Source organism: Actinoallomurus sp. NPDC050550, from assembly GCF_040655075.1.
GTDB lineage: Bacteria > Actinomycetota > Actinomycetes > Streptosporangiales > Streptosporangiaceae > Actinoallomurus.
Genome location: NZ_JBFAJC010000045.1, coordinates 1 through 54,661, shown reverse-complemented (window position 1 = coordinate 54,661; position 54,661 = coordinate 1). Strand labels below are relative to the sequence as shown.

General features: G+C 68.4%; 59 protein-coding genes, 1 tRNA gene and 1 pseudogene (1 of these 61 cut by a window edge). 30 read left to right on the top strand and 31 right to left on the bottom strand.

Features of this window, described 5'->3' with window-relative positions:
• The 4 genes in view from ureG to AB0I04_RS41055 are tightly spaced (at most 59 nt apart) and all read right to left on the bottom strand, a layout consistent with a single transcriptional unit that may run on beyond the window.
• Positions 1-563, bottom strand: partial view of an urease accessory protein UreG gene (ureG, locus tag AB0I04_RS41070; protein WP_360897652.1) — the 5' portion only. The gene continues 130 nt to the left of window position 1, outside the view; the window shows 563 of its 693 coding nt (coding positions 1-563); the start codon lies at positions 561-563; its stop codon lies off the left edge, out of view.
• Positions 564-589: 26 nt separating this feature from the next.
• On the bottom strand, positions 590-1,264 hold the full coding sequence (locus tag AB0I04_RS41065) for an urease accessory UreF family protein (RefSeq protein WP_360897650.1): 675 nt from the start codon (positions 1,262-1,264) through the stop codon (positions 590-592).
• A 59-nt stretch (positions 1,265-1,323) separates the two neighbouring features.
• Positions 1,324-3,120, bottom strand: a complete 1,797-nt coding sequence (locus tag AB0I04_RS41060) for an urease subunit alpha (protein ID WP_360897648.1) — start codon at positions 3,118-3,120, stop codon at positions 1,324-1,326.
• A complete protein-coding gene (locus AB0I04_RS41055; protein WP_360897646.1) occupies positions 3,113-3,751 on the bottom strand; it encodes an urease subunit gamma in 639 nt (212 codons plus the stop codon). The genes AB0I04_RS41060 and AB0I04_RS41055 overlap by 8 nt, the downstream gene beginning before the upstream one ends.
• Before the next feature lie 352 nt (positions 3,752-4,103).
• On the opposite strand from AB0I04_RS41055, the gene AB0I04_RS41050 reads away from it, so the two are divergent.
• Positions 4,104-4,562, top strand: coding sequence for a hypothetical protein (locus AB0I04_RS41050; protein WP_360897644.1), 459 nt, complete (start codon positions 4,104-4,106; stop codon positions 4,560-4,562).
• 116 nt (positions 4,563-4,678) lie between these two features.
• Here AB0I04_RS41050 and AB0I04_RS41045 read toward each other — a convergent pair whose 3' ends face one another.
• On the bottom strand, positions 4,679-5,263 hold the full coding sequence (locus tag AB0I04_RS41045; protein WP_360897642.1) for an SET domain-containing methyltransferase: 585 nt from the start codon (positions 5,261-5,263) through the stop codon (positions 4,679-4,681).
• Between the two features lie 174 nt (positions 5,264-5,437).
• Between AB0I04_RS41045 and AB0I04_RS41040 the strand changes: the two genes are divergently transcribed.
• Complete coding sequence (locus AB0I04_RS41040; protein WP_360897640.1) at positions 5,438-5,659, top strand: hypothetical protein; 222 nt, start codon at positions 5,438-5,440, stop codon at positions 5,657-5,659.
• A gap of 862 nt (positions 5,660-6,521) precedes the next feature.
• Here AB0I04_RS41040 and AB0I04_RS41035 read toward each other — a convergent pair.
• Positions 6,522-6,596, bottom strand: a tRNA-Lys gene (locus tag AB0I04_RS41035).
• Positions 6,597-7,517: 921 nt separating this feature from the next.
• On the opposite strand from AB0I04_RS41035, the gene AB0I04_RS41030 reads away from it, so the two are divergent.
• From AB0I04_RS41030 to AB0I04_RS41020, 3 genes are all read left to right on the top strand, one after another.
• The gene (locus tag AB0I04_RS41030) at positions 7,518-7,970 is read left to right on the top strand and encodes a Fur family transcriptional regulator (RefSeq protein ID WP_360897638.1); all 453 of its coding nucleotides are present in this window, start codon (positions 7,518-7,520) and stop codon (positions 7,968-7,970) included.
• Positions 7,971-8,093: 123 nt separating this feature from the next.
• Positions 8,094-9,104 carry an LLM class flavin-dependent oxidoreductase gene (locus tag AB0I04_RS41025; protein WP_360897636.1) on the top strand — a complete coding sequence of 337 codons (1,011 nt, stop codon included), beginning with the start codon at positions 8,094-8,096 and terminating at the stop codon, positions 9,102-9,104.
• Between the two features lie 192 nt (positions 9,105-9,296).
• On the top strand, positions 9,297-9,788 hold the full coding sequence (locus tag AB0I04_RS41020) for a hypothetical protein (protein ID WP_360897634.1): 492 nt from the start codon (positions 9,297-9,299) through the stop codon (positions 9,786-9,788).
• Here AB0I04_RS41020 and AB0I04_RS41015 read toward each other — a convergent pair.
• A complete protein-coding gene (locus AB0I04_RS41015; RefSeq protein ID WP_360897632.1) occupies positions 9,763-11,595 on the bottom strand; it encodes a glycoside hydrolase family 15 protein in 1,833 nt (610 codons plus the stop codon). The genes AB0I04_RS41020 and AB0I04_RS41015 overlap by 26 nt on opposite strands.
• 103 nt (positions 11,596-11,698) lie before the next feature.
• Positions 11,699-12,373: a TetR family transcriptional regulator gene (locus AB0I04_RS41010; protein WP_360897630.1), complete on the bottom strand. Its 675-nt coding sequence runs from the start codon at positions 12,371-12,373 to the stop codon at positions 11,699-11,701.
• Between the two features lie 114 nt (positions 12,374-12,487).
• Here AB0I04_RS41010 and AB0I04_RS41005 point away from each other — a divergent pair, with 114 nt between their 5' ends.
• On the top strand, positions 12,488-13,402 hold the full coding sequence (locus AB0I04_RS41005; RefSeq protein WP_360897628.1) for an SDR family NAD(P)-dependent oxidoreductase: 915 nt from the start codon (positions 12,488-12,490) through the stop codon (positions 13,400-13,402).
• 6 nt (positions 13,403-13,408) lie between these two features.
• Here AB0I04_RS41005 and AB0I04_RS41000 read toward each other — a convergent pair whose 3' ends face one another.
• Positions 13,409-13,984 carry a snapalysin family zinc-dependent metalloprotease gene (locus AB0I04_RS41000; RefSeq protein ID WP_360897626.1) on the bottom strand — a complete coding sequence of 192 codons (576 nt, stop codon included), beginning with the start codon at positions 13,982-13,984 and terminating at the stop codon, positions 13,409-13,411.
• Positions 13,985-14,093: 109 nt separating this feature from the next.
• Positions 14,094-15,059: an alpha/beta hydrolase-fold protein gene (locus tag AB0I04_RS40995; protein WP_360897624.1), complete on the bottom strand. Its 966-nt coding sequence runs from the start codon at positions 15,057-15,059 to the stop codon at positions 14,094-14,096.
• Positions 15,060-15,326: 267 nt separating this feature from the next.
• Between AB0I04_RS40995 and AB0I04_RS40990 the strand changes: the two genes are divergently transcribed.
• Together AB0I04_RS40990 and AB0I04_RS40985 are read left to right on the top strand one after the other, a co-directional pair.
• On the top strand, positions 15,327-15,815 hold the full coding sequence (locus tag AB0I04_RS40990) for an RICIN domain-containing protein (protein ID WP_360897622.1): 489 nt from the start codon (positions 15,327-15,329) through the stop codon (positions 15,813-15,815).
• A 151-nt stretch (positions 15,816-15,966) separates the two neighbouring features.
• Positions 15,967-16,182 (top strand): helix-turn-helix domain-containing protein, encoded by a 216-nt coding sequence (locus AB0I04_RS40985; protein ID WP_360897620.1) that lies wholly within the window; start codon positions 15,967-15,969, stop codon positions 16,180-16,182.
• 3 nt (positions 16,183-16,185) lie between these two features.
• Here the strand turns inward: AB0I04_RS40985 and AB0I04_RS40980 are convergent, their stop codons facing one another.
• Complete coding sequence (locus AB0I04_RS40980) at positions 16,186-19,035, bottom strand: ATP-binding protein (RefSeq protein ID WP_360897618.1); 2,850 nt, start codon at positions 19,033-19,035, stop codon at positions 16,186-16,188.
• Positions 19,036-19,085: 50 nt separating this feature from the next.
• Complete coding sequence (locus AB0I04_RS40975) at positions 19,086-19,859, bottom strand: hypothetical protein (protein ID WP_360897616.1); 774 nt, start codon at positions 19,857-19,859, stop codon at positions 19,086-19,088.
• Positions 19,860-19,895: 36 nt separating this feature from the next.
• Here AB0I04_RS40975 and AB0I04_RS40970 point away from each other — a divergent pair, with 36 nt between their 5' ends.
• Together AB0I04_RS40970 and AB0I04_RS40965 are read left to right on the top strand one after the other, a co-directional pair.
• The gene (locus AB0I04_RS40970; protein ID WP_360897614.1) at positions 19,896-20,192 is read left to right on the top strand and encodes a hypothetical protein; all 297 of its coding nucleotides are present in this window, start codon (positions 19,896-19,898) and stop codon (positions 20,190-20,192) included.
• Between the two features lie 393 nt (positions 20,193-20,585).
• A complete protein-coding gene (locus AB0I04_RS40965) occupies positions 20,586-22,823 on the top strand; it encodes a hypothetical protein (protein WP_360897612.1) in 2,238 nt (745 codons plus the stop codon).
• A gap of 99 nt (positions 22,824-22,922) precedes the next feature.
• Here AB0I04_RS40965 and AB0I04_RS40960 read toward each other — a convergent pair whose 3' ends face one another.
• The 5 genes and pseudogenes from AB0I04_RS40960 to AB0I04_RS40940 form a co-directional block, all read right to left on the bottom strand.
• Positions 22,923-23,312 carry a hypothetical protein gene (locus tag AB0I04_RS40960; protein ID WP_360897610.1) on the bottom strand — a complete coding sequence of 130 codons (390 nt, stop codon included), beginning with the start codon at positions 23,310-23,312 and terminating at the stop codon, positions 22,923-22,925.
• Between the two features lie 65 nt (positions 23,313-23,377).
• Positions 23,378-24,340, bottom strand: a complete 963-nt coding sequence (locus tag AB0I04_RS40955) for an SEC-C metal-binding domain-containing protein (protein WP_360897609.1) — start codon at positions 24,338-24,340, stop codon at positions 23,378-23,380.
• A gap of 45 nt (positions 24,341-24,385) precedes the next feature.
• On the bottom strand, positions 24,386-25,240 hold the full coding sequence (locus AB0I04_RS40950; RefSeq protein ID WP_360897718.1) for a M48 family metalloprotease: 855 nt from the start codon (positions 25,238-25,240) through the stop codon (positions 24,386-24,388).
• A gap of 192 nt (positions 25,241-25,432) precedes the next feature.
• Positions 25,433-25,540: pseudogene (locus AB0I04_RS40945) on the bottom strand (DUF2510 domain-containing protein); the annotation flags it as partial.
• Positions 25,541-25,553: 13 nt separating this feature from the next.
• Positions 25,554-25,838, bottom strand: a complete 285-nt coding sequence (locus tag AB0I04_RS40940) for a hypothetical protein (protein WP_360897607.1) — start codon at positions 25,836-25,838, stop codon at positions 25,554-25,556.
• A 204-nt stretch (positions 25,839-26,042) separates the two neighbouring features.
• On the opposite strand from AB0I04_RS40940, the gene AB0I04_RS40935 reads away from it, so the two are divergent.
• Genes AB0I04_RS40935 through AB0I04_RS40925 form a run of 3 tightly spaced genes read left to right on the top strand, consistent with a single transcriptional unit; the run spans position 26,043 to position 27,671 of the window.
• Positions 26,043-26,342, top strand: coding sequence for a hypothetical protein (locus AB0I04_RS40935; RefSeq protein WP_360897605.1), 300 nt, complete (start codon positions 26,043-26,045; stop codon positions 26,340-26,342).
• Positions 26,332-27,243 (top strand): hypothetical protein, encoded by a 912-nt coding sequence (locus AB0I04_RS40930; RefSeq protein ID WP_360897603.1) that lies wholly within the window; start codon positions 26,332-26,334, stop codon positions 27,241-27,243. The genes AB0I04_RS40935 and AB0I04_RS40930 overlap by 11 nt, the downstream gene beginning before the upstream one ends.
• Positions 27,240-27,671 (top strand): hypothetical protein, encoded by a 432-nt coding sequence (locus AB0I04_RS40925; protein WP_360897601.1) that lies wholly within the window; start codon positions 27,240-27,242, stop codon positions 27,669-27,671. The genes AB0I04_RS40930 and AB0I04_RS40925 overlap by 4 nt, the downstream gene beginning before the upstream one ends.
• A gap of 351 nt (positions 27,672-28,022) precedes the next feature.
• On the opposite strand, the gene AB0I04_RS40920 is transcribed toward AB0I04_RS40925, so the two are convergent.
• Positions 28,023-28,115 (bottom strand): DUF397 domain-containing protein, encoded by a 93-nt coding sequence (locus tag AB0I04_RS40920; protein ID WP_360897716.1) that lies wholly within the window; start codon positions 28,113-28,115, stop codon positions 28,023-28,025.
• Positions 28,116-28,117: 2 nt separating this feature from the next.
• Positions 28,118-28,966, bottom strand: coding sequence for a helix-turn-helix transcriptional regulator (locus AB0I04_RS40915; protein ID WP_360897714.1), 849 nt, complete (start codon positions 28,964-28,966; stop codon positions 28,118-28,120).
• A gap of 91 nt (positions 28,967-29,057) precedes the next feature.
• Between AB0I04_RS40915 and AB0I04_RS40910 the strand changes: the two genes are divergently transcribed.
• The 3 genes from AB0I04_RS40910 (at position 29,058) to AB0I04_RS40900 (ending at position 30,557) form a co-directional block, all read left to right on the top strand.
• Positions 29,058-29,378, top strand: a complete 321-nt coding sequence (locus AB0I04_RS40910; RefSeq protein WP_360897599.1) for a hypothetical protein — start codon at positions 29,058-29,060, stop codon at positions 29,376-29,378.
• Positions 29,379-29,442: 64 nt separating this feature from the next.
• Positions 29,443-29,865, top strand: a complete 423-nt coding sequence (locus tag AB0I04_RS40905) for an ATP-binding protein (RefSeq protein ID WP_360897597.1) — start codon at positions 29,443-29,445, stop codon at positions 29,863-29,865.
• Complete coding sequence (locus AB0I04_RS40900) at positions 29,862-30,557, top strand: TIGR04222 domain-containing membrane protein (protein WP_360897595.1); 696 nt, start codon at positions 29,862-29,864, stop codon at positions 30,555-30,557. Before AB0I04_RS40905 ends, AB0I04_RS40900 begins: the two co-directional genes overlap by 4 nt.
• Positions 30,558-30,632: 75 nt before the next feature.
• Here the strand turns inward: AB0I04_RS40900 and AB0I04_RS40895 are convergent, their stop codons facing one another.
• Complete coding sequence (locus tag AB0I04_RS40895) at positions 30,633-31,118, bottom strand: tyrosine-protein phosphatase (protein WP_360897593.1); 486 nt, start codon at positions 31,116-31,118, stop codon at positions 30,633-30,635.
• A gap of 324 nt (positions 31,119-31,442) precedes the next feature.
• Here AB0I04_RS40895 and AB0I04_RS40890 point away from each other — a divergent pair, with 324 nt between their 5' ends.
• The 3 genes from AB0I04_RS40890 to AB0I04_RS40880 all read left to right on the top strand — a co-directional run bounded on the left by AB0I04_RS40890 (position 31,443) and on the right by AB0I04_RS40880 (position 33,843).
• Entirely contained in the window at positions 31,443-32,852 is a 1,410-nt protein-coding gene (locus AB0I04_RS40890; protein WP_360897591.1) for a serine/threonine-protein kinase, read from the top strand.
• Between the two features lie 164 nt (positions 32,853-33,016).
• Positions 33,017-33,490: a hypothetical protein gene (locus tag AB0I04_RS40885; protein WP_360897589.1), complete on the top strand. Its 474-nt coding sequence runs from the start codon at positions 33,017-33,019 to the stop codon at positions 33,488-33,490.
• Complete coding sequence (locus AB0I04_RS40880) at positions 33,487-33,843, top strand: hypothetical protein (RefSeq protein ID WP_360897587.1); 357 nt, start codon at positions 33,487-33,489, stop codon at positions 33,841-33,843. Before AB0I04_RS40885 ends, AB0I04_RS40880 begins: the two co-directional genes overlap by 4 nt.
• 142 nt (positions 33,844-33,985) lie before the next feature.
• Here AB0I04_RS40880 and AB0I04_RS40875 read toward each other — a convergent pair whose 3' ends face one another.
• The 4 genes from AB0I04_RS40875 to AB0I04_RS40860 form a co-directional block, all read right to left on the bottom strand.
• Positions 33,986-35,464, bottom strand: coding sequence for a serine/threonine-protein kinase (locus AB0I04_RS40875; RefSeq protein WP_360897585.1), 1,479 nt, complete (start codon positions 35,462-35,464; stop codon positions 33,986-33,988).
• A 74-nt stretch (positions 35,465-35,538) separates the two neighbouring features.
• Positions 35,539-35,796 carry a hypothetical protein gene (locus AB0I04_RS40870; RefSeq protein WP_360897583.1) on the bottom strand — a complete coding sequence of 86 codons (258 nt, stop codon included), beginning with the start codon at positions 35,794-35,796 and terminating at the stop codon, positions 35,539-35,541.
• 45 nt (positions 35,797-35,841) lie between these two features.
• Positions 35,842-36,396, bottom strand: a complete 555-nt coding sequence (locus AB0I04_RS40865) for a hypothetical protein (protein WP_360897581.1) — start codon at positions 36,394-36,396, stop codon at positions 35,842-35,844.
• Positions 36,397-36,557: 161 nt separating this feature from the next.
• The gene (locus tag AB0I04_RS40860; protein WP_360897579.1) at positions 36,558-37,013 is read right to left on the bottom strand and encodes a hypothetical protein; all 456 of its coding nucleotides are present in this window, start codon (positions 37,011-37,013) and stop codon (positions 36,558-36,560) included.
• A gap of 398 nt (positions 37,014-37,411) precedes the next feature.
• Between AB0I04_RS40860 and AB0I04_RS40855 the strand changes: the two genes are divergently transcribed.
• The 3 genes from AB0I04_RS40855 (at position 37,412) to AB0I04_RS40845 (ending at position 40,141) form a co-directional block, all read left to right on the top strand.
• Positions 37,412-38,272: a hypothetical protein gene (locus tag AB0I04_RS40855; RefSeq protein ID WP_360897577.1), complete on the top strand. Its 861-nt coding sequence runs from the start codon at positions 37,412-37,414 to the stop codon at positions 38,270-38,272.
• A gap of 42 nt (positions 38,273-38,314) precedes the next feature.
• On the top strand, positions 38,315-39,775 hold the full coding sequence (locus AB0I04_RS40850) for a tetratricopeptide repeat protein (protein WP_360897575.1): 1,461 nt from the start codon (positions 38,315-38,317) through the stop codon (positions 39,773-39,775).
• Positions 39,776-39,907: 132 nt separating this feature from the next.
• Positions 39,908-40,141 (top strand): hypothetical protein, encoded by a 234-nt coding sequence (locus AB0I04_RS40845; protein WP_360897573.1) that lies wholly within the window; start codon positions 39,908-39,910, stop codon positions 40,139-40,141.
• Here the strand turns inward: AB0I04_RS40845 and AB0I04_RS40840 are convergent.
• Together AB0I04_RS40840 and AB0I04_RS40835 are read right to left on the bottom strand one after the other, a co-directional pair.
• Positions 40,129-40,482 (bottom strand): hypothetical protein, encoded by a 354-nt coding sequence (locus AB0I04_RS40840; protein ID WP_360897571.1) that lies wholly within the window; start codon positions 40,480-40,482, stop codon positions 40,129-40,131. The genes AB0I04_RS40845 and AB0I04_RS40840 overlap by 13 nt on opposite strands.
• Before the next feature lie 392 nt (positions 40,483-40,874).
• The gene (locus AB0I04_RS40835) at positions 40,875-41,498 is read right to left on the bottom strand and encodes an LURP-one-related family protein (RefSeq protein ID WP_360897569.1); all 624 of its coding nucleotides are present in this window, start codon (positions 41,496-41,498) and stop codon (positions 40,875-40,877) included.
• 288 nt (positions 41,499-41,786) lie between these two features.
• On the opposite strand from AB0I04_RS40835, the gene AB0I04_RS40830 reads away from it, so the two are divergent.
• Positions 41,787-42,896, top strand: a complete 1,110-nt coding sequence (locus AB0I04_RS40830; RefSeq protein WP_360897567.1) for a hypothetical protein — start codon at positions 41,787-41,789, stop codon at positions 42,894-42,896.
• A gap of 176 nt (positions 42,897-43,072) precedes the next feature.
• Positions 43,073-43,588 (top strand): DUF1003 domain-containing protein, encoded by a 516-nt coding sequence (locus AB0I04_RS40825; protein ID WP_360897565.1) that lies wholly within the window; start codon positions 43,073-43,075, stop codon positions 43,586-43,588.
• A 69-nt stretch (positions 43,589-43,657) separates the two neighbouring features.
• Here AB0I04_RS40825 and AB0I04_RS40820 read toward each other — a convergent pair whose 3' ends face one another.
• The 4 genes from AB0I04_RS40820 to AB0I04_RS40805 all read right to left on the bottom strand — a co-directional run bounded on the left by AB0I04_RS40820 (position 43,658) and on the right by AB0I04_RS40805 (position 47,124).
• Positions 43,658-44,590: a hypothetical protein gene (locus tag AB0I04_RS40820; RefSeq protein WP_360897563.1), complete on the bottom strand. Its 933-nt coding sequence runs from the start codon at positions 44,588-44,590 to the stop codon at positions 43,658-43,660.
• 166 nt (positions 44,591-44,756) lie between these two features.
• The gene (locus tag AB0I04_RS40815) at positions 44,757-45,158 is read right to left on the bottom strand and encodes a hypothetical protein (RefSeq protein WP_360897561.1); all 402 of its coding nucleotides are present in this window, start codon (positions 45,156-45,158) and stop codon (positions 44,757-44,759) included.
• A gap of 88 nt (positions 45,159-45,246) precedes the next feature.
• Complete coding sequence (locus AB0I04_RS40810; RefSeq protein WP_360897559.1) at positions 45,247-46,188, bottom strand: hypothetical protein; 942 nt, start codon at positions 46,186-46,188, stop codon at positions 45,247-45,249.
• A 75-nt stretch (positions 46,189-46,263) separates the two neighbouring features.
• Positions 46,264-47,124, bottom strand: a complete 861-nt coding sequence (locus AB0I04_RS40805) for an NmrA family NAD(P)-binding protein (protein ID WP_360897557.1) — start codon at positions 47,122-47,124, stop codon at positions 46,264-46,266.
• An 82-nt stretch (positions 47,125-47,206) separates the two neighbouring features.
• On the opposite strand from AB0I04_RS40805, the gene AB0I04_RS40800 reads away from it, so the two are divergent.
• Positions 47,207-48,166, top strand: a complete 960-nt coding sequence (locus AB0I04_RS40800) for a helix-turn-helix domain-containing protein (protein ID WP_360897555.1) — start codon at positions 47,207-47,209, stop codon at positions 48,164-48,166.
• A 71-nt stretch (positions 48,167-48,237) separates the two neighbouring features.
• On the opposite strand, the gene AB0I04_RS40795 is transcribed toward AB0I04_RS40800, so the two are convergent.
• Positions 48,238-48,666 carry a protein-tyrosine phosphatase family protein gene (locus AB0I04_RS40795; RefSeq protein WP_360897553.1) on the bottom strand — a complete coding sequence of 143 codons (429 nt, stop codon included), beginning with the start codon at positions 48,664-48,666 and terminating at the stop codon, positions 48,238-48,240.
• Between the two features lie 197 nt (positions 48,667-48,863).
• Between AB0I04_RS40795 and AB0I04_RS40790 the strand changes: the two genes are divergently transcribed.
• The 5 genes from AB0I04_RS40790 to AB0I04_RS40770 all read left to right on the top strand — a co-directional run.
• Complete coding sequence (locus AB0I04_RS40790) at positions 48,864-49,835, top strand: DUF5954 family protein (protein ID WP_360897551.1); 972 nt, start codon at positions 48,864-48,866, stop codon at positions 49,833-49,835.
• A gap of 12 nt (positions 49,836-49,847) precedes the next feature.
• On the top strand, positions 49,848-51,770 hold the full coding sequence (locus AB0I04_RS40785; protein WP_360897549.1) for a serine/threonine-protein kinase: 1,923 nt from the start codon (positions 49,848-49,850) through the stop codon (positions 51,768-51,770).
• A gap of 140 nt (positions 51,771-51,910) precedes the next feature.
• Complete coding sequence (locus AB0I04_RS40780) at positions 51,911-53,206, top strand: VWA domain-containing protein (RefSeq protein WP_360897547.1); 1,296 nt, start codon at positions 51,911-51,913, stop codon at positions 53,204-53,206.
• Between the two features lie 2 nt (positions 53,207-53,208).
• Entirely contained in the window at positions 53,209-54,018 is an 810-nt protein-coding gene (locus AB0I04_RS40775) for a hypothetical protein (protein WP_360897545.1), read from the top strand.
• Positions 54,019-54,133: 115 nt separating this feature from the next.
• The coding region (locus tag AB0I04_RS40770; protein WP_360897543.1) for a hypothetical protein at positions 54,134-54,661 on the top strand (528 nt) is incomplete at its 3' end.

Below are 54,661 nucleotides of genomic sequence, written 5' to 3'. Positions count from 1 at the left end.
CGTGCCATGGCCTCCAGGTCCGAGCCGACGTAGGGCGCCAGGTCGGTCTTGTTGATGACGAGGAGGTCTGCGGTGGTGACGCCGGGACCGCCTTTGCGGGGGATGTCGTCGCCGCCCGCCACGTCGATGATGAAGACCTGGGCGTCGACCAGGCCCTTGGAAAAGGTGGCGGTGAGGTTGTCGCCGCCGGATTCCACCAGCACCAGATCGAGGTGCCCGAGCCTCTCTTCCAGGTCCTCGACGGCCTCGAGGTTGGCCGAGATGTCGTCGCGGATGGCGGTGTGCGGGCAGGCACCGGTCTCCACCGCGGTGATCCGCACCGGTGGCAGGACCGCCTCGCGGAGCAGGAAGTCCGCGTCCTCACGGGTGTAGATGTCGTTGGTCACCACCGCGATGGACAGTGTGTCGCGCAGTGCCCGGCACAGGGCAGCGACCGTGGCGGTCTTGCCGGAACCGACCGGCCCGCCCAGCCCGATCCGCAGGGCGCGGCGGCCGGCGTCGGGCCGCGTGGAGCTGGCGGGGCCGTAGGTGCGGGGCTCGGTGTGAACGTGGTCGAGGTGCATGACTGCTCCGGGCGTCGTGTGGGTGGTCAGGAGGCGAACAGGCGCACCGGCCACGTGGCGTGCTGCTGTGCGGTGATGTCGAGCAGTGGCGCGGAGGCGGCGGGCAACACGCCGATCCCCTCGTCCTGGACGCGCTGGGCGGCCTCGGCCGCCCGATCCGCGACGTGGTCGAGGTCGCCCGCGAGGCGGGCGAGAACAGCGGTGGCGTCGAGGGGGTCCAGGCTCAGCAGACGTACGGCCGCGGCGGCCGGGCCGCTGGTGTTCTCATATGCGGCGGCGTACGCGGCGTCCAGCGGCGTCATCCCCGCCGAGCGGGCGGCGACGCCGAGGACGATGGGCTGGTGCGCGCCGCGCGGCCGGTGGCGGGCGAGCGAGTCGAGTTCGGCCGAGGGCCAGGTGGCCCGCGCGGCACGCATCATCTGCCTGCCGAGCCTGCGTGCGATCTGCCGCAGCGCGGGGGCGGGGGTGCGGGCGTCGGCGGCCTCATCCAGCGCCAGCGGGTCGTACCCGGCGGCGGCCGCGGCGGCCAGACTCGCCGCGACCAGGCCGGTGGTGTGCAGACGGCCCCGGCAAAAATCCTCCAGGCTCGCGGCGTCGCGGACGGCTCCCGCAGCGACCGCGGATTCCACCCCGCCGGAGTGGGCGTGACCTCCGGCGGGGAAACGGCCGTCGGCCAGCACGAGCAGAGCTGCGCGGCTCATCGTTCGCGACTCACCTTTCGGAATCCGCCTCGCGCATCAGGCCGTCGGCGGCTCGGATGTCAGAACAGGAAGTACCGCTGGGCCATGGGAAGTTCGGTGGCGTAGTGCCGTCCGACCGGCTGGTCCTCGACGTACGCCGCCACGTCCGTCACCTCGGCCCCGCCGATCTCCACCTCGAAGGTGTCCGGGTCGATGCGCACGTCCGGTGTGGCGTTGTTCTCCCGCATCTGCTCCTTGCGGACCTCGCGGGTGCTGGTGATGGCCCGGAACCGCTTCCCCAGGTCGAGCCGGTCCGCCAGGCCGCGGTCCAGGGCCCGCTGGGCGACGAAGTTGAACGAGTTGGACCGGGGTGCCCGGCCGGAGGCACCCCACATCGGCCGGGGCAGGACCGGCTGCGGAGTGGGAATGGAGGCGTTGGCGTCGCCGACCTGTGCGTAGGCGATCTGGCCGCCCTTGATGACCAGATGCGGCTTGACGCCGAAGAACTTCGGCTCCCACAGCACCAGGTCGGCCAGCTTGCCGGGCTCGACCGAGCCGACCTCGCCGTCGATGCCCTGTGCGGTCGCGGGGTTGATGGTGTATTTGGCGACGTAGCGGCGGGCGCGGTGGTTGTCCGAGCCGTTGTCCCCGGCCAGGAATCCATACCGCTGTTTCATCACATGCGCGGTCTGCCAGGTCCGCATGACCATCTCGCCGATGCGCCCCATGGCCTGTGCGTCCGAGGACATGATGGAGATGGCGCCGATGTCGTGCAGGATGTCCTCGGCGGCCATGGTCGAGGGCCGGATGCGCGAGTCGGCGAACGCCCGGTCCGCTTCCACCTCAGGGTTCAGGTGATGGCAGACCATCACCATGTCGAAGTGCTCCTTGACGGTATTGAGCGTCAACGGACGGGTGGGGTTGGTCGAGGCGGGCAGTACGTTGGACCGCCGCACCAAGGCGATCATGTCCGGGGCGTGGCCGCCACCGGCGCCCTCGACGTGGAAGACGTGCAGCGGGCGGTCGCCGATGGCCTCGGCGGTGTCACCGACGAAGCCGGCCTCATTCAACGAGTCGGCATGCAGAGCGAGCTGGACGCCAGTGTCGTCGCATACCTTCAGGCATTCGCGGAGCACGGCCGGGGTGGCTCCCCAGTCCTCATGGATCTTGAAACCGAGGACACCCGCATCCACCTGGTCGTACATTGACGCCTGGGACATGGTGCTGCCTTTGCCGAGCAGCCCGATGTTGACCGGGAACGCGTCGAGTGCCTCGAAGGTTCGGGCGATGTGCCACGAGCCGGGGGTCACGGTGGTGGCGGTGCTGCCCTCCGCCGGTCCGGTGCCGCCGCCGATGAGTGTGGTGACCCCAGCGGCGAGTGCCTCACCGACCTGTTCCGGGCAGATGAAGTGCACGTGGGTGTCCACGCCGCCGGCGGTGAGGATGCGGCCATTGCCCGCGATGACCTCGGTTTCTGGGCCGATGACGAAATCGGTCGCGTGCGGGTGACCGTCGTGGACAGGGTCCATCGTCTCGTCGTTGTACGCCTTGCCCAGCGCGACGATCCTGCCGTCCCGGATGGCGACGTCGGCCTTGACCACGCCCCAGTGGTCCAAAACGACGACGCCGGTGATGACGGTGTCCGGAGGATTGTGGCCGCCGCGTTCCCTGGGGTCGCGTGGTGCACAGGACTGCCCCATCGACTCGCGGATCACCTTGCCGCCGCCGAAGAGAAGTTCGTTCCCGCTGCGCCCGGGGCCGCCCGACCAGTCCTCGGTGATCTCGATGCGCAAGGCGGTGTCGGCGAGCCGGATACGGTCGCCGGTCGTCGGGCCGAACAGGTCGTTGTACTCGGCGCGGGTGAGCGGCTCAGCCATCCAGCGGCCCCCCGACCTGGCCGCGCAGGCCCATGACGACGCGTTTGCCTTCGATCGGCACCAGTTCCACCGACTCCTCCATGCCGGGTTCGAAGCGCACGGACGCCCCGGCCGGGATGTGCAGGCGCTTGCCGTGTGCTGCCTTGCGATCGAATTCCAGGCCGGGGTTGGCCTCGGCGAAGTGGTAGTGCGAGCCGACCTGGATCGGGCGGTCCGCGATGTTGCGGACCAGCAGGGTCGTCACGTCGCGGCCTTCGTTGAAATGCACTGGTTCGCCGCTTTCGTGGTGTTCGACCTTTCCCGGATGGATCGATGGTTCCTCAGGTGCGTCCGGGAAGGGATCGTGGATGGTGACGAGTTTGGTGCCATCCGGGAAGGTGGCCTCCACCTGGACGTTCTCGATCATCTCCGGAACGCCCTCCATCAGCTCCGCACGGCGGAGCAGCGTGCGCCCGGACGTCATGATGTCGTTGACCGTTTTACCCGCTCTGGCCTCCTCGAAGACGTGCACGGTCAGCAGTGCCACGGCCTCCGGGTAGTTGAGCTTCAGGCCGCGTGCACGGCGCCGTGCGGCCACGTCCGCCGCCACATGGATCAACAGTCTTTCCTGCTCATGCGGAGTCAGATGCATGTTCCTCCACCTTCGGGTTCACCGGACGCCCTCTGGACGTGCGGCACTTGAATCCGGGCAGCGGCCGACAAGCGCGAACCCGTCCCTGCCTTTTGGTGAGGGCGGTCGGGGCGCGGCGGACCGGTCCAGTCGCTCTCCGGCGGGATCGACGCCGCGTCCTTCGGCGTCATCGACGTACGCCAGGCCGCTGCCGTGCTCGCCCGCCATCACAATCGCCTGCCGAAATCCGCATCGCTACGGAGGGTACCCAGTCGGTCACACTTCACTGCTGCCAATCCAGGCTCAGAACACGTCGCTATTCGACCCGCTCAAAGCATGCAGGGGTGCGACCGGCTACCCGACGATCGGGCTGATGACGCTGGTGGAGACCGGCACCCGGGCCTTGATCGGCGCTGTGTTCGGGCCGATCGGTTCTGAGCCCGGCCACGCTCGGCGGCTGGTCCGCCTTCTCACCGACGACATGCTGGTCCTGGCCGACCGCGGATTCGACCGAACTGGTGTGCCCTGTGACCAGGTGATCATGCTCCACGACGGAAGACTGGTGCAGGCGTCAAAGCTTCGCGCCGGAGACCGCCTGGTCGACAAGGACGGCAAACCCGTGGAGATCCGCACCCTCTCGAGCGGAGAGTCCGACGGCGGTATCTGCCACATCACCACCGCCGCCGGCGACTCCTCCGGCGCCGAGCATCTGATCGTTGTGGGCGGGATCGTCGCCGGGGGCTTCTACCTCCAAACCGTCTTCGGCTCGCTGCCCGATGAATACAAGGTCGACGACCTGGACGACCGACCGCACCTGTGGGAAACAGTGTGAGCCTTGTCGTGTGCCGAGCAGATCAAGGAGCCCAGGCTCGACAGCCCGTTCTCGCACAGCGTCAGGGAGATGGTGTACGACAGCGTCGGGGTCGGCTCGGGCGTCCGGGGGAAGCTCTACGCGTCGGCCACGGGTACCTCGTTGAGGACCCGGCCGGTCCGCGGCGGCGCGGGCGGTTCGATCCCGGCGGCCTGGCCGGCCTGCTCGGCGGCGCGCCGGTCGTCGATGTCGGTGAGGAAGGGGGCGACGAAGCCCTGGTAGTCCGCCTTACGCTCGGCGGGCAGATCCTTCCAGCCGGTGATGCGGTCACGGCAGCGAAGCGAGCCGCACCGGCAGTGAGCGGCGAAGTGGTCGACCGAGTAGTTCCGCATGGCGTAGTCGAACGTGATCTCCTGGCCTGCGGTGATGGGCCGACGAGCGACGAAGTCGTGAGCGCCGCTGGCGTTGAGGTGGATTCCGCAGTTCGGCTCGCAGGAGTGGTTCACCTTGGGGATCAGCCCGCCGTGCAGCACGAACCGTGTCTGGCTGACCTGCGAGGCATGGGAGTGATTATGGTCGAGTTCGCGGTCGATGACACCGACCATCACTGTTTGGCCGATCTGGAAGGACCGGGTGGCGAACACGCCTTGGCCCTTGGCGTCGGTTTTCTGGAGTTCGTAGCCGCCGTTCACATCGCCTGCTCTCTGAAGGACCAGCTCCACCTGCAAGCCGATCGAGGACGAACCGGCCGTTCCCCATGCTGGGGGCCGTCCGCAATGCATGGCGCAAATAATCGTGTGGTGACGTAGTTGCACTGTACGCGAGCAGCAGGTCGAGTGGATCACGGCGAGCCGTCGCCACGATCCACGCCGGAGCGTCCCGGCGCACCCGCATCCGTGACGTTGATGCGGACGCCCGGGCATCACGCGAAGGGACGACCGGCGGGGGCGCTGCCGTCCCTGCTGGTCCTGTGCTTCGCGGCGCTGTTTGCGGTCGCGTTCGCCGCCGGACGGCTGGCCGGTCCCGTCGCACCCGGCATGCACCACACCGCTCCCGGCACCGTACCGGCCGACGGACATGACATGGGCCGCATGACCATGTCCGGAGAACGCCGGTGAACGCCCAGACCACGGACCTGGCCATCGCAGGGGCCACCTGGGGAGCATGGCCCCAAGTTCTTCCGCTCCCCGGGCGGCGCCTGGTCACAACGGATCCTCGACGTCGTCACCGAACACTCCATGATCTGCATCGACTGGCAGGTCGACCAGCTTGACTGGGCACGCCCCGGTACCACCACGATCACCGGCCGGCTCCTGCGCGCACAAGCGGGCGACATCCTGCCCTGTCACGACGGCGGCGACCGCTCCCAGAGAAAGCCCACCGCAAGCTGCAGGAGATCACCACACGGTATCCCCGCATGTTCGCGCACTGGAGATCGGTCCCTTCCGCCTGGCGATCAGGATGACAAGAGCCGTATGAACCGAGAGGTTCACGTACGGATCTGTGGGAGCCGGGGGATGAGAGTTCCCCCGGCTACCCGACCACCACGCTGCATAGCCCCAGCAGCGCTGCGGCGGTGACGAAGTCGAGGTTCGCGGGCTTTGCGGTGACGTTGGCGGCGGGCAGCACGGCGAACTCGGCGAGGGTGCCGGCCTGGAACTCCCTACCGGCAGACCCGCCTTGACCATGCCCTCAAACGCTGCCCCGAACTCCTGTCGAGCGACGCCAGATCGCGGGGTCCCGGACGGCCGTCCGAGACCCCCGCCGGCGCGCTCACGCCCCGCGCAGGGTTCGCGGCGACCCGGCACCGCCGAATCGCATACCTATGCAGTCGGATAGGTATGCACCACGATGCATATCTACAATGGCCATGCTGCGCAAGATCGATACAAAAGAGCACCCATGGAGCACCCACCGCCCCGAGACGATCACTACAAGATCACCCGGCAACAAGAAACCGCAGGTCAGCGGCCAGATGAGTGGTAGGGCGCCTGGGACTCGAACCCAGAACCTATGGATTAAAAGTCCACAGCTCTGCCATTGAGCTAACGCCCCGCTGCTCACGAGAGTACCGGAGGCACCGTACACCTTGCGCGAGGAATATCGGCTACGGGAGGTGCTCGATGCCGCCGAGCGTGCCCAGCGCGGCCAGGGCAAGGACACCGGGCGTGTCGGCGTCGATCATTCCGTCACGCCGTACGGCCATGCGGTTCCGGGGCGGCCGCGGACGGCCGGAGCGTGGAGGGGTCGGATGACCCTCTGCCGGCTTCGCCGGTTGTCCGGCTCCTGACCGCCGCGTCTCGCCTGCAGCCACGGCCGGCGCCGCCTTACGGCGGTGCGCGATGCTGTGCGTCGACGAGCCGATGGCCGTGGAGCGGCGTGTTCGGATCTCGTTTTCGATAACACTGAAATTGGCGTGTTAAGTTCCATGGAAGATCATCAGGAATGAATTCGTTGCGGCCATCAACGTCATCGTCATGGGGGTTAATTGGAAGACGCAGTATTCTGCCACTCTCTCCTATTGCGAAAGTAATGGTGTGCGACTCGGGGCCCTCGCCGTCGGCCACATCACGCCGGGTCCGCGTAGCCCCGCCCTTGTCGATCTCGCCCGAACCCGCTGGTCGGAGGGGGTTGCTGCGTCCCGAAGTGCGAACGTCCGCGGGCCGACCCCTCCCCCAAGAGGTCTACCCGCGGACGTTCATTTTCGGTTGGCCTGGCAAGCATTCAGGATGCCCGTTTTTCGCGTCGCGTCCCCCGATGAATCCCCCAATTCAATCGCGACGCTCTGGCCGTTGTGTTGGTCTGTGTTCTCGTACGAGGTTACGTACACCGCCCGCTGTATTCCACTTACTGTCGATGACAGTTCACGTACACCCAGGGATGACCCCCCGCGAGCCGCCGACGACGGCGGTCGGCCGGATCGGTTGGTACGGTGCGGGGAACCGACAAGCAGACCGACCGGCCGGAGCGCTGCCCATGACCTCGCATTCGACCGCCCGCCCTCCGCGACAGACCTCGGCCGTCGGCCGGGGGACACGCGTGCGGGGCACCCGGCAGGCCGAGGCGCTGGGCCAGGTTCTCGCCGACCTGCCGGAGTTCCGCAGCGCCCAGGACATCCACGCCGAGCTGCGCCGCCGCGGCGAGCGCGTCGGGCTGACCACGGTCTACCGGCATCTCCAGGTGCTCAGCGAGGGCGGCGGTGTCGACACCCTCCGCGATGAGACCGGTGAGACGCTCTACCGCCGGTGTGAGAGCAGCACCCACCACCATCACGTGACCTGCAGGTCGTGCGGGCGCAGCGTGGAGGTGGAGGGGCGCGCGATCGAGCGCTGGGCCGAGCGCGTCGCCGCCGAGGCGGGCTTCACGGATGTCGATCACACCGTTGAGATCTTCGGGCTGTGCCCCGACTGCACGGCCGAGCGCGCCTGATCCGGGCGGTGTGAGTGTGCCGGACGGCGATCACGTCGACTCCGTCCACGACGGCGCTCACCACGAACGCTGAAGATTCCGCGCATGCTCCGCCGCCCCGCGATTCCTGCCAGAGTGGGGGAAGTGCGGTTTGGAGTGTTCTTGCTGGCGGCGCGGTTTCCCGGGCAGAGCGACGGCGAGGTGTTGTCCGCCACGGTCGAGGCGGCCGTCGCCGCCGAGCGGGCCGGCTTCGACGACGTGTGGCTCGCCGAGCACCACTTCATGTCGTACGGGATCTGCCCGTCCGCGATCTCCCTCGCGGCGTATGTCCTGGGCCGAACGGAACGGATCGCGGTGGGGACGGCGGTGAGCGTGCTGTCCACCGCGCACCCGGTCGCGCTGGCCGAGCAGACCGCCCTGCTGGACCAGGTGTCCGGAGGCCGCTTCCGGCTCGGCGTCGGGCGGGGCGGCCCGTGGGTGGACCTGGAGGTGTTCGGCACCGGGCTCGCGCGGTACGAGTCCGGCTTCGCTGAGAGCCTCGATCTGCTGCTGGCCGGACTGACCCGTTCCCGGCTGTCGGCCGCCGGGCCGACCTTCGCCTTCCGCGAGGTGCCGATGGTGCCACGCCCCCGGACGCGCCCGTCCCCACCGGTCGTCGTCGCCTGCACCTCGGCCGCGACCGCCGCGCTCGCCGCCGACCGTCGCCTGCCCATGCTGCTCGGACTGCACATCGGCGATGACGGCAGGAACGCGATGCTCGCCGAGTACGCCGCGAGGTCCGGGGGTGCGCCGGCGGACCACGTGGCCGCCGCCATGGCGTACGTCGCCGACACCCGGGCGGAGGCCCGGCGGACGCTGCGCGCCGAGCTGCCCCGCTGGCTGCGCCCTGGCCTGGCCGGCTATGTCCCCGTCGACGACCGGCCGCACCGCTCCCGCGACCCGGACGAGTACGCGGAGTTGCTGTGTCGCATCCACCCGGTCGGCACGCCCGAGGACTGCGTGCAGACCATGGCGGTGACGGTCGAACGCACCGGCATCCGCCACCTGATCCTCATGGTGGAAGGCGCCGGCTCTCCGGAGCGGACCCGGGAGAACATCGCCCGGCTCGGCGCCGAGGTCCTGCCCCGCCTGCGCACCGGGGTCCGGGACCGATGAGCGCCCGGACGCCCGCCGTCCGCGACGGGTGACGGCTCGTCCGTACGGGGACACTTCGGCACCGGCGTCATCTGGGTCTTACCCGCCGTTCGAGCGCATAGTGTCCACCTCGATACTGACCGTATTTGTTGCTCTCTGTCATTATTCGTGCACGGGGAGGGAAAGATGCCTGGACGCGAAGCCTTTCTGGCAATGGCAAAGACCCAGGTCGGTCCGCGGAGGCGGGCGGACGGCAGTACGACATACGGCGACTGGTTCGCCGAGATCGTCGGGGACCGAGACTGCCGTACCGGCGACTTCTGCGCCATGGGCCTGCTGTGGTGCGCCTGGAGGACCGACCAGATCCTCGCCCTCGGCGGGGCGGACCCGCGGTGGGCGCGGTTGCCGACGTGGTGGGAGTACTGGCGGGAGATCGGCCGGTGGACGAGAAAGCCGGCGCGCGGCCGGATCGCCTTTTTCGATTTCAATTTCACCGGAGAGCCCGGGCACGTCGGCGCGGTGCTGCAGGACAACGGCAACGGCTCGATCGTCTCGCTCGAGTTCAACACCTTGAACGGCTGGTGCGCCATTCGGGGCCGCCGGGTGTCCGACGTTCTCGGCTTCGGCGATCCGGCCTGGCCGGACGCGCGCGTGCCGCTCGTGGCGAGCGCGCCGCGGGTCAGCCGAGCGCGCGGTCGAGGTTGAACGCGGCGCTGATCAGGGCCATGTGGGTGAACGCCTGCGGGAAGTTGCCCTGCTGTTCTCCGGTGTGGCTGATCTCCTCGGCGTACAGGCCGACGTGGTTGGCGTAGGTGAGCATCTTCTCGAAGGCCAGCCGGGCCTCGTCGAGGCGTCCGGCGCGGGTGAGCGCCTCGACGTACCAGAAGGAGCAGATGGAGAAGGTGCCTTCCTCGCCGGTAAGGCCGTCGGGGCTGGCCTGCGGGTCGTAGCGGTAGACCAGCGAGTCGGACACCAGGTCCTGGGTGAGCGCGTCGAGGGTCGACAGCCACTTGGGGTCGGTGGGGGCGATGAACTTGGTCAGCGGCATCATCAGGATGGCGGCGTCGAGGACGTCGCTGTCCTCGTACTGGACGAACGCCCGCCGCTGGTCGGACCAGCCGCGCCGCATGATCCGCCGGTAGATCGCGTCACGGCACTGCCGCCAGCGCGGGAGGTCGGCGGGCAGTCCGCGGCGGTTGGCCATGCGGATGGCGCGTTCGATCGCGACCCAGCACATCAGCCGGGAGTACAGGAAGTTCTTGCGCCCGCCGCGGGTCTCCCACACGCCTTCGTCGGGCTGGTCCCAGTTGCCGCAGACCCAGTCGACGAGGGAGCAGATCGCGTCCCAGGCGCAGCTGGGGAGGGGCTTTCCCCACTTGTCGTAGAGGTACATGGAGTCGATCAGGGCGCCGTAGATGTCGAGCTGGAGCTGGGTGGCGGCGGCGTTGCCGACGCGTACGGGCGCCGAGCGCCGGTGGCCCTCCAGGTGGGGGAGCTCGAGTTCGGGCAGGTCGGTGCGCCCGTCTATGCCGTACATGATCTGCAACGGACCCGACGGCCCATCGTCGCGCAGGTCGACCCGCTCGGACAGGAAGGTCATGAACGCCTCGGCCTCCTCGGTGAAGCCGAGCCGCAGCAGCGCGTAGACGGCGAACGCGGCGTCGCGGACCCAGAGGTAGCGGTAGTCCCAGTTGCGTGCGCCGCCGATGCGCTCGGGCAGGCTGGTGGTCGGCGCGGCGACGATCGCGCCGGTGGGAGCGTAGGTGAGCAGTTTGAGGGTCAGCGCGGACCGGTGCACCATCTCCCGCCACCGGCCGCGGTAGAGCGACGCCGACAGCCAGCGCCGCCAGTACGCCACCGTGGCGATGAACTCCTGCTCCGCCTCGGCCTGCGGGCAGCCGCGCTGCGTGATCTCACCACCGACCCGGTCGAGGGCGAATACCGCGCACTCGCCCTGCGAGAGCTTGAAATCCGCCCACACGTCCCGGTCGTCGCACTCGAGCGGCACCGTGGAGGTAAGCGCCATCGACAGCGCGCCGGATTCGAACAGCGCGGTACGGCCGTGCGCCCGTACGGTGTGCGGCCGGGTGCCGTAGTCGAACCGGGGGGCCACCCGGGCCCGGAACGGGATGGTCCCGCGCACGCACATCACCCGCCGGATCAGCCGGTGCCGGTCCACCTCGTCGACGTCGCACACGGGCATGAAGTCCTGGACCTCGCCCACCCCGTCCTCGGTGAAGAACCGGGTGATCAGCACGTTGGTGTCGGGGAAGTAGAACTGCTTGGTCTTGGCCGGCGCGATGGCGGTGAGCTCGAAGCATCCGCCCCGGTCGGCGTCGAGGATCGTCGCGAAGACGCTGGGCGCGTCGAACGACGGGCAGCAGTACCAGTCGACGGTGCCGCGGGTGTCCACCAGCGCCACGGTCTGGAGATCGCCGATCAGCCCGTGATCGGCGATCGGCGCGTAGCGAGAGGGCCCGCCGGGGCCGTGGTACATCGTCTGTTCGGCCATCGCAGCAGCCCTTTCCCCCCGAGGACCACACCGTGGTCCAGGTCGCTGACCTGCTGATTTCCAGATTACGACGGCCTCGGCGCGTCCCTCTCACGTATGCGGCTCAGGACGCCGTACGGGCGAGGGCCCCGGTGATCTGGGTGGCCAGCACCTCCTCCAGGGCCGTGGCGAAGTCCAGGCGCAGCGCGGCCAGGTCGGGGTCGGCCTCGTAGGCGGCCAGCATGCTGTCCGACGGGCAGGTCTGGACCCACAGCGCGCCGATCAGCACGATCGCCGCACCGCAGGCCATGAACGCCTGGTCGCCGAGCTCGGGCAGGTGGCGGCGGACGAGCTCGGTCATGGCGGTGATGTTGTCCAGGGTGGCCCGCTTGTAGCGCGCGACGATCTCGACCGAGACGTTGTGCTCCAGGACGCCGGCCTGGGCGCTGAGCAGGTCGCAGAACACGCGTTCGGGGGCGAGCGAGCGGGTGAGCGCGGCGGCGATCTGGTCGCCGCGCCGGCGGGGCGTGCCCTGCGGGTCGACGTCGGCGGCGAGTCGCTCGGACAGGCGGTCGATCCACTGCTTCCACGCCTGGTCCAGGAGCTCCAGGAGGATCGCCTCGCGAGACTCGAAATAGCGCAGCACGTTGGACTTGGCGAGGCCGACGCGGCGGCTGAGCTCGTTGAGAGTGACCTCGTTCACGGCCATCTGGTCGAGCATCGCGGCGGTGGTGTCGAGGATCACCCGCCGCCGGATCTCCCGCTGCTCCTCACTGCGCGCGCGCTTGAACGTCGTCATGACCCAATCCTACGAACCGTCGGTCTCTTGACAGTAGACCGCCGGTCTCTTACGCTGAAGCATGTAACAGACCGCCGGTCTCTTGATCGGCTTCGATCGAATCCCGGAGGGATCATGAACGAGAAGTGGACCGCCGAGGACGTGCCCGACCAGCACGGCCGCGTCGCGGTGATCACCGGCGCCAACACCGGCCTCGGCTTCGAGACCGCCAAGGTCCTCGCCGTACGAGGCGCGGCGGTGGTGCTGGCGGTACGGGACACGGACAAGGGCAAGCAGGCCGCCGCCCGGATCAGCGACGCCGCCCCCGGCGCGGACGTCACGGTCCAGCACCTCGACCTGACCTCGCTGGACTCCATCCGCGCAGCGGCGGACGAACTACGCACCGGCCACCCGAAGATCGATCTGCTGATCAACAACGCCGGGGTGATGTACACGCCGAAGCGGACCACCAAGGACGGGTTCGAGCTGCAGTTCGGCACCAACCACCTCGGGCACTTCGCGCTCACCGGCCTCCTGCTCGAGGCGATGCTGCCGGTGCGTGGCTCCCGCGTGGTGACGGTCAGCAGCGTCGGCCACCGCATCCGGGCCGAGATCGACTTCGACGACCTGCAGTCCGAGCGGTCCTACAGCCGGGTGGCGGCGTACGGCCGGTCCAAGCTGGCCAACCTCATGTTCACCTACGAGCTGCAACGCCGGTTGGCCGGTAAGGGCGAGACGATCGCGGTGGCCGCCCACCCGGGCGGCTCGCAGACCGAGCTGGGGCGCAACCTCCCGGCGCCCCTTCGTGTCCTCGAGAGGGCCTTCGGTTCACTGCTCGCCCAGAGCGCGGCGATGGGCGCACTGCCCACCCTGCGGGCCGCGACGAGTCCGGAGGTCCAAGGCGGCCAGTACTACGGCCCGGACGGGTTCGGCCAGACCAAGGGCCACCCGAGGCTCGTCGGGTCCAGCAGGCGGTCCCACGACGTCGCCGCTCAGCGCCGCCTGTGGGCGGTCTCGGAAGACCTGACCGGTGTGACGTTCCCGGTCTGATCCCGATCAGGGGGCGTCGACGACCGGGCCACCGGTCAGCCGGGGCGCCGCCGAGCTCGCGTAGTTGGCCTCCACGGCGGCACGCTCGGAGGCGTTGGGGGTGGCGTTCGTGCACGAGACGCCGCCGGTCGAGCCGGACATCAGCGACGAGCAGGGGCCGGGCTTGTTGTCCGGGAGGCCGAGGCTGTGCCCGAGCTCGTGCGCCGCGATGCGGATCGTGTTGTACCCCTCGTTCACCGCCTCCCGGCCGAACCACACCGTTCCGCTCCCGCCCGGGCGGACCGGACCGAGCGTCGACTGCGGCCAGCCGTCGAAGGCGATGATCCGGATCTCGGCCCTCGTACCGGCCGTGGCCTCGACCAGGCGGACGTTCTTCACGCTCGCGTTCCAGGAATTGGCGCCGGCGACCACGGCGCTCTTGAACTCCGCGGCCTGGCTGTCGTCGTAGTGGAGAGTGATCGTGGCGAGTGCGGCCTGCTGGTGAGCGGCCGACGGCGAGGCGCTCGCGACGGGGATCAGGGCGACCGAGAGGGCGAGCGTGCCGGTGCCGATCAGGGTGGAGGCGATGGTGCGGTACGACATGGCGGGGGGCCTTCCTCTGGCGGGACGTATGTGTCCCGGATCAGGTGGCCCGAGCCTATGTGCGTAGGAGCGCCGCAACAAGAGCGGTCATGTGGCGAAAACCGGTCGGTTATCCCTTGTCGCTGGTCGGCCCCTGCATATTCGCGGTGAGGAATTCCAGAATCATCGGGACCAGCTTCTTCAGGTCCTTGGTGAAGTGCTCGCCGTTCGGCTGGACGTAGGTGGTGGCGACGGTGGGCGGCTTGATCAGCTTCACCAGCGCGTTCATCCGCTGCTGCTCATCGCGGGACCGCGGCGAGCCGCCGGCGATGAGCAGCAGCCGGAGATCGGGCCGGTCCCTCTCGAGCATCAGGTCGGGGCTGTTGGCCCGGCGGCCGTCCTTCGACCAGTGCAGCTCGGTGTCGGGCTCGAAATAGCCGCCCCAGGAGACGACGGCCTTGAACGTGTCGGGATGCTGGGCGGCCAGCTTCACGGCACAGAAGGCGCCGGACGACGCCCCGGCCGTTCCCCAGCCGTCGCGGCTCCTCAGCGTCCGGAAGTTGGCGCGGACGAAATCGGGTACGTCTTCGCCCAGCCAGGTGCCCATTTTCGGCTTGCCCGGGATGTCACTGCATTCGGTGTCCTGACGCGACGACGGCTGTAGGACGGGCATCACCATGATGAACGGGTGGGCCTTGCCCGTGCCGTTCAGTCGCACGTCGTCCTCCTGGGCCGGCAGCACCTCCGGATTGGACCAGTAGTTGTAGCCGGAGCCGGCACCGCCCGTATGAAGAATAACGACGGGGAACCCGGTCTTGGCGTACCGCGGATCCTTGTACTGCGGCGGCAGCCAGACCCAGACCTTTCCGGTCCACCCGGACTTGGCCCCTTTCAGCCGTGTCATCAGAACCGGTCCGGCCGACGTATGGCGAGCGACGGTGAAGTGCGCGGCGGGACCGGTCGGCATCGCGACCGCGGGCGCCCGCGACACCGGGCCCTTCCCCGCCGCCGTCGTGGCCCTGGGCGGCTCCGCGCTCTTCGCCGACGCACCGGACCCACAACCGCTCAGCACCGCGGCGAGCAGAAACGCTGCCACGACGGACACCACCTGCGGCGACCCGCACCGGTAAGCCACCCGATCACTCCCGAGCCGGGCCGCGCATCGGCCCTCGAAGAAAACCGCCTCCACCGTACTGCCCGATCTGCATCGCCTGAAGATCGACCCGGTCGGCGAGGTTCTCCCGGGTGAAACCCAACCGTACGGCTGCGTATGGTATCGTCCGTCTCCATACGTGGCCGTATGGTCGGTATGGATCATGGTGCCGGTGGTCATGGGCCCCGGACGCCTCTGAAGGGGGAACAAGTGAACTTCAAGCAGGTGACCTTCGCTCTGGTCGCGACCGGAACGGTGCTGGTCGGCTCGGCGTCCTCCGCCTCGGCCGACGTCCACACCCAGGTCTTCACGCGCCAGTACAAGAGCATGCAGACCGGCAAGTGCCTGGACAGCAGGACGAACTACACCAACACCGGTGCCGCCGCCGTCCGCCAGGTCTCGTGTCACGGCCCAAGGCACAAGGACATCAAGCACCAGGTCTGGATCCGCAACAACGATGGCACCTTCCGCCCCCTGATCAACACACACAACTGCCTGACCGTCTACGGAACCGCCGCGGTGGTCATGCACAAGTGCACCGGGCACAGGGACCAGCAGTGGGACTGGACCGGCGGCGCCCACGGCAGGCTGAAGAACAGGAAGACGAACAAGTGCCTGTCCACCTACTCCGGATCAATCTACTTCCTCGTTGACAAGTGCAGCACGGGTGGAAACAAGCGCGTTTGGCACAGGTACTGAGCGTACGTCCAGGACGTCTGGCCCTACCTGCTCGTGGTCAAGTGCAACAAGAACGCCAAGGGCGACCTCTGGACCCGGTCCTCCTGAGCCGCAGCGGAGGCGATCTGCGGTAGGCCGGGCAAGCCGCATCATACCGCTCTATGATGCGGCCATGAGCGACCGTGCCCCTCGAGTACGCCCTGATGAGCAGCTGCTCACCACCCTGGAGGTCGCGCGCCTGTTTCGGGTGGCTCGTTCGACGGTGACCTCGTGGGCGCATCGGGGACTGCTGCCGTACATCACGACCCCGACCGGTCACCTGCGGTTCTACCAGGCCTCGATCGAGCGGCGGCTGGCCGAGCGGCATGGCCCGGACGACCGTCGCTGACGGTCATTCGGCGGGCGGTGCGTAGAAGCGGATGAGACCCCCGATGTTCGTAAAGTCGGCCACGGCCTCGGTGAGGCGCTGGGCCCAGTCGTCGTCATCCCGGCGGGCACCGACCGCGCTTTCGATCGCCGAGGGCGTGGCGGTGCCCCACAGGGCGGCGTCGCGGCCGGCGACGTCGCGCTGGTCGCGGTCCCACCAACGGGACACGCGCTCGAGCTGGTCGGCGATGCCGTCCCCGGGAATCGGTTGCCCGTAGACCTGCTCCCAGCCGCCGCTTCCGGGGTGACGGCCGGCATCGGGCGTACGGCGGTGGGCGGCCTGGAGCTCCTCCAGAACGAGGCACCATCGGTACGGGGCGGCGAACCACTGTGGCTCTTCGCCGGTGCACACCCGTCCGCCGTCCAGCCGGCCGCGGAGCACGGTGATGAGGTGGTCGGCGAACCGGCCCGGGTCGCCGTTCGTGGCGATGACCGATGCGCGGGAGGCCACGGCGGCGTCGACGGCATGGGAGAGGGCACAGTCACGGAGCCGGTCGGGCAGCGTCCGAAGGGGGTCCAGGACCGCCGCTCCGGGGACGGGGGAGCCCCAGCCGGTCAGGTGCGCGGCGGCGGTCAGATCGGCCCACAGCACCACGGCCGGGTGGTCGGCGAGGACGCGCTGCGCGGTGCGCATGTCTCGCAATGTGCAAGGTGACGTGCGGCAGTCGGTGCCGCAGGTGCCGCTGCGCGAGGTCACCAGGGCCTTCGGCGAGGTGAGCACGGCCGTGCGGGTGTTCTCCGTCGCCGTCCCATCAGGCATGCGGACCAAGTGCGGATAGTCCATGCCATCGCTGAACACCGCGCCCTCACCCGGCCGCAGAGTGACCAGGAACTGGGACTGGGCGTCGGTGATGTTCATGGTCGCGCCGACGGCGTCACGGTCGTCCTTGGCAGGCAGCCGGTGCACGATCTTCACGGCGGTGTTCTTGATGACGTCGGGCACGAGCTTGGACGGGATCTGCTCGGCCACGATCAGGCCCTCGCCGTACGCGCGGATCTCCGCCAGCAGCCCGGCGAACATCTCCACCGCGTGCGCGGCCGGCCCGGACTCCTCACTCTTGCGCAGCAGCCGGTGGGCCTCTTCGAACACGCTCAGATGCGACAGGCCGGTCGCGACACCGCCATTGGCGCGTTGCCGCATCCGCAGGTACTCCACCAGCCGGACCAGCACGGTCCCCATGAGGAACGCCTTGTCTCGGTCGTCACCGACGTCCTCGATCTCGAAGACGACGTTGCGCGAGAGCAGGCGTTCGAAGTCGATCGGGTGGCCGCCCTCGAAGAACCGGCCGGTCGTGCCCAGCCGGAGACTGGACAGCCGCACCCGGATGAACCCGCGGACGTTGTCGGTGATCTCCTTGCCGTACCCGATCTCGGTGACGACGTCTTCCGCGGCGGCCTGCAGATCCGCCAAGGTCGGGTAGCGCGGCGCCGTCCCGGGCGTACGCGGCTCGCCCAACGCCAGATCCCAGCCGAGCTGTTCGTAGCAGCGGGTCAACGCCGCCGACAGCACCTGCGGGAACGGCTCGTCGGACTCGAACGCGGCCAGGAACAGCGCCCGTACGAGGTCGGCATGGGTCTGCAACGGGAACGCCCGCCCGTCCGGGTCCGTGGCCGGCTCGAGCGGGTTGATGCCCGCGGCGATGGCGTCCACGTCGCCGGGCCGGATCGCGATCACCTCGGCGTCGGGCAGGCGGGCGGCCATCAGCCGGTACTCGGCCTTGGCCGGCTCGACCACCAGCCACGGCAGCCCAGCAGAGGTCGCGGCCGCCAGCAGCCCGCGCACGGTCTGGGACTTGCCCGCGCCGGTGGCACCGCACACGAAGGTGTGCCGGTTCAGGCTCTCCAGCGGTATGGACAACAGGCCGACGTCTCCCCGGTTGCGGTCCAGGACCCGGCCGAGCGGCACACCACCGGACGCCGTCTCGGGAGTGACGTCGAACTCCGGGCGCACGACGAACCGAACGCCCGGCACCTCACGCACCGGAGGCCGGGCCAGTGCCGCGACCAGCCGGGAACCGGCCTCGAACGGGTACGCCGTCCCCGCCTTGGGATCGGCGTCCGGCTGAGGCACAAGGGCGTACGGCAGGCCGTCCAGGTCCGCCGACGCGCACACCAGCGCCGCGACCCGGGCCGCCGCCTGCGGACTCATCCCACCGGCCAGCAGACGCACCCGCCACAGCCCGCTGGTCGCGGCCTGACGCAGCTCCCGGTGGCGACGCTCCAGCCGGGCCGCCTCCACGGTGTTCTCCGGCGAGCGCTCGGCCATCGACTGAGCCGTGTACGCGCGGTCGGCGATCTCATCCGCCAGCCGACCGGTCTCGACGGTGTTCACGGGCTCGGCCAGCAACAGCCACGCGAACGGCTGCGTCCACACCGACAGCAGGCAGTCCTCCAGCGACGGCCGCATCACCTGCCCGCCCGCGTCCGGCTGATCATCGGTGAGCAGCCCGTCGGTGATCCCGCCGATCCGTACCCAGTTCGGCAGATCACCCATCACCTCGGCGACCGCGCCCGGCCGCAGCATCCGGCCGCGCCCACCCACCGGCAGGCTCAACGCCGCCCCACCGGCACCGTCCTCAGTGATCAGGCCCTCGCCGCCGACGTACACCTCGACCGGCCCGCCGACGCTCGCCCGACGCCAGCCGACCAGCACCGGCCCACCACCGTGGTACGCCGACACCAGCGCCGCCAACCGCTGATCACGCCACTCATCCCGCCCACCGGACTCGGACTCATCGGTAAGCCGGCGCCGGGGCACCTCGGCCAGCCGGCACGCCGTCAGCGTCCGCGTCATATCCCATACCGATGCGGCCATCGCTCACCCTCCCGCCACGCTGATCGGCGCCGCCCTCATCGCTTCGGCGCTCATCCGACGGCGGGCGACGCCTCGTCGCCGCTCCATTTCCGGCGGAATCGCTCGATTAGGCCGTCGGCCTCCGGCTCACTGATCTCGGCGAGTTCGGGGAGCCCGGGCTCCTCCCCGCGTTCGGCCTGCTGGAAGACGTCCGTAGGCCCCCAGGTGAGGTCTCGGCGTATCGATTCGTCAGCGACGCCTTCGGCCGTGGGACGTTGGCGTACCAGCCCAGAAGGATCGTCGATCGTACGGCCCCGGCCGATCACCGCAAAGTATTTCGTCTCACTGCTCAACATCAGCGCCTTTCGTCCTCCCATGGGGAATGGGAAGGTGTGCCGGATGTTGTCATGGATGTCCGCGGCGAGCTCGGCCGTCGACTTGTCCGGTTCGAGCGTGATTCGCTTGGCGAGCTTTTCCTTGAAGCGGTCCGAGCCCTCGAGAGCGTGCTTCTCGGTGCCGGGGACGAGTTCCCCGTAGGGCGACTCCTGCTCCACGCGACGCATGTCGGGAGTCAGGCCGCGATCGCCGTACTCACCGTCCGTATCTCGCCCCTCGGCCAAGCGACGGGCGTCGAGTGCCTGGTCGGCGATCAGGTTGTCCTCGGGGGTGAGACGCAGCCCCTCCCACTGCCAGCCACCGTCCGCGGTGCTGACCGGGCGCTCAGCGGCAGTGCTGGAGGTGTCGGCCGGGTCGGTCGCCGACGGCGGGCTCTGCTCGGTGCCGCTGCCGGTGGCCGGGGCACCCTCCGGGCTTTCCCGCGTCTCGGAGGGCGCCGCCGCGTCCAATACGCCGCCGGACACCTCGACGCGTGCGGTCCGGCCGTGGCCTTCTCGCTCTGGTACGACGGCTGCGGGGGATGCTTCGGCCGGTTCTTCTTCGACGGGTTCGGCGACAGGGCGGCGAGCGCGATCCGGTTGTGTGGGAACGTCCTCCACCCGCCCGGCGATCAAGGAAGCCGGGTCAACGGGGCCCGTGGCATCCGCATTCGCCGGGCCGACCGGGTCGGCCTCGTCCTCCGGCGAAGGCTCTTCGGCAACGTGATCGGGTTCCTGCGAGGCCGACCCGGGTTCGTCGCCATCGGCCGCATCCGGGTCCGCGCTGGACGGCCGCTCCGATGAAGAGACCTCGGTTGAACTCCCGGGGGGTGCTGTTTCGTTCGCGGCGGCGGCGCCGGCACGGCTGTCCGCACGAGACGGGCCGTCGTCCGAACCTGGGTTGTCCGGTGGCGGAGGCGGTGGCCGATCTGAAGGCGGCGGCTCCTCGATGGCCTCTGCGTCACGTTCAACGGCCATCGTTCGGTTCTTCCCCCAGTGCAGCCCGTGTGCCTTGTGACGTGGGTCGCCGTGCGCGGCGATCTGGGTCAGGCTATTGAGGGTGTTGCCCAATTGGAAGCAGCCGTTCCAAACAGAAGTAGTGACAAGTCCGCTATCGCTCTGCTTGGGTAGTCCATTCGGGGTGGTCAGACGTATTGTCAAGGCCGGGCATTGTGGAGGCACGGGGGTTTCAGGGTCATGACTGTCGAGCCCGTCGATCGTCAGTCGCTGCTGGAACGGCGTTCGCTGCTGTTCTCTCCGGACCCGCGGCTGGGCTGGGTCTTCCGTGACCGCCGGGCGTACTACGTCCCGTTCACCGAGCCGCCGCCACAGCCCCAGCAGTTGCCGCAGTACCTACAGCAGCAGGTCGTCGCCACGCGGCAGGCCCTCGACCAGCGTCGCCGGCGCACCCTTCCGCTGAGCGTCACAGGGTTCGTGATCCTCGCGTCGTTCTCTGCCTACTCCGTCAGCGACCACTCGTTGGGCAGGACGTCCATCCCTCTCGGGTCGTTCGTGCTGGCCCTGATCTGCCTGGGATTCGGCGTCGTGCTCACCGGCATCGCGGCCACCTCCTGGCGCAACGCCCGAGACGCGTACGAGACGGCCCGCCGCCGTGCCGAGGAGACGTACGGCGCGGCGATGCGCGACTGGCAGGCCCGCAGGCACCGGCACGAGAGCACCGAGCACCATCAGGCGAACACCCGTCCCGAATGGGGCGCCGTGCCGCGTCCGCTGTCCCGCACACGCCTGGACGTGTTCGGCGGCACGCTGTGGAGCTGGGAGGCGCTGCTGACCACGTACGGCAGCTCGGCGCTGTTCACCGGGCCGCTGCTGGTGATCGACCTGTCGCGCGAGACGGTCTGCGGCGAACTCGCTGCGCTGTCGCGTGCCGCGGGCATCGACGTCGACGCCCAGGTCCTACCGGCGCAGCTCGCCGCCTCGACGCTGCTGTCCGGGCTGGAGCCGCGCGGCCTCGTGGACGCGATCGTCGAGTCGATGTACGGCGGCTCCCCGGATGCCGCGCGAGCCGATCGGGCCATGGACGACCGGATCCTCATGAAGGTCTGTGAGGCGCTGGGGGATGGCGTGTCCCTCGCCCGCATCGGTGCCGCGCTGCGCGCCCTCATGGGCGAGCCCGACGACTCGGCGGCCCTGGACCGGGATGAGCGGCGCCGTATCGCCAACGAGTTGTTCAGTGTGGAGTACCGCCGTCAGGCGCACGCCAACCTGTCCCGCATCGAATCGTATGTCCACCCGCTCGAACAGCTCGGCACTCGGCCCGAGCGCCGCAACTCCGGCTACCTGACGTGCATCGCGCTGGACAGCGACGCCCGCAACGTCCGCTCGGAACTGCTCACCGACCTGATCGTGCAGTGGGTCACCCAGCGCGTCGCAGCCTCCGGCAGCCCGCGTCCGTCCGTGGTGGTGGCCGGCGCCGACGAGCTTGCCCGCCGCCACCTCGAACGCCTCTCCGACGCGTGCGAACGCCGTGGCATCCCGCTGACGTTCCTGTACCGGCGGCTCCGCGAGACCGGCGGCGAGATGATCGGCGGCGGCACGGTCGCGTTCATGCGGCTCGGCAACCACGAGGACGCCACGCGCGCCGCCGACTTCATCGGCCGCGACTACAGGTTCGTCCTGTCCCAGATCACCAAGAACGTCGGCGGCAACGAGTCCCACACCGAGTCCGATACCGAAGGCGAAGGCGACTCCGACACCATCAGCCTGTCCACCTCGATCGGCACCTCCACCAACTGGGGCACCACCCGCTCCTCCGGCGCGACCCGATCCGGCGGTGGCCCGTTCGGCTTCTTCGCCGACCGCTCGACGAACACCGGCGACTCGCGTACGCGGGGCGGCGGCACCAGTGAGACCGACACTCACGGGGAGAGTCGCTCGGTGTCCCGTAACTGGTCCAGCGCCTACTCCTACGCGGCCGGCACCAACTGGAGCGACGCGGACACCACCCAGCGGGTGTACGAGTACGCGGTCGAGCCGGTCAGCCTGCAGCACCTACCGGACCACGCCCTCCTGCTCGTCGAGACCCGCCACGAAGGCGGCCGGAAACTCACTCCCGTCGAATGCGACCCGGCCATCGTCACCCTCGACCGCGTCGCCACCACCCCCCTGCCCGACCCACCACCCCGGCAGCCCTCGGCCGTGCCCGGCCCGCCGCGCTGGGCCACCCCGCCGGCCGTCGACCCGCCGCGTGAACCCCTGCCGTACGCCCCCGGCCCACCACCCGGCTACCAGACCGGCCCCCATCGCCCGTCGGAGGATCAGGACCGACAGCCAGGCCAGGTCGTGCCCCGCACCACCCGATCACTCAGAGACCCGTCCCGCCAGAACCCGTCGCCTCCCGGCAGTCGCCCATCCGGTACGGGAGACGACGACCGGCCAGGCCCGCCGCCCCTCTTCGGCCACGGAAACGAGTGAGGAAGACCGGCGACTTCCCGCGAGCTTTCAGGACTGGGAGGACGGGTCGGCGATGGGACGCGGGTTTCGCCCCTCGGCGTGGTTCTTGGCGCTGAGTGGTCAGCTAACTCCAGGCGATGGCAGGCGAGTCAAATCAGTGAGGGGGTTGAAGCCCCACTGCTTCTTGTCCCGTTGCCAGAAGGCGTCGGTTCTCAGCCGAAGAGGGTCGGGAGCATCGATGTCCACGACGTAGGAGTCCTGCAGGTCTTCGGTGACCGTTATGTGTGCGTCACGTAGGCGGCGTCCACCGAATCGGGCGAGCTGTTCAGAGATCTTTGACCGCCACTGCGGGCCGAGCATCTTGAGAACGGCCCGCTCATCTCGGTTGTCGTAGGCGGTCAGAAGAGTGCGCACCGTCTTGACAAGGTTGTCCTGCTTCGGAGGTGGACTGCTATTCCTGGCATAGCAGCCTGTGATGATCAGTGCTGTCGCGATCGTCAGGCCGGCCATTTTCCGAAAAGTAGCCACACCTCCGGAGGTTACCGACCTCCTCCCTTACGCGGGGATGCCCACGGTCATCGGTTGGTCGGTGATCCGCAGCACTTCTTGTATTTGCGGCCGGAATCGCACCAGCAGGGTTGGTTGCGCTCCGGTGGCCAGTGGAGGGTGGAGGCTCCTTCGTCCAGCCGGTCCTGGAGGTAGTCGATGCGGGTCTGCTGGTCTCTCGGGTCGCGTCCGCGTTCTTCGCCGTATCGCAGAAGGTCGTCGACGGTCGTCGGGAGGATCACGAGATTGGTCACGCCTCCTTCGCGGACGGTGCTGTGCCATCCGCGTTCCACCCGGCGGAAGTAGGACGTCACGTCGTCGTCTTCGGGGCCGTCGACCTGCACGAGACCTTCGGCGAAGGCACGCTTCACGTCGGAACGGACGAAGAACGACCCGGCGCCGGTCGAGGGACCATGGGACGGCCGGCCGCGCCGTGCGATGCGCTTCGTCGCCTGCGTCATCTCGGTGTTCCTGCCGATGGCACGTCGATCGAACTCGTCGAGCGGCAACCCCAGGGCCTGCCGTACGCGTGCCCGTCCGGCCAGTTCGAGCTCGAAGAAATCGCTCTCCGGCTCGCGGTCTTCGCCCTCCTCCGAGAAGAAGTCCCGACAGGCCATGTTGTACCAGGTGAGAGCCTTCTCCAGCTCCCCTTGGGCTTCGAAGAACTCCGCCATCAGCGACGCCGGGCCGGGAAGGGGCCGTCTCTTCTCGAGACGCGCGATCTCGGCACGCGCCTCGTCCTGACGGTCGAGCTCATCCAGCACGTGGATCTTCTCCACGATGGCGTACTGGGCGTCGTCCTCGTCTCTGGCCGTCGCGACGACCTTCTCGTAGATCTGCAGTGCTCGATCGGTCTCCCCGGCGTCGGCCCATTGCCCCGCCATCTCCAGCAGGATCTCGTCGCGATCGTCCGGGTACACGACGAGATCCCGTTCGAGGTCCTGGGCGTATTTCCGGGCCTTCTCGCGCTTACGCTGCGTCGACGTTTCCATGTACGAACGGTAACGAGCCGGTCCCCGGATCTGGCGCGGATCGCGTCACGCGGCGAGTGTTCTCCGCAGGCGCTGGGCGCGGCGTATGAGGAGGGGCTGGACGGAGAGCAGACGCGTGACCCGGTCGGTCTCGGTGTGGCCGGCCTCGATGGCGGTCTCCAACGCTGCCAGGAGCTGCGGGCCGAGCCCGACGTCCACCACGGCCGCGTCGGCCAGGAACTCCGTACGGTCGGTGGACGGGCGTGCCAGGGTGGCGCCGACGAAGGCGATGCCGGCGGGGATCGCCAAGACCACGACGAGCAGCGCCACGGCGAAGGTGAAGATGAACGACACCAGGAAACCGAACGGCGTGTGCCACCGTTTCGCGATCGCCCACATGCGGCGTACGGGCTGCCAGATCCGGGCGAGCAGCCACCACAATGCCCGGACTGGCAGGGTCAGAAGCGTGTAGCACACCACGGGAACGGCGTGGAGGCCGAGGTGGTGGCCGAGCTCGTGGACCAGCACCGCCTCCATCCGGTCGGCCGGCAGCGTGTTCACCGCGTAGGAGGTCATGACGACGGTCCGGCCGGTGACGGCGGGCGCGTTCACGCCATCCGACTCGGTGAGCATCAGCCGGTACCGCCCGGCCGTGACTCCCAACCGCTGCAGCGCGCGGCGTGACGGCTCGGCGAGGCGACGGTGCTCCTCGGCGGTCGGGTCACGGTAGCCGTACCAGGCGCGCTGGATCGTCTCCCGCGGCCAGGTCGCCACCACCGCGCCGAGCACCCAGGCGGCGAACGGGGCCACCGCTCCCCAGACCGGCCAGACGAGCTGCAGCCCGTACGCGATCGGCGCGACGATCGCCAGCGCCCCGATCGCCGCGGGTATCAGCATCACGACGCTGATCGTGACCGACACCAGGTTCGATCGTGTCGGCCGGACCGGGCCACGCTCGATCGAACCGCTCGGCGGCAGACCGCCAGGGTGCGGCACCACGGCACGGCCAGGGACGGACGGTCGGGGCGGTACGGTCACGCCCGATCCGTACGCGGCCGGACGGCCGTCCTGCGGCCGCACCGGACGTACGGGAGCGGAGGGAGGCCGGCCGGGGGACGCGGCGCGAGTCCCGGCGGTCCAGGTCCGGCCGTCCCAAAAGCGTTCGAACGGCTGCCCACCGGGGTCTGGGTACCACCCGGCGGGAGGCCCGCCGGTCACCATGCGGCCGATCCCTTCACCGGCTCTCCTCGCGTCCGGGTGCCGTGAGGCGGTCTTCGAGGGCCTTGATGACGATGTCCGTCGCTCCGGAGGCGGACAGGGCCGACGGGCCGAGGGACGGGCGACGGCGGTGGCCGAGCGCGGCCACCGCCTGGACCCACGCGGCCCGGTAGAGGTCGTCCACGTCGAACGCGCCGACCTTGAGCTGTCCGAGCTGCCTGCCACCCTCGACGAGCTTCCGCGCGTAGTCGAGGTTGCGCCTGAACTCTCCGAAGGCATCGGTGGGGGCTTCGACAGGCACGCGACATCCTTGTCATCGGCTCAGTACGGGAGATGGTAAGAGTACGCCAACCGGCCATCCCACCTCATGGGCGATTCTCGACGGCGCGCCCGAAAAGCGGTGCGGTGGATAGCCGGATTTGGACGATAACAACGCGTCACAGGTGCGACGGAATAGTCTGAGCAGGCATGCGGTGACGGTCTTCGACGACGGGGCGACGGACGGGTGGCGATGGACCCCCTCAAGCCAGCCGACCCTCGTACGCTCGGTGATATCGAGTTGCACGGGGTGCTCGGCGAAGGGGACATGGGAAAGGCCTATTTCGCGGTGACGTCCGGTGGGGCGCGCGTCGCCGTGAAGGTGATCCACGCCCACCTCGCCGACCGGGCGGGCATCCGCGCCCGTTTCGATCGAGAGATCGACGCGCTGGGGATGGCGCAGGGCCCGCGCCTCGCCGCGCTGGTGGACGCAGCCGACCCGGACGTCGAGCAGCCGTGGCTGATAGGTGGCGATCATGGCGATTGATCGGGATACCAGCGCTGCTGACGCATCTGGCGAAAGCGGCAGCGAGCAGCGCGACCAGACTCGGAATCCGCCTCCCGATCGGCCCGGTGTTGAGGGTTTTCCGTCTCGAGCTGAGAGTAGAGCCGGCGCGGCTGCGGCCAATAAAGACGTCGATCAGGAATCGGATCAGATGGCTTCTGATTCCGCGAAGGACAAATCCGCTCTGCCCACTGCTGGGAAGTCTGGCGTCGAGCAGAACAAGCAAGGCGGGTGCAAGGCTTCAGGTGCTGAGGCAGACAAGGAACAATCGACTGGCACGGCTAAAGAAACGATCGGCGGAAAGAATGGCGCTTCTGAACAGCAGCGATCTGCGAGCTCCGAGCGCTCGGCGAATGAGCGCGGAAGTAGCGAAAATGCGCAGGACCTGAACAGCGAGTCAAAGAAGAGCGCCAGCTTCATCCTGGAGTACAAGGCGATCAAAGATAAGATTGATCCTTTCCGGCCGAACTTCGACGAGGCTGAAGGTAGTAAGGGGAAGTACCGCTGGACGGCTCGGGAGGGACAATCTGAATGGACCGATGGCGTAGGTAGCTTGCGAGATCTCCCAGATGGAGAGGAGCTTGGTGAGCGGGATGAGGATCGCAGGACTAAGAGTGATAGATTTCTGGGGAAGATTCAGGATAATCTCGACGATATCAACGATCAGCTCGAGAAGACCGCTGGCGACGTAAGTGACCTTTTTAAGCCGCCGCCAACCGGTCAAGCCGAGACAAGAGCTGATAACAGCCCAGTAGCAGTTGATGTGCATCAATCTGGCGTCGATCCTGGGAATGCGGCAACGGCGGTTCTTGTGGCGGGTATAGTTGCCGCTGAGGCATTCCGAAGAGGCCGCGATAAGATTCGAGAGAGGAGTGCAGAATGAAGGTTACCGCAGACCAGGTGACTTCCCTCAAGGCGTACCTTAGAGGTGACACCGCTAGCTTTGAGCGGATCAATGCTCAACTTGACCCAACCAACAAACGTGCTCGCGGAGCCCTGATTGCTGCGGCATTCTATTCGGCCGCAGAGCGGGCTTTCGCGGACGGCAAGCGTTCGGACGTGATCGAATTCGTGGGAAGAGCGCGTGCGCGATCCGAGAGGCTTGCAGAAGCTATCGATCCTCGCGTAGCGGAGCGCCTTCTCCTGGCCACGTTTACTGATGAGGATATAGATGACATTAGCGGCGAAACGCAAGGCGATCACTTTGGTCTCTTGCTGGCCGGGATGATCGCAGAGGCCCAACTATCCGACGCCGAACTCGATGCGTTCCTTGATGACGCGAGTAAGCTCGCCGACTCTTGGCTCGGCTGAGCGGGTGCTGCGATCGAGAAAATGAGCGAAGTCGGACGGCCACAGTGGTCACTCTGTCGTCTACTGTAAGTCCGCGTGGAAGTCGGCGACCTCTATGCACTGGTTGCCGGCCGGGGCGGCTGCCCTCGTTCTGCGCTTTCCCGCCACACGGGAATTTTCCCGCCTGAGGGTACACTGCAGAACTAGGTATCCTTGCCGTCGACGGCGTTTAGGTGTTATGCCAGGTCTCGCGCCGACCTCCGTTTACCCTACCCTCAGGAATATCGAGATGCGAAAGTCTGCAGACAGCACAGCAGGGTGGCATCATTTTTAGTCCGTTAGGCGAGGACTAAGCCGCCTTCTAAGAGTGACTTATCGAAGATCCAACACGGCAACCTCTACGCACTGGTTACCCTCCGTGTCTGACCTGCTGCTCTTTCGCCACTCGACCGAGGGGCTGCCCATGTTCATGTGATTGTCTCCCTGATCGCCTTTTTGATCAGGGTAACTGAAGCAACCTCGTCGAGGGAGACCTTGGTCATCTGTCGGAAGTCGGCGTGAAAGCCGGCGACCTCGTTGGCGTCGTGGAAGTATCGTTCGCCGACGCGGTTCTCGCAGAGTACAACGTCGGGATCGACGGACTCCGCGAAGGTGAGGATGACGAACGGGTTGCCGACCGCCGGATACAAGCCTGCCTTGTACGGAAGTACGCGCAGGCTGATGCTGGGGTGCTCAGCCGCCTCGATGAGGCGCTCCAGCTGACCACGCATGATGCTTGGATCTCCGGCACGTCGGTGGAGGACCGCCTCATCGATGAGCATCCTGAGTTCGAGCGGCTTCTTGACATCCCGAAGTCGCTCCTGCCGTTTCATCCGTGCGGCGATGCGTCGGTCAACCTCCTCTGACGGGATGGCGCGGCTGGAAGCGACTATCACCGCGTGTGCATAGTCCGGCGTCTGAAGCAGGCCCGGCACCTTGCTTGGCTGGTAGTTGCGTATCAGTGACGCTTCGGTCTCCAACTGGACATATGGGCCAGGGAAGAGATCGCGATAAGAAGACCACCATCCGCCCCGCTTGCGGGCGTTGCGGCCCAGGTCGAGGAGTCGTTCGGTGGTCTCCGCATCGGCCTTGAACAGCATCAGCAACTGACGTAGGTCGCTCGTGCTGACCGAGCTCTGCGCGTTCTCGATCCTGATGATCTTGTTGGTGGACACCTCCAGGTACGTAGCGACCTCCTCCTGAGACAGCCCGGCCTGCGTACGAAGACTCCGCAGCTCGCCGGCGAGTCGTCGTCTCAGCACAAGTGATGCACTCATTTTCTTAGCTCCCACCTTGTTGGGTCCGAAGAAGTCGTCTACCGTACGACCGAACACATACTGTCACTACTCAACTACGGAGCGGGGGCAAATGGCCGAAAACCGTGTCTCGGGCAAGCACGCCCGAGCAGATCTTCAACCGGGGGATCGGATCCACTACCTGGAAGCGCTCGCGGAGCGGCTGCGGAGAGAAGGGTGGTACGCCCGGGTCATCTCCTCGGCGGGGGAGGCCGCGTTAGTGCGGGTGGTGAACCCGTCGGCCGCGCCCCTCAACGACGACATCACGGTCGGTCCGGATCGGGCGGGGTTGTGGTGGTTCCGCTGGTCGTTCGGCACTCGGATCGCTCACGTCGACAACCTCGACATCGCCGCCGCCCGCATCATCCAGGTTCTCGGCTGCCCAGGCCGCTGACACACCCCCGCCGTGGCGACCAGGTGCCCAGTCGCCGCGGCCTTCACCTCATGGAGGTCACGCCATGTTCACCGAGAACCACACCCAGACCCCGAACGGACAACGGCAGTGGTCCTGCCGCCTGGACGAGGACCCCGCAGCCGTCATCACCGCCCGCACCCTAGTCGCCACCGTCCTGACCAGCTGGGACACCGACCTCATCGAAGACGCCATCCTGGTCACCAGCGAACTCGTCACCAACGCCATCGCCCACGGGAACGCACCGGTCACCCTCACCATCACCGTACGAACCGAACCCGAGCCCACCGTCATCCTCGACGTCACCGACGCCTCACCCGACCTACCCGTCCAAGACCTCCCCGGCGAAGTCGGCCACTTCGGCCTCTGGATCGCCGAAGAACTCGCCCGCGTCACCATCCACCCCACCACGACCGGCAAGACCGTACGCGCCGAGTTCGTGCTCTTCGATCCACCGGCCTCCCGGTGATCCCGGCGCACCCACGGCACGGACCACCCTCGCCGCAGCGGACGACGGAACCACAGGGCCCAGCCCGTCATCTGATTCCGCAGGTCACTTACCGTGAGGAAGTAGTCATGGCCGACCATCCACAGCTCGATGTCTACGAACTCGCCTATATCTGTGGAGGCCCGAACCGCGTGGTGACGGTGGCGGTGCTCGCGCTCATCGACGATGAGCAGATCGCCATCTCGCGCGCACTGCACCGGGTCAGAATCATCCGGCGCGCGCCCCGAGACGAGATCGAATCGGCCGTGCTCGATGCGATCCCTGACGCGGGCAGGCCGCTCGGCGCACTGACCGCCGCGGCCGCCGATAGTGATGCCGTCGCCGAGATTGGCATCGCCCTACGCGAGCAGCGCGTCCTGCCTCGTTTCCTCTGGCAGGTCGGCCGGATCATCCATGCTCACCGCCTGCGCCGGGAACTGCGGGCGAACCCGATGGGCGGGATCGACCGTGTCGCGATCCTCGGACCGGTAGGCATTCCCGACCCCGCGCTGCGCAAGGTGTTCCAGACCCCAGACCCGCGGTTCGAACTGCCTGATCTCAGGTTGCCCCGGCTACCCGACCGGAACGACCGGCCCTACGACGTGAACGCGGATCTGCATACCGCCGCTCAGCTCTACCGTTACGGACCAGACGGCGCTGGTTGGGGTTTGTGAGGCAAGCCGGGGCCGGTAGCACCCGGCGGGGTTCGGCGGAACATGGCTACCGAGCCGAAATCACCGGCTGATCGATCAAGGCCAGCCCATCGTGACACAAAGGTGTTCAGCCCACGTGAGACGCTCATCGCCTACGTCGTCGGCGGTACGGGCGCGCAGCCGCGCCAGCGTCAGTCGGGCGTCGCTGCTGGTGAACCGCATGGCTCGAAGCAATGCATAGGTGAACATCCCCGTTCGGTGGATTCCCGCCGAGCAGTGGATGACAACGGCGGCACCCTCGCGGAGCAACGAAGCGATATCGAGCAGGGCCCTGGCCATCTCGCCGTAGCGTCCCGGCGGCGGCGGGTCGGCGTTAGCGAGGTCAACCCAGATCCACTCCAGCCCCGCTGCCCGGGCGGCTGATCCCATCGCCCACGCGCCCTCACGCCGGGACAACAAGGTCACCAGGTGAGTCGCACCGAGTGATCTCATCGCAGGCAGAGACTTCACCTTCGGCCGGTGCGTCACCGCCAGCATGCCACCACCGACGGCAACGAAATCGACCGTGCTCACCGGAGCCATGCACGCAGACGGTAGGTGTCCCGCCCCTGCTGGTCCAACCATTTTCCTGCCATCACCGGGCACACCTACCGGAGGCCCCGAGGTAGTCAGGGCGGGGAGTTCGCGGTCGATGGTGGGACTTGCCCGAGTTCGGGCCGGGGACTGCACGATCAACGGTTTGCGTCGTGAGGTGCTGTGGTGTTTTTGTCTTGATCGTGACTTAAAGCTTGCGTTTGACTCCGCTGGGTTGGCACTATCTAGTGCCCATATGTCCGTCATCGACGGGAAGGCGCTCTCGTGGATATAACGCCGGAGGCTCTCGGACGCGCACTCCTGCCCCCGGGTATGCAACCGCTGGCGCCCGATGATCCGGCTGTGATCGGCGGCCACCGACTGGCCGGCAGACTGGCATCAGGTAGGACGGGCGTCGTCTACCTGGCACGTGATGGCCGCGGAGGTCTCGTGGCCGTCAAGACCGCACGAGTCCAGAAGGCCGGGCAGGCCCAGGTACGGCGCCGTCTCCGGAAGGAGGCGACCTGTGCCCGGCGTCTTCCTTCCTTCTGCACGGCCCAGTTGCTGGTCGACGGTACCGACCAGACCCGGCCCTACCTCATCACCGAGTACGTTGAGGGACCCTCGCTGAAGGATTTCGTCGAGGACGTCGGCCCGCTGGAGCCCGTGCAGGTAAGGGCGCTGGCAGCCGCGGTCGCCCGGGCACTCGCCGCCATCCATCAGGCGGGGCTGGTCCACTGTGATCTCAAACCGGGCCATGTCCTGCTGGCGGCCGACGGCCCTCGGTTGATCGACTTCGGTATCGCCGAAGAACGTTCCGCCTCAGGCGGGTCCGCTGAGATCGAGGCGGCGGCGGACAGCCCGGAATGGATGGCACCGGAGCGTGTCACCGGTGGTCTTGCAGGTCCCGCTTCCGACGTTTTCGGCTGGGGCTGCCTGATGGGCTATGCGACGACCGGCCGTAGCCCGTTCGCCGGGGCTGACGCTGATGAATTCGGGCGACAGGCCATATCGCAGGCGACCTTGCTCAACGCTTTGGAGGAACCCCTCCGCGGCCTGGTCGAGGCCGCGCTCGTCAAGGACCCCGCCGACCGTCCCACGGTCGGCGATCTCGCCCGTCGACTGGGCTCAGTCGACGGCGCCACTACGGCGCGTCCACCAGAGCCCGGCACCGCGATGCTCCCTGTCCCCGGTTCGGCGACCGGAGCCGTCGGCGGCACCGCTGCTCGCCGTGCGGCGCGGCCTGCAGCCGCCACGGACCCCGGCCCGACGCCCGGTGCCGAGTTCACCACCGGTGGCGTCAGGCGTCCGCGGTGGATCAAGACACTGGCCATGGTGCCCATACCCGTAGCGCTCGTCACTGTGCTCGCCGCCGTCATCACTGCCGGAGGCCGCGATGCGGGGCGGAACACGCCGCCCGGTCCCGGCCGTACCGCCACGCCGCCGAACCAGGAGATGCCCGGCTCTCGCCTGCCGGTCGTCCTGAGGCCGCGGTCATATCGGTCGAGGGTCTCGCATTCTGCGTCTGTGGACGGCGCGCACGCCGGGCCCGGCTCGCCGTCAGGCCGGGGCCAGCATGCGCATACCGGGCACGCGGGCAGGCCAGGGGCACCGAGCCGGCCGGGTGGCTCATCCACTCCTGGATCGCCGACCGTGCCACGTGGGTCCTCTCCGGCGGCTCCGTCATCGCCGACACGGACGCCATCGCCTACGCCCTCTCCGACAACGACCGAATCCGGTTAGCGCCGCCGGGTCGAGCAGACGCCCACCGCCGACCAGAAGATGCAGAACCGGTGGAGCCCCTCACTCGGCCTACCCGTCCCCGCATAGGGCGGGCCTCCGCTTGAGTCGATCAACCCATTGCGAGAAGCAGTGGCAGCCGTTGACTTCGGAATATATTCCGAACTATGGTTGTGGTTGTGTCCACTCCTGTTGTCTCGTTCTCCGAGCTGTCGAAGAACTCCAAGCGGGTCGCCGAGACCGTCGAGCGTGCTCAGCGCGTCCATGTCACGCGGCGCGATGGCGAGGACCTCTATCTCACCACCGAGCACCATGACCGGCAGCGGGAAGAGACCGCCGACGTCACCACGCGCTTGTTCACCGCGCTGATCAGCAGTGACGAGGGCGCACGCGCCGTCCTGCTCGTCCTTCCGCAGGTTTTTCCCTGGGTGCGGCATCTCTCGGCTGCGGAAGTGCGCGAGTTCGTCGTCGAACTCGTGGATGCCATTCGTGACACGGCCGAACTGGACGTGCATTCCAACCTGCATCGCGTCATCGTTGAGTGGCGGGCTACGGCCCGGATCCTCGCGGATCCTGAACTGACGGCCCGGCTGACGGCTCCGCTCCCTGACGAGGATCACGGAGAGGTGCCTGCCCCGTGAGTCCGAAACGCGGTGACGACGTCTCGCCGCCACCGGTCGGTGACGAGTGGCGCCTCCGCTTCGCCACGAACGACGCGGCCAAAGGCTGGGCAGAGCTGTGCAACGAGGCTGCAGGCAACACCCGACGCTGTTACGAGGCGCTGCGCAGCGATCCGACCTCCATGCGCGATCCTGATCGGCGGCACCGGCTACGCGGCCGCCTCGCCACCGGCACCATAGGTGGCACCGAGTACCCGCAGTGGGAGTACGAGGTCACCGCCGGCGGCCGCGTACGTTATCTCGTCGATCAAGCCAAGCGCACCGTGTATCTCGTCTACGCCTCACCACGACACCCGAAAGACACGGACGTCTGAACTCCGGTAGATCAAGGCACACCCTGCGTCGAAGAACTCTCGCGTGTCACCATCCACCTCACCTCGATTCGGGACCGGCACCGACACGCTCGCCCGCGGCGACGACATCCTCTGGGCGTGGTGGCTTCTCCGCGTCAGGCGCTTACAGGGAGTCCGCCATCCGCCGCGCCGCCTTCACCAGATCGGCCCGGGCCTGGTCAGCGCTCACGTCGCCGCATCCGTAATTCAACAGTACGACGAGATTGCTGACCCGGAAGACGACGAGCACCTCTTGGCCGGTCGAGAGGGGCTCGGTCGTGGAGTACGCCTCGTCCCCGATCCCGGGCTCGGTGACCGTCGGCCCGGACGAACGAGCTCGAAGCTTGGCGATGTCCGTGTGCGCGACATTCGCCCCGCTGGTACCGGTCCACGGCTGAAGCCGGCGTACGGACCGGGTCGGTGCCATGACGAGGGACCGGCGAGGGCCGCTACCGGACTGCCAGGAGCAGTCACTGGTGTCTTTGGGCCTGGGTACCAGGGCACTCAGCTCCGCTCCCGCGATGGCGTCGCATGGGGGAACGCCGGTGAACTTTCCATCGTGGGTGAATGCCACGACCCTGAGCATGTTGAGGACGACCGTGACCATCACCACGAGGATGAGCGTGCTGACGCGGCCCCCTTTCTTCTTGGCGCCGTCCGCATGAGGCGGGGCGAAGGAACGCCTTGCCCTCTCCAGAGGCGTCGTCGGCGGGGCCGCCTGTTGCCGTGTCGTGTGTGACGAGTCCGCCGAGTCCTGGCCCATCCGGCGGGTCCCGGTGTCCGTCGCGTCGGCGACGCGTCGGAGTCGCGCGCGGGCGGGCTCGGCGCCGACACGCCGGGCCGGGTCCTTGGCGAGGAGGTCGAGCAGCAGCGGGCTCAGCGGGCCCGCGCGCCGCGGGACCCGGGGTTGGCGGGTGAGCACCGCGCCGATGAGGGCGGGGATCTCCTCGGCGGCGTACGCGGGTTCGCCCTCGACGGCGTAGTAGAGGGTGGCTCCGAGCGACCACAGGTCCGACGCGGGGCTGGGGCGTTCGCCGTGGAGCCGTTCCGGCGCGATGTAGCCGGGAGAGCCGATCAGCGCGCCGCTCTGGGTGAGCTGGGTCGTGTCGGCCATTGTGGCGATGCCGAAGTCGGTGAGCAGGACGCGGTCGTCGGTGCTGATCAGCACGTTGGCGGGCTTCACGTCGCGGTGGAGGATGCCCTGTGCGTGCGCGGCGCCGAGAGCGTCCAGGAGGTCCAGGCCGATCGCGGCCACGCGCGGCGCCGCCAGCGGGCCGCCCTGCCGGATGAGCCGGTCGAGGGAACGGCCGTCGACGTACCGCATGATGATCCACGGGAGGCCGTCCTCGATAAGGACGTCGTGGACGTCGACGATGCCGGGATGGTCGAGCCGGGCGGCGGCGCGGGCCTCGCGCATCGCGCGTTCCCGCAGGGTCGCGCGCGTGCTCTCGTCCAGGCCGCGGGGGAAGGCGATCTCCTTGATCGCGACGGTCCGTTCGAGGACCTCGTCCCGAGATCGCCACACCGTGCCCATTCCGCCGCTGCCGATGGGCTCCAGCAGGCGATAACGGCCGACTAGTACCCGCCCCGTGTGATCCGCCACGGTGAGGAACCATATCGACGAATTTCAGACGGGATATTGCGCCGCTGACCACTGCCGGACGACACAGACCGGACTCATCGCCGTCGACGGCGCGACGGCGGCACGCTCTCGATCAGCAGGGTCGCCTCCTCCGGGAGCAGCGTGAAGAGACCGCCGACGTCACCACGCGCCTGTTCACCGCGCTGATCAGCAGTGACGAGGGCGCTCGCGCTGTCATGCTCGCCCTTCCGCAGGTGTGTCCCTGGGTTCGGCATCTCTCGGCGGTGGAGGTGCGCGAGTTCGTCGTCGACCTCGTGGACGCCATCCGCGATGCGGCCGACCTGGATGTGCATTCCAATGTGCAATGAGTCGTGAGCCCAGGAACGATGTCCCGCCGTTCAGGCGAGATCGCCGTATCCCCCTGCGGACCACACGTGATGCCGGAAGTCGCTGATCGGCATGAGCGTGCGTACGGGAAGGTCGAACCCGGCAGGAGATGCGACGAAGAACACTCCGTCGCAATGGCTGCAGTAGTAACCGAGATTCCACGCCTGACGGGCCTTGGGCAGACCCTCTTCGACCCGCTTGTCACGGCTCCGGTGAAGGACGAGGCCGCGTACGGCCACAACGGCTGCGAGTGCGAAGATCGCCGTCAAGACAAGGAAGACCGTACGCACCGTCGAACTTGTTTTCGCCGCTACGACCACGCAGATCACCGCGTCGGCGGCGTAGAACAACGCCCAGAGCGCCTGGCCGCCGGCCGCACTCCCCGCGTCGGGAGCGGGCGTGAGCTCGCGCACGATTAGGCTCTCGCTGGTGACGTTGATGCTGCTCCGCGTCTTGGCTGCGAATGCGCCGACCTGCATGCCGCCGGTCACGCCCACGGTGCCGCTGTCGACGGTGCCTTTCGTGTCCGTGGTGCCGGTGCGCGGTAGTGAGCTCACCTTGGTCACGTGAGCGGTATCTCCGTGCTGCGGGCAACTCGTGTCCATGGCCTTGGGCGCCTTCCTTTCCGATGTCCAGCGCCGCCGATGTATCCAGGGGCTTTGGATCACACACTGACGGCTCGCCCGCCGGATGGAAAGGCCCGTTATGACCTCCGGTCAATCAACGATCAATCAATCAACGGACGTGGCCGGGTACGGCGGAAGATGACCACCGCGCCGAGAGCCGCAGCAAGCGATACCAGCATGAGAGGCGCGCGTATCGCGTACTCGCGCATGACGCCGACGCTGTTCGCGTACGCGATCGTGGACGGGTGCCGCGGATCGTAAACGACGGCGAGTTTCTCACCGGTGCGTGCGTACTTGCACCCGTAGAACTTCTCCACCTCGTTCTTCGTCGTGCCGTTGCCCCGGTCGACGAAGGCGATGTCGCAGGAGTTGCCCGTGGATCCCAGCACGTCGGCGGTGACCCGGACACCGTGGTGTCGGAGCAGTTCGGCGTGTCGCAGGGCATCGCGGATCGCGAGGGTCGGCAGTGTCACCGCGATGGCGGCGAAGAGGAGACACCACAGCCAGTTGGCGGTGGAGCGACGGGTACGGATGTTTCCAGCCGGTCGTACGGCCATGGTGGTTCTCCCTGCGCCCTGTCCCTTCCGGGACGGACCTTTTCGGGTCCGCGGTCCGGAAGGCTCTCTCCGCCGGCGCCGACCCCGAATCGCTCGTGACGCCACCGAGGACTAGGCTCCGTTCGGGCATCTGAAACGTGCCGCGCCTCGTTCCGCCGCCGTGTCACCGTACCGCACCGCGAATGCGCCATTCGGTGAGGAGACCTATGACCATTCCCCCTGAAGGTCCCGGCGGCTACGGTGGCCCCGTCGACCCCAGAAACCGAGCACTTCGCCGAGGCGAGGGCGGGTCCGGTCCGCCGGACTACAGGTACCAGCCGTCGATGCCCGGCCCATCCGTTCAGCCGGGGTCCGTTCGCGACCTCGGGCCGGCGCCGCGTCGCTCGCGGGTCGGATTGGTGACACAGTTCGTACTGCAGTTCATCTACATTCCGCTGTGGGTGCTGATAGCCGTCGGCCTGACCGTCCTGGCGATCTGGGCCGACAGCGCCTCCAACGCCAATATCGGCCCGCCGGGGGCCGCGTTCGGCTTCGCGCAGGCCGCGATCTCCTGGCGGCGCTTCCGCGTCGAGTGGAGCGGTCGCGCCGCCGACTGGGCGCCGTTCACCGACGCGTTGCTGAAGGAGCGTTTCTCCCGCGGTGAGAAGAACAGCGGCTGGAACGTGGCCACGCTGCCGCCGAGCGGTGTCCGACGGGCCACCACGGACCTGCCCGTCCGCTACTACCGTGGCCTGAGCCCGGCCCAGGTCGAGCACCTGGCCCGCCTACGGGGCTGGTCGGTGGACTGGGCGAGCTCCAAGCCGGCGGACAGGCTGTGCTTCTTCCGTCTCATGCCGCCCCCGGTGCAGGTCGGACTCCCGCACCCCTACGGGCCGCCGCCCGCACCCGGCACGCCGTGGGGCCCGCTGTCCTTCCGGGTGGCGATGCCGCTGCTCACCTGGGTCTTCATGCCGCGGCTGCGCGCCCTGGAACTGCGCCGCAACCCCGACGCCTACCTCACGCACCTGCGGAAGTACCTCCCTGAGCGGTTCAAGGCCGAGTTGGCGCGGGACCCGCGCAAGAACTACCAGGCCGACGAGGCGGGCCGGATCCTGCGCCGGGTCAGCGTCAGCACCTGGCACTTCCGGGGCGTCGGTGCCCAGGCCGTGCTCCGGGTCGCTGCCGAACAGGGGTGGCAGCTCGACCACTCGTTCCCGGCCGAGCCGGGGACGACTCTGCACCTGTGCCGCCTGGACGACCTCGCCCGGCCGCGGAGCTGACACCAGGGGTGCCCAGAATTCGGTAGTGATCAAAGGGGGAACATGTCGTCGAGCGACACCGTCCGGGAACAGCAGCGGACGGTTGCCAAAACGGAGAAATCCCTTGGCCCGGACCATCCGGCCACCCTGGAGGCACGGAACATCCTCGCGGTCCGGCTCCACAAGGCCGGCCGCAGCGAGGAGGCACGGCCACTGCTGCAGCAGACGCTCGCCGGTCGCGTACGCGTCCTCGGGGCCGACCATCCCGACACGTTGCAGACCCGGGAGAACCTCGCCATCATCCTTCGCGCCGTCGGGCGGCCCGAGGAGGCGATCCCGCTGCTGCGAGGGAACCTCGCCACCCACGAGCGTATGAGCGGCCCCGGCCACGAGGACGCCATCTTCACCCGCCGCCGGATCGCCGAGGCCTACGAGGATCTGGAGCGTTTCGACGACGCCGTCACCGAGTACGAGGCGATCGTCGCCGCCGTGGAGCGGACCCGACCCCCGGGCGACCCGGAGATCCTCAAGGCCCACAACCACCTTGCCGTCGGTTACGAGGACGCCGAGCGGTACGAGGACGCCCGCGCCATGCATGAGCGGAACCTCGCCGACCGCGAACGGGCGTACGGCCGCGACCATCCGGAGACCTTCGTCGCCCGCCGCAATGTCGCGATCGGCTACGTGGGCGAGGGCCGGGCCGCGGCGGCCATTCCCCTTTTCAACGAGGTCGCCGCTTACCGTGCGCGGACGCTCGGCCCGGATCACCCCGACACCCTCCTGGTCCGCCGCGAGCTGGCCGAGGCGTACGACGGCGCCGGCGACCTGACCAACGCCCTCGCGATGTACCAGCAGGTCCTCGCGGACTGCGAACGTGCACTGGGCCCGGACGATCCGATGGCCCAGGGGCTACGGGAGAATTTCACCGACCCGTCGCCCGCGTGGTGGCACCGCAGGCCGTTGTCCCTGCATCAGCTCTGGCTGGTGTCGCTGTCCGCCATCCTCGTCGAGCGTACGTTCGGCGGTACGCACACCTCGCTGTACCCCCTCGGCTGGCTCAGCCCGAGGCGCGCCCGCCGCATGCTGGACGACAGCTGGGACGTGTCGTCGCGCGAGGAACTGCTGTCCAACCTGGAGTGGCTTGCGACCTCCGGACACCGCACATCCTTTGCGCCCCGGCTCGGACATGAGCCGCTGGCCTGGGACATCGCACGCTACGCCAACAACGTGCGGTACGGGGTCGCCGCCGGATTCATCGACGAGCCGACCGCGTGGCACCTGCTGCAACGAATCGTGGCGCAGACCGCGTCGGCGTACCGGTCGTGGCGCGAGTTCGCCGACGACTTCCTGACCGGCCGCCGAATGTGGATGGACGGGCTGCGCGGGACCGAAGACGAGAACTGGCCGACGCCCCATCGCCGTACGGTCGAGGCGGTCGGCCGGCTGCTCGATCCCTCGAATGCGAAAAGCCCGTGGAACCACGCCCCGTGGGACGCGATGAGCCGAGCCGACCCGAGGGTGTGATCTCTCAAGCCGTCTTCCCACCGGGGCGGTGCGATGTGCTCCATACCGCCCGGTGGCGCGATTCATCGGGTCTGGACGGGGAACTCTGTCGATCATCGCGGCGTCCAACCAGAAAAGGAAGGAGACCATGCGATGTCACACGACGGCGGCGGGTACGGCGGAGGCCATCACGGCGGGTTCGGTGGCCACCACCACAGCGGGTTCGGCGGCCATCATCACCACCACGGCGCCAACGGCAGCGGCGATCCAGGCGTTCCCTTCGTCAGTGTCAGCGGCGGGAAACGAAGCGATGTGCGCGGCGTCGTCATCTTTGTCGTCATTCTGGCCGCGCTAGCCGTGGGATTGCTCATCGCTCACTCCGGCTGAGTGTCTCCGGGCTTACGTCGGCGTCGCTGTCGGCGCGACTGCCTCTTGGGCTGGACGCGCTTCATCGGCCGCGCGGGGGAGCGGGACGACGTGTCGGGAGCCACCATTGCGTCGGGCAGGTCGCCGATCGGCCCGATCTCGTCCTCCAGTTCAGGGCGCAGCCCGGCCATCATCACGCCATAGTCCGCCGGGCTCATCCTTCGGGCTGCCGCGAGGGCACGTGCGGCCCTCGCCGCCTCCGTCTCGAATGACTCGTCCGCCGTGACGAGTTCGCGGTACAGATCCGCGCTCGCCTCCATGGCGAGCAGCGCCTCGTCCGGCCGCCCGAGAACGGCGAGCATGTAGGCGGTCGGCAGCAGCGCCCGGAAGGGGTGTCCGTTCGTCAGGGCCCGTTGCGGGCACCAGTTGGGTCACCTCTCCTTGGCCGACGGGGCGGCCCCGGTTCACGCCGCGGGATCCGGGCCGCTCTACTCGGCCCTGATCACCACTTGGGGGAGGTCATCGTAGCCTCGGACGCGTTCATCCAGACGCTGCGCTCCTTCGCCTGACCCACCATGCAGGTCCACCTGAAGGCCCAGGACCTGGCCATCCGCCACATCGTGGAGCACATGGAGGAATGCCGGCCCAAGCGTACGGTCAGCCAGACTGAGTGAATTCGCTTCGTGGCGGCCAGACCATCGATGGGACCTCGCCCGGGACAGGTGCGGGACCGATCTGTCCCGGGCGAAGGATGTCAGTCGTCGAGGACCATCGCTTCCACGCAGGCCGAGATGGTCAGCAGGAGTGCGTCGTCTTGGCCGGGGATGATCGTCACGCCGTAGTGCTCACTGAACAGCGACCACTGCCGGGAAATGTGCGCGACCTCCTGCTGGCCGTAGGTGATGGCGTACTGGTGGTCGGTGATGTTTCCGGCGACGTGCAGCTCCGCACCGTTGTTGAAGGTGACGGTGAACTTGTAGACCAGCGGCGAGAACAGTGCCTTATGCACTTGCGCAATGCGTTCTCCTCCGCGCTGAATGAACCGGACATCGCGCATCGTGAGGATCTTCTCGGTGACGCTGTAGCACTCCCGCCCGGACGCGTCCTTGAGTGCGATGGCGCCGTTGAGGCTGAACAGCTTGTCGTCGACCTGGAAGATTTTCTGGCCTTGTGCATCCTTGATCCAGAAGTCATGGGTCGGCGAGAAGAATTTCTCGTCGACCTGATAGGTGACCCCTCCCTGGATCGGCGTATGGCCGTTGCCCAGGCGCTGGGCGAGATCCTGCAGGAAGCCGTCGTGGTTCGGCCCGTGGCCGGCCTGCTGCTGTTGTCCGAGCAATTGTTGGGCGACACCGAGCAGATTGGAGACATCGCTCATCGAGTACGTCCTTCGGGATCGTGGGAGCCGTCCTGCCGACCTTCGCGGCAGAGTGACGACCGAACTTAGTGGTACCTCTGTAAATAGAACGATAGATTCGGTAAAAATCTCCTAAATCTGACGAATGCTTCGGGACGGCATGAAATGTTTTGCGTTTGCATCGCTGCCGTGACAGAATCTGGCCACTCATGAGTGTCGTGAGTCGTGCTCGGCGTCTTCTCTGGTGGCGCGTCGAAAGTGAGCGCATCGAGCGGCGAATGGTGTCCCCATTGAGATCCGGAGTGATTCATGCGCCTGCGATTTAACGCGGCCGAGAACCTAACTCTCATCATCGTCGCCTTCGCGTTGACGGTGGTCGGGCTACGTGGATACCTCTGGATTACCGGTTATCCGCAGGTCGGCGGCAAGACGTTGCACATCGCGCACCTGCTATGGGGTGGTGTCGCACTGTTCATCGCGGCGTTGCTGCTGGTGCTCACGACGTCAGTACGTACAACCCGCGTCGCCGCGCTGCTGATCGGCCTCGGATGGGGCCTTTTCCTCGACGAGGTCGGCAAGTTCATCACTAAGTCGAATGACTACTTTTACAAGCCCGCTGCGGCGATCATCTATATCGTCTTTCTGTTCTGCGCGATCATCCTGTTCATTTTCCGGCACGAGGACGACGCCACCAAGCGTCGCGCCGCGATCCGTTTGGCTCACGCTCTGGAAGTGCTTCCCGACATGGTGCGGGATCGGCTGGTCTCGCGTGAGACGAAGATGGTTCGCGAGACGCTGCACGGGCTATGCGAGCACAACGACGAGGTGGTCGCACGACTCGCCCAGGCGATGCGCGACTATGGAGAAGCCCACGGAGTCAAGTCACACAAGAATCCGCTTGAGATGGCGCTCGAAGCGACCGGCCGGGTCATCGGGCGTTTCCTGCGGTCGCGGTGGTGTGCATGGGCCGTCGTGATAATGCTGCTGATCAGGACGCTGCATGGTGTGCTGTCAGGCGGCGTGACCCTGCTGGTGAAGGTACTGCCGACCGCCCAGTCTCACACGATTGTCCAATGGGTGGCCAAGGTCACTCGTGGCGGGCCTTTCCAGCCCTTCGGCTGGACGTGGGCTGGGATGATAGGCGTTGCTCTGAATCTCGTCGTCCTGGTCGGCCTGTATCGAACCTTCCGTGGTCACTCTTACGGCCGGAAGGTCGCTTTGGCAGCGTTGATCTTGTCGCTGGCAACGGTCGACATCGCCGATTTCTATTACAACCAGTTCCGCGCAACCGCCGCCATTCTAACGGATATGCTCGCGCTCATCTATATCGAACGCCACAGCCATCGCATCCACCGCGACGAACTCCTCGGCTCCGACGATAAAGACGACATGACGACAACGGAACCAACGATGGCCTGACCGGAACCATTGGCAGTGTGGCGGTGAAGGCGCTGGACCCATTGAGCCATGACGCGTTCGGCAAGCCGCGTAGAACGGCAGGGTGCTCGTTTCGGTCCCCGTGATGATCGTGCGGAAAGTTAAGGTTCGGTCATATTGGTAGCGAATCCGGGCATCTGGGGCCACTCTGCTGCGGTATGACGACAACACGCGAGGATCCCAGCACTTCGCCCGCACCTACGGACGAGAAGCATCACATCAGCTTCCACGGTTGGCACCGGCACCCGGGCGTGCGCAGCGGTGATGGCCTGTCCCTCGGTGAACGCGCCGCCGACAAGATGCGCAACAGCATGGGCTCGTGGTTCTTCGTCTTCGCCGCGCTGATCTTCCTCGGTATCTGGATGGCCGCGAACAACAACACCGGCTTTGACAAGTACCCCTTCATCCTGCTCAACCTGGTGCTGAGCTGCCTGGCCGCACTCCAGGGCGCGATCCTGCTGATCGCCGCCAAGCGTAGCGATCAGGTCGCCAGCGAACTCGCCCAGCACGACTACGACGCCGACTGCCGCTCCAGGGAACTGCTGGAGACCCTCATGGTGGAGTTCGCCACGTTGAAGCAGCAGCACGAGGAACTACATCAGCACATGGACCGAGTGATGACCTCGCTCGACTGCCACCCTCACTCGAACGTGACCGCCCAAGAGACGAGCTGACGACCACGCGTGAGGACTCGCCGTCGACGGTGCGAGCCAGTAGCCGACCCGAGGCGGGGCGGCGCCTGGTCACCACTTGGGGGGCTGGACGGTGGCGATGCCGAGCGTGTTGGTGCCGGGCAGGAGACCGGACAGGAGCGCGGCGGTGAGGATGGGGTTGTTCAGTTCGACGAGCCGGTCCATCTCGGCCTCGCTCAGCGCCGTCCAGGCTCCGGCGGCGAGCCGGTCGGTGAGCCGTTCGACCTGGTCGCGGCCTTCGAGGCCGAGGTCGGTGGCCTTGCCGTCGGCGTCGATCCAGCCGCGCGACCGCAGCCGGTCCGCGGCCGCGTCCCACTGCTCGGGGGTCCACTGGCGGCCGCCGAAGGTCTCGACCGGGGCGGCGCCGATGGCGGCGAACGAGACCAGGGCCTCGCACGGGTCCAAGCCGCCCGTCAGCAGGGCGGCGACATGACCGTCGCCGCGCTGTTCGCGGATGATGGTGATCGCCTGCCACAGCACCAGGTGCGGCTCGTCGGGCCAGCGCAGGTCGGCGTTGCCCGCGGCCAAGGGCCGGCCGGCGGTGTCGGCGGCCTCGGCGACCCTGCGCACGAGCCCGGCGGCCTCCGCGAACTCTGCCGTGTCGATCTGATCGCCCATCAGCCCGCGGAACAGCCGGTCGACCCCGCGCAGCCTGGCGGCGAGCACCTGCTCGGAGCTCGCGATGGTCCACGCGGGCGCGACGTGCTCGGCCACCATCTGCGGACTGAAGCTGTAGAACGCCGAGGCCACCCGCTCCGGGCCGGGCGCGCCCAGGGGCGCCGCACGCAGCGGGAAGTAGGTCGGCCATCGGGTCGCCACGTCGTACCCGAGGGTCGCGAGCTCCTCGAACACTTCGGGTGCGTAGTAGACCAGTGCGTGAATCGGCTCGAACTGCTGCCACATCCGGCGTGCGGCCTGCAGGTAATAGGTGTCGGGCGCCATGGTGCACATCTTGGCGCACGGCGGCACGCGGCGTGATCTCATGTGGATGATCTTGTCGACGGCGACCGATCCATCGGAGGTCGAAATGATCTTGGTTACCGGCGCGACCGGCGCGGGCCCACGCCGACGCCTTCCGCTGATCCACCGCACCAGGCCTTCCGGCGTCGCCAGAAGGCCTGGCCCGTACGGGGTACCCGTGTGGAGCGGTTCAAGCTCGCAGGTGGTGCTCGATCAACTCAACATCGGCCGCGTCCTTCGGCCGGCCGAACGCCCGCTTCCATTTCAGCACTTCGGCCAGCGGCGTGAAGGGCACGCCCTGAATCAAGTCGGCTGCCGCGATGATCGCTTCGGGCGTCGGGTCGTAGTCTCCGCAGGGCCACGTGTCGTACGCCTCGTAGATGCCGCTGACGAGGTACAGCCCGCCGTTCGGCCCGGTGAGTTCCTTCTCCGCCCAGCCGTCGGCCTTGAGCGTCTGGTACAGGCTCGGCGTGACGAACAGGTCGACATCGGTCGTGTCGCGGATGCCGTGCGCCATCAGCGGGCCACTGCCGAATACCACGTACTGACCGAGCGGCAGATTAAGACGCTTGACCTCGGCGAAGATGTCCATTTCCGGCATCGTAGCGGCGCGATCGATCATCGGGGCCCGGCCGTGGGCGCCCCGCGCCGGGCGGATGCGGCCGGGCCCCCGTGGGTCGTCAGTGGAGACGGTCGAACGTCACCGATCCGCCGAGGTTCTCGTCGTCGGTGCCCCAGATCGCCTGGCCGCCGGGCAGCGCGACGATGCCCTCGACCTTACGGTCGTCCTTCTTGGTGAACTTGCGCAGCGGCTTCAGGCTGCTCGTCTTCTTCAGGTGGAGTACGGGGGTGCGTCCTCCCTTGATGGTCAGCTTTCCGGCGTTGTAGACGGCCGAGCTGAAGGGGCCGTTGTCGTCGTTCGGGTCCTGCGCCGACGACGCCAGGATGGTGCCGTCGCTCAGGACCTTCAGGTCGCTGACGTGCCGCACCTCGTTCGCGCTCGGGAACGGCACGGCGAACTTGGCCTTGTCGGCCGTCGCGCCGATGTGCAGGCTCGTCTTACCGACGGTCGCCGCAGCGGTGCGGACGACGGCCTTCTCGGAGTTCTTGCCGCGGGTCGCCCACACGGCGAAGATCTTGCCGGCGGTGTTGCGGTACAGCGCGAAGCTCTCGTAGTTGTCGCCGCTCTTCCGGTCGGGGAGGGAGACGGGCGAGCCCTGGACCGTGGCCGTGCCGCCGGCGATGGCGACGTGGTACGCCGTGCCCTCACTGGCCAGCGCGATGTAGTGGTTCTTGCGTCCCGGGACGGCGTCGATCGCCTCCACGTCCTTGGGGAGAGGCCCCTTCCAGGCCAACGGGGTGACCGCCGGGGCCTTGCCGGGCCGGAGCCGTACGGTGGAGATCCGGTTCTGTCCGTCCGCCTTGTTGTCGCGCACGATGACGACATCCGCCCGGTCGCGGCCGACGGGCGCGCCCGCGACGAGGGCCATGCCGCTCACGCCGCCGGTGATGTCCGTGCCGACGCGCTGCCAGGCCACGGGCTGCGCGGCCTGCGCGGGGAGGGCCGTGGCCAGGACGGCACCGAACGCGGCGGTCGAAACGATCAGTTTGTTCATGATCACGAACGGGATGGTAGACGACCGGCTTTCACCTACGCGGCGGAGTCGCGTCATTCCGGAGTGAAGCCCGGTCGAACATCACGTGTCCGATGTGTGCGTGTTTCGCGGCTCCGTGAGGGTCTTCACCCAGGTCGCCGCATTCATGACGGCGGGGTGACGTGCCCGAGTGGCGAGGACGTCGGCGCCGTAACCGCCGTGCACATTGAGGTGGGCGACCGCCGTCGCAACCGCTTCCGGGAGGGCGTCGAGGGGGACCGGCACGTACGAGATCCGCCGGCCGGTCACCCTGCTCGTCTCCGCCGCCAGGTCGGGCGGCGTCAGTGCGTCGCCGGCGATGGCGAGGGTCTCGCCGACGTACGCGGCCGGGTCGGCGAAGGCGAGCGCGGCGAACACGCCGATGTCGTCGACCGCGATCAGTTGCTCGGGAACGTCCGGGGCGAACGGTGTGGCCAGGGTGCCGGTTCGGATCCCCTCGACGTAATTCTCCAGGAACGACGCGGGCCGCAGGATGGTCGCCGGGATGCCCGCCCGGCGAATGTGCTCCTCGATCCGCAGTTTCGTCTCGAAGGCGGGGACTCCGGCGGAACGTTCGGCGCCGGCGACGGACGTGTACACGAGGTGCTCGGCTCGTGCGGCGGCCTCGGCCACGGCGATGCCCCGGCGGATCTCGATCTCGTACGGGACGGGTGGTGAGCCGAGCGCGCCCGTCTGCACGCTGAACACCCCGTGCACGCCGGTCGCGGCGGCGTCGAGCGACGGCGGATCGTCCAGGTCGCCGTGGACGATCTCGGCACCGGCGGCGGCCAGTGCGGTGGCGGCCGGGCCGTTCGGGGCACGGGTCAGGGCTCGGACGCGCCACCCGTCGGCGAGGAGACGCCGGGCGGTGGCGCCGCCCTGCCTCCCGGTCGCCCCGGTCACCAGAATGATCTTTTCGGTCATGGAACGAGCCTGGCCCGGAGCGGACCACCCCGGAAAGTGGCTTCTTTGCCATGGATCATGGCTTTTGTGCCAGCCTGGTGGCATGTCGGCATTCCAGCGCGTCGCCGCCTACGCCCCGCCCGGAGTCACCGCGCTGAGCCTGGGAGTGGTCGGCTCGGTCTTCGGGCGCCGCACGGGCGTCCCCGCGTTCGAGGTCGGAGTCTGCGCCGAGCGGCCGGGACCACTCCGTACCGATCTCGGACTGGAGATGCGCGTGGACCACGGGCCCGAGCTGATCGCCGGAGCCGACCTGGTGCTGCTGCTGCCCGGCCTGGAGTTCCGGGACGAGCCGCCCGAGGTCCTCGCTGCGCTGCGCACCGCGTACGAGCGGGGTGCGACCGTGGCGGCCCACTGCGTCGGGACGTTCCTGCTGGCGGCGACCGGTTTGGTCGACGGGTTGGAGGTCACGACGCACTGGAGGTACGCCGAAGACCTCGCGGCTCGGTACCCCCAGGTCACCGTGCGACCCGGGGCGCTCTACATCGACCACGGCGGCACGGCGACGGGGGCCGGCGCGACGGCAGGCCTCGACCTCAGCCTGCACCTGCTGCGCCGCGACCACGGTGCGGCGGTCGCGAACCTGGTCGCCCGGGACCTCGTGACACCGCCGCATCGGGACGGTGGTCAGAGCCAGTACATCGCCGCGTCCGTGCCGTCCGACGGCGACGACCGGCGCCTCGCCGACACGATCGCGTGGGCGCGCGCCAACCTGGACCGCCGGCTCGCCATCGACGAGCTCGCGGCGCGGGCGCTGATGAGCCGACGGTCGTTCGCCCGCCGTTTCAAGGCCGCCACCGGCGCGACCCCGCACGCCTGGCTGCGCAACCAGCGGCTCGACCTGGCCGAGGAACTGCTGGAGACGACCGACCTGCCGGTCGAGGAGATCGCGCGGCGAGTCGGCTACCGGGACGCGGGCGTGCTCCGGGAGCGGTTCACGCAGCGGCGAGGAGTGCCACCGCGCGACTATCGCCGTGCCTTTTCCCGGCACCACGCCGCACCGTGATCAGGCCGGTGCCGACCTGACAGCCCGGGGCGTTTGCCGGAGGCGTCCGCCTGGCGTGGGCATGCAGGTCGTCACCGGAAGCGGGTGACGTAGCGGCGTTGCCAGGGCGTTTCGACGGCGCGCTTCGCGTAGTGCTCCCGGACGTACGCAATCGCCTCCTGGCTCGCCACCCCGTCCAGTACGGCGAGGCAGGCCAGCGCGGTCCCGGTCCTGCCGTACCCGCCGCCGCAGGCGATCTCGACGCGCTCGGTCTCGGCGCGCGTCCAGGTCTCGCGGAGCGCGTCCGCGGCGTCGGTGCGGTCGGACGGCAGCCGGAAGTCCGGCCAGCGCAGCCATCGAGCCTCCCATGCGACGGACGGCGGTTCGTGGCCAAGGAGGTAGAGCCCGTACGTGGGTTCCGGTCCGTCCGGGAGCGGGCGGCGGAGTCCCCGGCCGCGGACGAGCCGGCCCGATGGAAGACGGAGTACGCCCACGGCGGTGGGCTCCCACGTAGTGATCATGGAATGAGAATAGCGTTCACTTCCCCGGCCAGCGTCACTAATCAGGTATTAAGCGGATATATTTCGCGAATCCGTCGTTTCTCTGAAAGGTTGTATTTCTGGGACCAATGGTGGCGTGAGCTGCGGTGATGGAGCTGCTTTACCGCTGATTCGGCGAAATCGATGCGGGCTGGGGAATCTGCGGTAAGGATGGGGGCATGTCCTTTCCCTTAATGCCGGGGTTCGACCACATCAATGTGGTCGCCGACCTCGACCCGGTCGCCGCGATGCGGGACAGCGACCTCGGGGACCGTATCCGGATGTATCCCAAGCTCCTCCCCGCCGGGGCGCCCGACTTCGGGTACGCCGTGCAGCGGGGCACCGAGTGGCGCATCGGCTGCGTCGGGGCGATGGATCCAGAAGGCGCTCGCTACAGTCTCGCCGCCGGCCTGCGCATCGAGGCGAAGGAGCGGGAAGAGGACCCGGAGATCGCCCGCACGATGCGCGCGGTGGCCGATCGGCTCGACCCGGAGGACGGCAAGCAGCTTCCCAAGGACGAGTGGGAGATCGGTGACCGCCGCTATCGGGTGATCCGGATCGAGAAGTTCACCCTCATCGGACGCCGGGTGATGGAGCCGCCGAGGGCGACCGACACCGACCCTCCGGACGAGGCCCGTTTCCTGGAGGACCACCTCATCGACCCGCGGGCGCTGGTGGGGCAGTGGGAGGCGCAACTGCGGTTGAACCTCGTCGGGCACCTGCCCATCCCCGGCACCGTGCCCGAGACGGTGGAGCTCGAGGCCCGCCACGCGATCCGCACCCACCCCGGTGTGGTCCTCCTTCCGCCCACCTTCACCGTCGTCGAGATCAAGGGGGACACCTGGGACCCTCTCACCGGCGCGGACGGTCCCGACCAGGCCCGCACCCATCTGGCGAGGTACTTCAGCGAGCTGCTGCCCCGGCTCCTGGAATTCCAGGGCGAGCCCGCCGAGCCCGAGGAGATCGCCGAGTGGGAGGACGCCGCGGAGCGGATCGAGGCGATGAGCGGGCCGGAGTTCGCCGTGCTGGACCGCAAGTTTCGCATCGTCCGCGTCTCGCGGATGCTCCGCATCGGTAGGGACGGACCCGAGGGGCCGCGCCCGTCCGACCAGGAGCGGTACGGCATGCACGGGACCCAGTCACGGTCCTGAGCATCCTCGCGCTTGCCGCCGCAGCCCGAGGTCGCGAATCACGATGCGATCTCCAGCGGTGGCGCTACCTTGATCATCATGGAGTTCGTCTCGGCGCCGACCCTCGCGGAGTCCGTCGGCAGGGATGGCCCGTTGCCGCCGGCCAGGGTCGCCGCGATCGGGCTCGCGTTGCTGGAGGTCCTGGACGAGGCACATCGAACCGGCGTCGTGCACGGTGACCTGAAACCGGCGAACGTCGTGCTGCTGCCGGGCGACCGGATCAGGCTCGCCGATTTCGACCTCGCGCGGATCGCCGGCCACCCGGCCCCGGCGCGCACCGGAACGCTGTTCGGCTCACCCGCGTACATGGCGCCGGAACAGGTCCGGGGCGACCGCGGGGACGCCGCGACCGACTGGTGGGCGCTCGGCGCCACGCTGTACTACGCGGCCGAAGGCACGGCCGCGTTCGAACGCGACAGGTACGAGGCATCCATCGCCGCCGTGCTGAACGAGTCGCCACCGCCACCGAGAAGGGCGGGCACCGACCTCGCCGCGTTGTTCTCCGCGCTGCTCGACAAGGATCCTTCGCAGCGCCCTGGATCGGCGTACATCCGTACGGTGCTCGAACGGGTCGCGTCGGGCGGGGCGACGTCCGAGTCGGCCCCGGAACGACCACCACTGGTGCCACCGCTTGCGTCGGAGTCGCTGACGACCGGGATCGGCCGGGCGATCGAGAACGTCATCCAGACCGGCACCATGTCGGTACCGCAGGTGACCGAAACGGACACGGCCACGCACAACGGGTCTGCGCCCGGTGGCAGGCGTGCCGGCCGCCGCGGCCTGCTCGCCGCGGGTGCGACCGCGCTGGTCGCCGTGGTCGTGCTCGGGTTCGGCGTGCCGCACTTGCTCGCACATGACCACCGCCGCGCCGAGCCTCCGGCGGTCCGGCACGGCACGTCCGCGCCGTCGACGTCCCGTCCGCCCACCCCGGGCACCGCGATCCGCCGTCTCCAGGCGTGTCGCGCTCGGCCGGCCGGTGTCACCTCGATGGCGGTGACGACCGTGAACGGCCATCCGACGATCGTGACCGGCTGCGGTGACGACACCGTGAAGGTGGCCGATCTCGCGACCGGCGCGCTCGGCCGCTCGTTCACCGCCCCTGGAGCGTTGAGCGTGCAGTCGGTCGCGGTGGGCGCCTTCGACGGCCGGCAGGTCGTCGTCGCGGGTACTCAACTGAGCGGCGACGGCAACGACTACATCCGGATGTGGGACCTCGCGACCGGCTCCGAGACGGGAAAGACCTTCACCGGTCACACGAACGGCGTGACGTCGGTGGCGTTCGCCCCGGTGAGCGGCAGGCAGGTCGTCGTCTCCGGCAGTTTCGACACGACCGTACAGACCTGGGATCCGGCCACCGGCCGGACCGTCACTCCGCAACTGGACACGCACGCGGAGGTGATCTCGCTGGCGTTCGCCGGGCTGGAGGACGGCCGGCAGGTCGTCGCCGTGGGCGGTTACGGATCGGCCGTGCGGCTGTTCGACCGGACTTCGGGGCGCCAGATCGGCGCCACCTTCACCGGGCACAGCGCCCATGGCAGTGAATACGTCACCTCCGTGGCGATCGGTGCCATCGGTGCACGTAAGGTCGTCGTCTCCGCCGGTGACGATTCGACGATCCAGGTTTCGGATCTGCTGACCGGTGAAAGGATCGGCACCGCGATCCGGATGGCCGCCCACGCGGTCGCCGTCGCCTCCCTCGGCGGTCGACAAGTGATCATCGCCGGCGGCACGGACCGCACCGTACGCCTGTGGGACCTCGCCACCGGAAAACCGGTCGGCGGCCCGTTCACCGGAGATTCCGTGGTCTCGTCGCTGACGACCACGACGCTCGACGGCAGGCCCGTCGCGGTCGCCGGGTACGAGGACGGCTCGGTGTCCGTCTGGAGTCTCGACTGACCACCTAGGCCGCGGTCTCCAGCGTCACGGGCTCAGGTCACCAGCGTGGATCTCACCGATGATTCGCAGGACCGCCCAGCACTTGTGGTCCGTCTTTCGTCCGATTTAGTACGCCGGTTAATGATCATTAGGATCCTCGGGTGATCATCAGACGACGGTTCGCGGCCGGCCTGCTGTGCCTGCTGGCCGCCCTGGGGATGTTCGGTGTTCCACCCGCCTCCGCCGCCAAGGCCGGCGCCACCGAGCCGCCCAAGGTCGAGCTGGTCCTGGACGTCAGCGGTTCGATGCGGGCCAAGGACATCGACGGGCGAAGCCGGATCTCGGCGGCGCAGCAGTCCTTCGACGAAGTGGTGGACGCGCTGCCCGGCGAGACGCAGCTGGGCATCCGGGTGCTCGGGTCCCGCTACCGCTACCCCGGCAGCCCCAAGACCGTCGGCTGCAAGGACACCGAGCAGATCAGCCCGGTCGGCCCCATGAACAAGACCGAGGCGAAGGCCGCGATCGCCACGCTGCGTCCTACCGGCTGGACCCCGATCGGGCTGGCCCTTCGGGCGGCGGCCAAGGATCTGGGAGCCGGCGAGACGACCCGGCGGATCGTCCTCATCACCGACGGCGAGGACACCTGCGCGCCGCCCGACCCGTGCGACGTCGCCCGCGAGCTCGCCGCGCAGGGCATCCACCTCGTCATCGACACGCTCGGCCTCAACCCGAATCAGAAGGTCCAGCAGCAGCTGACCTGCATCGCCAGCGCGACCGGCGGAACGTACACCACCGTCCAGCATCAGCAGCAGCTCACCAGCCGGCTCAACCAGCTGGTCCGCCGCGCGGGCAGCACGTATCAGAAGACGCCTCGGCAGGTGGCCGGGGGCGCGCAGTGCGCCAACGCTCCGGTGCTGTCGCCCGGTGTCTACACCGACCGCGAGCAGTTCGGCGAGCACCGCGTCTACCGGGTGCCCGTGTCCTCCGGGCAGGAGCTGCGCGCCTCCGTGAGCGTCGCGCTCGACCGCAGGCTGAACCCGGACTACGGGGTGCTGCTGCGGGCGACGTCCCAGGACGGCCAGGAACTCGTCCGCGGTACGGACGCGGGCAGCGGGCGTACCGACGTCCTGTCCACCGGCCTGCGCTGGTCCGACCAGCGCTCCGGCGAACCGTCCGGTCAGGACGCGTCCGCGTCGCCGTCCACGAGCGCGTCCCCGGCGGGCACCGTCTGCCTGGTGGTGAGCAACTCCTTCTCCGCGCCTCCCGGCGTGCGGACGGCCCCCGGCATGCCGCTGGAGCTCACCGTCGACGTGGTGCCCTCCTCGCCCGCGCCGAGCGGCCCGGACCTCGGCCGGGGCTGGCTCCTGCTCGTCGTGCTCGCCGCCGCCGGCCTGGTCGCCGGGCTGATCCTCGGCTGGCTCGCCCGTTGGCGGATCGCCATCTGGAAGGAGAACTGACCGTGCGCGTAACACCGCTCCTGGGCCTTCCGGTCGCGACCGCAGTCCTCGCGCTGGCCACCGCCGGGCCCGCCTTCGCCGGCGGCAAGGCGTCGCCCAAGCCCCACAAGACGGTCGGCACGGCCGGGACGTCGTTCCTCACCGCGACCACCGTACGGCCCGGGCAGACCGCGCGGCTGTCGGCGTCGACCGGCGACTACCTGTACTGGCAGTTCGCCGCGGCGGCGGGCCAGACCGACCAGGTCGCCGTGACCGTCACGCTGCCGTCCGAGACGTCCCAGTCCGGGGCGGCGACCTGGACCGTCGACGTCTTCGACGGTCTGCGCCGTCGCCAGGCGTGCACCGAGGGACCGCAGTCCGCCACAACGCAGCAGGGCACGGCCAAGCTCGAACTGCACTGCGCGCTGCGGCAGATCCGCTCCTGGGCCGAGCCCTGGTCCAGCGACCCGCTGCCGGGCACCTACTACGTCCGGCTCTCGGCGGTCGGCCTGCCGGATCAGGGCGCCGGCCTGCCGGTCGACGTACGGCTGCGGATCAGCGCGCGGAACGGGAACGCCGAGCCGTCCGGCGCGCACCTGAAGGCGCCGTTGGCTCCCGCGGTCAACCCCGGGACCACCATGGCTCCAGAGGCGGCGCCCTCGGCGGAGCCGTCGGCCGTCAGTTCGGCGCCGAAGCCGCTGCAGCGCGCCAAGAGCTGGTTCTCCTGGCCGTCGACCCGGTGGTGGTGGACGATCGGCGGCGGCGTGCTCGCGGCGGCCATGGGCGTCGCCGGCTACAGCCTGACCCGCCATCCCCGGCGCTGGTTCTCCTGATTCGCCGACCCGGGCGGGCACGGTCGTACGGCCCGCTCGCCCGGGCGCTGTAACAAGATCGTCGAAATCCGTGTTTCGGCCATAACCAAACGATCTCTTCGTTACCGTAACGATCATGCCAACATCTCGGATATGGGGGCGGAGCCTTGTCGGTTTCGTCGCTGTCGGCGCGCTGATGGGATCGGCCTGCTCGCCGGCCCAGCCGGTCAAGTCCACGAGCGCCGACACCTCCGCCAAGTCGATCGCGACCACGCTGCAGCAGACGATGGACGGCCTGAAGTTCCAGGAGGTCCTCGACACCGCTCCGGTCACGACGAGTGCGCAGGCTCGTACGCTCAAGGCCCACTCCGTGGACAAGGACGCGCAGACGCCGAAACAGCGGGCCCGCCTGCTCGCCGCCGCCGACGACGCCAAGCCGATCTCCCAGCAGCCGCAGGTGGACGCCACCGTCATCGAGCTCGACAAGCACAACCGGCCCGTGTCGTCGGGCACGGTGCTGATGAGCCCGCAGTACCCGCACGGCAAGGTCGTGTCGGTGGACAAGAACTTCCACACCAGCGACGTGCGCTGGCGGCAGTGGGACGACTCCGGGTGGTACACCAACCACGCTCAGGGCACGATCGACGTTGTTCCGGGGCGGGAG

What these genes read in the sequence shown, in the direction of transcription:
- AB0I04_RS41065 (WP_360897650.1), bottom strand. Translation starts at nt 1,264, where the DNA reads ATGAGCCGCGCAGCTCTGCTCGTGCTGGCCGACGGCCGTTTCCCCGCC.
- AB0I04_RS41060 (WP_360897648.1), bottom strand. Translation starts at nt 3,120, where the DNA reads ATGGCTGAGCCGCTCACCCGCGCCGAGTACAACGACCTGTTCGGCCCG.
- AB0I04_RS41055 (WP_360897646.1), bottom strand. Translation starts at nt 3,751, where the DNA reads ATGCATCTGACTCCGCATGAGCAGGAAAGACTGTTGATCCATGTGGCG.
- AB0I04_RS41050 (WP_360897644.1), top strand. Translation starts at nt 4,104, where the DNA reads ATGACGCTGGTGGAGACCGGCACCCGGGCCTTGATCGGCGCTGTGTTC.
- AB0I04_RS41030 (WP_360897638.1), top strand. Translation starts at nt 7,518, where the DNA reads ATGACCTCGCATTCGACCGCCCGCCCTCCGCGACAGACCTCGGCCGTC.
- AB0I04_RS41020 (WP_360897634.1), top strand. Translation starts at nt 9,297, where the DNA reads ATGGCAAAGACCCAGGTCGGTCCGCGGAGGCGGGCGGACGGCAGTACG.
- AB0I04_RS41015 (WP_360897632.1), bottom strand. Translation starts at nt 11,595, where the DNA reads ATGGCCGAACAGACGATGTACCACGGCCCCGGCGGGCCCTCTCGCTAC.
- AB0I04_RS41010 (WP_360897630.1), bottom strand. Translation starts at nt 12,373, where the DNA reads ATGACGACGTTCAAGCGCGCGCGCAGTGAGGAGCAGCGGGAGATCCGG.
- AB0I04_RS41005 (WP_360897628.1), top strand. Translation starts at nt 12,488, where the DNA reads ATGAACGAGAAGTGGACCGCCGAGGACGTGCCCGACCAGCACGGCCGC.
- AB0I04_RS41000 (WP_360897626.1), bottom strand. Translation starts at nt 13,984, where the DNA reads ATGTCGTACCGCACCATCGCCTCCACCCTGATCGGCACCGGCACGCTC.
- AB0I04_RS40985 (WP_360897620.1), top strand. Translation starts at nt 15,967, where the DNA reads ATGAGCGACCGTGCCCCTCGAGTACGCCCTGATGAGCAGCTGCTCACC.
- AB0I04_RS40980 (WP_360897618.1), bottom strand. Translation starts at nt 19,035, where the DNA reads ATGGCCGCATCGGTATGGGATATGACGCGGACGCTGACGGCGTGCCGG.
- AB0I04_RS40965 (WP_360897612.1), top strand. Translation starts at nt 20,586, where the DNA reads ATGACTGTCGAGCCCGTCGATCGTCAGTCGCTGCTGGAACGGCGTTCG.
- AB0I04_RS40960 (WP_360897610.1), bottom strand. Translation starts at nt 23,312, where the DNA reads ATGGCCGGCCTGACGATCGCGACAGCACTGATCATCACAGGCTGCTAT.
- AB0I04_RS40955 (WP_360897609.1), bottom strand. Translation starts at nt 24,340, where the DNA reads ATGGAAACGTCGACGCAGCGTAAGCGCGAGAAGGCCCGGAAATACGCC.
- AB0I04_RS40930 (WP_360897603.1), top strand. Translation starts at nt 26,332, where the DNA reads ATGGCGATTGATCGGGATACCAGCGCTGCTGACGCATCTGGCGAAAGC.
- AB0I04_RS40925 (WP_360897601.1), top strand. Translation starts at nt 27,240, where the DNA reads ATGAAGGTTACCGCAGACCAGGTGACTTCCCTCAAGGCGTACCTTAGA.
- AB0I04_RS40920 (WP_360897716.1), bottom strand. Translation starts at nt 28,115, where the DNA reads ATGGGCAGCCCCTCGGTCGAGTGGCGAAAGAGCAGCAGGTCAGACACG.
- AB0I04_RS40915 (WP_360897714.1), bottom strand. Translation starts at nt 28,966, where the DNA reads ATGAGTGCATCACTTGTGCTGAGACGACGACTCGCCGGCGAGCTGCGG.
- AB0I04_RS40910 (WP_360897599.1), top strand. Translation starts at nt 29,058, where the DNA reads ATGGCCGAAAACCGTGTCTCGGGCAAGCACGCCCGAGCAGATCTTCAA.
- AB0I04_RS40905 (WP_360897597.1), top strand. Translation starts at nt 29,443, where the DNA reads ATGTTCACCGAGAACCACACCCAGACCCCGAACGGACAACGGCAGTGG.
- AB0I04_RS40895 (WP_360897593.1), bottom strand. Translation starts at nt 31,118, where the DNA reads ATGGCTCCGGTGAGCACGGTCGATTTCGTTGCCGTCGGTGGTGGCATG.
- AB0I04_RS40890 (WP_360897591.1), top strand. Translation starts at nt 31,443, where the DNA reads ATGCAACCGCTGGCGCCCGATGATCCGGCTGTGATCGGCGGCCACCGA.
- AB0I04_RS40885 (WP_360897589.1), top strand. Translation starts at nt 33,017, where the DNA reads ATGGTTGTGGTTGTGTCCACTCCTGTTGTCTCGTTCTCCGAGCTGTCG.
- AB0I04_RS40870 (WP_360897583.1), bottom strand. Translation starts at nt 35,796, where the DNA reads ATGCACATCCAGGTCGGCCGCATCGCGGATGGCGTCCACGAGGTCGAC.
- AB0I04_RS40860 (WP_360897579.1), bottom strand. Translation starts at nt 37,013, where the DNA reads ATGGCCGTACGACCGGCTGGAAACATCCGTACCCGTCGCTCCACCGCC.
- AB0I04_RS40850 (WP_360897575.1), top strand. Translation starts at nt 38,315, where the DNA reads ATGTCGTCGAGCGACACCGTCCGGGAACAGCAGCGGACGGTTGCCAAA.
- AB0I04_RS40845 (WP_360897573.1), top strand. Translation starts at nt 39,908, where the DNA reads ATGTCACACGACGGCGGCGGGTACGGCGGAGGCCATCACGGCGGGTTC.
- AB0I04_RS40840 (WP_360897571.1), bottom strand. Translation starts at nt 40,482, where the DNA reads ATGCTCGCCGTTCTCGGGCGGCCGGACGAGGCGCTGCTCGCCATGGAG.
- AB0I04_RS40835 (WP_360897569.1), bottom strand. Translation starts at nt 41,498, where the DNA reads ATGAGCGATGTCTCCAATCTGCTCGGTGTCGCCCAACAATTGCTCGGA.
- AB0I04_RS40830 (WP_360897567.1), top strand. Translation starts at nt 41,787, where the DNA reads ATGCGCCTGCGATTTAACGCGGCCGAGAACCTAACTCTCATCATCGTC.
- AB0I04_RS40825 (WP_360897565.1), top strand. Translation starts at nt 43,073, where the DNA reads ATGACGACAACACGCGAGGATCCCAGCACTTCGCCCGCACCTACGGAC.
- AB0I04_RS40820 (WP_360897563.1), bottom strand. Translation starts at nt 44,590, where the DNA reads ATGAGATCACGCCGCGTGCCGCCGTGCGCCAAGATGTGCACCATGGCG.
- AB0I04_RS40815 (WP_360897561.1), bottom strand. Translation starts at nt 45,158, where the DNA reads ATGGACATCTTCGCCGAGGTCAAGCGTCTTAATCTGCCGCTCGGTCAG.
- AB0I04_RS40805 (WP_360897557.1), bottom strand. Translation starts at nt 47,124, where the DNA reads ATGACCGAAAAGATCATTCTGGTGACCGGGGCGACCGGGAGGCAGGGC.
- AB0I04_RS40800 (WP_360897555.1), top strand. Translation starts at nt 47,207, where the DNA reads ATGTCGGCATTCCAGCGCGTCGCCGCCTACGCCCCGCCCGGAGTCACC.
- AB0I04_RS40795 (WP_360897553.1), bottom strand. Translation starts at nt 48,666, where the DNA reads ATGATCACTACGTGGGAGCCCACCGCCGTGGGCGTACTCCGTCTTCCA.
- AB0I04_RS40790 (WP_360897551.1), top strand. Translation starts at nt 48,864, where the DNA reads ATGTCCTTTCCCTTAATGCCGGGGTTCGACCACATCAATGTGGTCGCC.